This window comes from Ottowia sp. SB7-C50 (assembly GCF_033110285.1).
Taxonomy (GTDB): Bacteria; Pseudomonadota; Gammaproteobacteria; order Burkholderiales; family Burkholderiaceae_C; genus Ottowia.
In genome coordinates, this window is sequence record NZ_CP136995.1 from 507,399 (window position 1) to 563,845 (window position 56,447).

52 protein-coding genes and 3 pseudogenes (2 of these 55 cut by a window edge) are annotated in these 56,447 nt (G+C 68.7%); 40 read left to right on the top strand and 15 right to left on the bottom strand.

The features are described 5' to 3' along the window. The 5 genes from R0D99_RS02470 to R0D99_RS02490 all read left to right on the top strand — a co-directional run. Positions 1–311 carry the 3' portion of an ABC transporter ATP-binding protein gene (locus tag R0D99_RS02470; RefSeq protein ID WP_317749797.1) on the top strand. Its footprint begins 544 nt before the window's first position, so 311 of the gene's 855 nt are visible here — the last part of the coding sequence; its start codon lies beyond the left edge, outside the window; its stop codon occupies positions 309–311. Between the two features lie 232 nt (positions 312–543). Further along, positions 544–1,794, top strand: a complete 1,251-nt coding sequence (locus R0D99_RS02475) for a phenylacetate--CoA ligase family protein (protein WP_317749798.1) — start codon at positions 544–546, stop codon at positions 1,792–1,794. Positions 1,795–1,940: 146 nt separating this feature from the next. Further along, positions 1,941–2,930 (top strand): tripartite tricarboxylate transporter substrate-binding protein, encoded by a 990-nt coding sequence (locus tag R0D99_RS02480; RefSeq protein ID WP_317749799.1) that lies wholly within the window; start codon positions 1,941–1,943, stop codon positions 2,928–2,930. A gap of 64 nt (positions 2,931–2,994) precedes the next feature. After that, complete coding sequence (locus R0D99_RS02485; RefSeq protein WP_317749800.1) at positions 2,995–3,381, top strand: hypothetical protein; 387 nt, start codon at positions 2,995–2,997, stop codon at positions 3,379–3,381. 46 nt (positions 3,382–3,427) lie between these two features. Beyond that, positions 3,428–4,384, top strand: coding sequence for a tripartite tricarboxylate transporter substrate binding protein (locus tag R0D99_RS02490; RefSeq protein WP_317751184.1), 957 nt, complete (start codon positions 3,428–3,430; stop codon positions 4,382–4,384). 79 nt (positions 4,385–4,463) lie between these two features. On the opposite strand, the gene R0D99_RS02495 is transcribed toward R0D99_RS02490, so the two are convergent. Beyond that, entirely contained in the window at positions 4,464–4,793 is a 330-nt protein-coding gene (locus R0D99_RS02495; protein ID WP_317749801.1) for a DUF1840 domain-containing protein, read from the bottom strand. A 135-nt stretch (positions 4,794–4,928) separates the two neighbouring features. Continuing rightward, positions 4,929–5,369, bottom strand: a complete 441-nt coding sequence (locus tag R0D99_RS02500; RefSeq protein WP_317749802.1) for a MarR family transcriptional regulator — start codon at positions 5,367–5,369, stop codon at positions 4,929–4,931. Positions 5,370–5,551: 182 nt separating this feature from the next. Between R0D99_RS02500 and R0D99_RS02505 the strand changes: the two genes are divergently transcribed. From R0D99_RS02505 to R0D99_RS02600, 20 genes and pseudogenes are all read left to right on the top strand, one after another. After that, positions 5,552–7,714, top strand: a complete 2,163-nt coding sequence (locus R0D99_RS02505) for an indolepyruvate ferredoxin oxidoreductase subunit alpha (RefSeq protein ID WP_317749803.1) — start codon at positions 5,552–5,554, stop codon at positions 7,712–7,714. Continuing rightward, positions 7,711–9,204, top strand: coding sequence for an indolepyruvate oxidoreductase subunit beta family protein (locus tag R0D99_RS02510; RefSeq protein ID WP_317749804.1), 1,494 nt, complete (start codon positions 7,711–7,713; stop codon positions 9,202–9,204). The genes R0D99_RS02505 and R0D99_RS02510 overlap by 4 nt, the downstream gene beginning before the upstream one ends. 8 nt (positions 9,205–9,212) lie before the next feature. After that, entirely contained in the window at positions 9,213–10,184 is a 972-nt protein-coding gene (locus R0D99_RS02515) for a PDR/VanB family oxidoreductase (RefSeq protein ID WP_317749805.1), read from the top strand. 11 nt (positions 10,185–10,195) lie between these two features. After that, entirely contained in the window at positions 10,196–11,515 is a 1,320-nt protein-coding gene (locus tag R0D99_RS02520; protein ID WP_317749806.1) for an aromatic ring-hydroxylating dioxygenase subunit alpha, read from the top strand. A gap of 8 nt (positions 11,516–11,523) precedes the next feature. Then, positions 11,524–12,015: an aromatic-ring-hydroxylating dioxygenase subunit beta gene (locus tag R0D99_RS02525; protein ID WP_317749807.1), complete on the top strand. Its 492-nt coding sequence runs from the start codon at positions 11,524–11,526 to the stop codon at positions 12,013–12,015. A gap of 10 nt (positions 12,016–12,025) precedes the next feature. Beyond that, positions 12,026–13,636, top strand: coding sequence for an ATP-dependent acyl-CoA ligase (locus R0D99_RS02530; protein WP_317749808.1), 1,611 nt, complete (start codon positions 12,026–12,028; stop codon positions 13,634–13,636). Positions 13,637–13,642: 6 nt separating this feature from the next. After that, entirely contained in the window at positions 13,643–14,821 is a 1,179-nt protein-coding gene (locus tag R0D99_RS02535) for a thiolase family protein (RefSeq protein ID WP_317749809.1), read from the top strand. Further along, positions 14,818–16,071 (top strand): SDR family NAD(P)-dependent oxidoreductase, encoded by a 1,254-nt coding sequence (locus R0D99_RS02540; protein ID WP_317749810.1) that lies wholly within the window; start codon positions 14,818–14,820, stop codon positions 16,069–16,071. The genes R0D99_RS02535 and R0D99_RS02540 overlap by 4 nt, the downstream gene beginning before the upstream one ends. Before the next feature lie 3 nt (positions 16,072–16,074). Next, positions 16,075–16,878: a cyclase family protein gene (locus tag R0D99_RS02545; protein WP_317749811.1), complete on the top strand. Its 804-nt coding sequence runs from the start codon at positions 16,075–16,077 to the stop codon at positions 16,876–16,878. Between the two features lie 11 nt (positions 16,879–16,889). Next, on the top strand, positions 16,890–17,867 hold the full coding sequence (locus tag R0D99_RS02550) for a tripartite tricarboxylate transporter substrate binding protein (protein ID WP_317749812.1): 978 nt from the start codon (positions 16,890–16,892) through the stop codon (positions 17,865–17,867). Positions 17,868–17,880: 13 nt separating this feature from the next. Continuing rightward, positions 17,881–18,615 (top strand): SDR family NAD(P)-dependent oxidoreductase, encoded by a 735-nt coding sequence (locus R0D99_RS02555; protein WP_317749813.1) that lies wholly within the window; start codon positions 17,881–17,883, stop codon positions 18,613–18,615. 38 nt (positions 18,616–18,653) lie between these two features. Then, positions 18,654–19,808: an ABC transporter substrate-binding protein gene (locus R0D99_RS02560; RefSeq protein WP_317749814.1), complete on the top strand. Its 1,155-nt coding sequence runs from the start codon at positions 18,654–18,656 to the stop codon at positions 19,806–19,808. 141 nt (positions 19,809–19,949) lie between these two features. Continuing rightward, the gene (locus tag R0D99_RS02565) at positions 19,950–22,391 is read left to right on the top strand and encodes a bifunctional salicylyl-CoA 5-hydroxylase/oxidoreductase (protein WP_317749815.1); all 2,442 of its coding nucleotides are present in this window, start codon (positions 19,950–19,952) and stop codon (positions 22,389–22,391) included. A gap of 4 nt (positions 22,392–22,395) precedes the next feature. After that, the gene (locus tag R0D99_RS02570; RefSeq protein WP_317749816.1) at positions 22,396–22,860 is read left to right on the top strand and encodes a MarR family winged helix-turn-helix transcriptional regulator; all 465 of its coding nucleotides are present in this window, start codon (positions 22,396–22,398) and stop codon (positions 22,858–22,860) included. Further along, positions 22,857–23,708, top strand: a pseudogene (locus tag R0D99_RS02575) (enoyl-CoA hydratase family protein); the annotation flags it as partial. The gene R0D99_RS02570 and the pseudogene R0D99_RS02575, both read left to right, overlap by 4 nt. A gap of 145 nt (positions 23,709–23,853) precedes the next feature. Then, positions 23,854–25,050 (top strand): acyl-CoA dehydrogenase family protein, encoded by a 1,197-nt coding sequence (locus R0D99_RS02580; protein WP_317749817.1) that lies wholly within the window; start codon positions 23,854–23,856, stop codon positions 25,048–25,050. A gap of 226 nt (positions 25,051–25,276) precedes the next feature. Next, positions 25,277–26,896 (top strand): annotated as a pseudogene (locus R0D99_RS02585) (AMP-binding protein); the annotation flags it as partial. Next, positions 26,888–27,478 (top strand): RidA family protein, encoded by a 591-nt coding sequence (locus R0D99_RS02590; RefSeq protein ID WP_416366015.1) that lies wholly within the window; start codon positions 26,888–26,890, stop codon positions 27,476–27,478. The pseudogene R0D99_RS02585 and the gene R0D99_RS02590, both read left to right, overlap by 9 nt. Positions 27,479–27,564: 86 nt before the next feature. Then, the gene (locus R0D99_RS02595) at positions 27,565–28,290 is read left to right on the top strand and encodes a class II aldolase/adducin family protein (RefSeq protein ID WP_317749818.1); all 726 of its coding nucleotides are present in this window, start codon (positions 27,565–27,567) and stop codon (positions 28,288–28,290) included. Between the two features lie 11 nt (positions 28,291–28,301). Beyond that, positions 28,302–29,270 (top strand): Bug family tripartite tricarboxylate transporter substrate binding protein, encoded by a 969-nt coding sequence (locus R0D99_RS02600; RefSeq protein ID WP_317749819.1) that lies wholly within the window; start codon positions 28,302–28,304, stop codon positions 29,268–29,270. Here the strand turns inward: R0D99_RS02600 and R0D99_RS02605 are convergent. Further along, a complete protein-coding gene (locus R0D99_RS02605) occupies positions 29,257–30,735 on the bottom strand; it encodes a PLP-dependent aminotransferase family protein (RefSeq protein ID WP_317749820.1) in 1,479 nt (492 codons plus the stop codon). The genes R0D99_RS02600 and R0D99_RS02605 overlap by 14 nt on opposite strands. A 112-nt stretch (positions 30,736–30,847) precedes the next feature. Here R0D99_RS02605 and R0D99_RS02610 point away from each other — a divergent pair, with 112 nt between their 5' ends. The 10 genes from R0D99_RS02610 (at position 30,848) to R0D99_RS02655 (ending at position 39,259) form a co-directional block, all read left to right on the top strand. Continuing rightward, positions 30,848–31,519 (top strand): LysE family translocator, encoded by a 672-nt coding sequence (locus tag R0D99_RS02610; RefSeq protein WP_317749821.1) that lies wholly within the window; start codon positions 30,848–30,850, stop codon positions 31,517–31,519. Further along, entirely contained in the window at positions 31,516–32,448 is a 933-nt protein-coding gene (locus R0D99_RS02615; RefSeq protein WP_317749822.1) for a DMT family transporter, read from the top strand. Before R0D99_RS02610 ends, R0D99_RS02615 begins: the two co-directional genes overlap by 4 nt. After that, positions 32,445–32,798: a cupin domain-containing protein gene (locus tag R0D99_RS02620; protein ID WP_317749823.1), complete on the top strand. Its 354-nt coding sequence runs from the start codon at positions 32,445–32,447 to the stop codon at positions 32,796–32,798. Before R0D99_RS02615 ends, R0D99_RS02620 begins: the two co-directional genes overlap by 4 nt. Then, entirely contained in the window at positions 32,795–34,018 is a 1,224-nt protein-coding gene (locus R0D99_RS02625; protein WP_317749824.1) for a PLP-dependent aminotransferase family protein, read from the top strand. The genes R0D99_RS02620 and R0D99_RS02625 overlap by 4 nt, the downstream gene beginning before the upstream one ends. Positions 34,019–34,020: 2 nt before the next feature. Next, entirely contained in the window at positions 34,021–34,638 is a 618-nt protein-coding gene (locus tag R0D99_RS02630; RefSeq protein ID WP_317749825.1) for a glutathione S-transferase family protein, read from the top strand. Positions 34,639–34,649: 11 nt separating this feature from the next. Continuing rightward, positions 34,650–35,576, top strand: coding sequence for a PhzF family phenazine biosynthesis protein (locus tag R0D99_RS02635; protein WP_317749826.1), 927 nt, complete (start codon positions 34,650–34,652; stop codon positions 35,574–35,576). Further along, the gene (locus R0D99_RS02640) at positions 35,573–36,307 is read left to right on the top strand and encodes a VOC family protein (protein WP_317749827.1); all 735 of its coding nucleotides are present in this window, start codon (positions 35,573–35,575) and stop codon (positions 36,305–36,307) included. Before R0D99_RS02635 ends, R0D99_RS02640 begins: the two co-directional genes overlap by 4 nt. Then, positions 36,308–37,273 carry a threonine dehydratase gene (locus tag R0D99_RS02645; RefSeq protein WP_317749828.1) on the top strand — a complete coding sequence of 322 codons (966 nt, stop codon included), beginning with the start codon at positions 36,308–36,310 and terminating at the stop codon, positions 37,271–37,273. 108 nt (positions 37,274–37,381) lie between these two features. Further along, positions 37,382–38,056: a histidine phosphatase family protein gene (locus R0D99_RS02650; protein WP_317749829.1), complete on the top strand. Its 675-nt coding sequence runs from the start codon at positions 37,382–37,384 to the stop codon at positions 38,054–38,056. A 60-nt stretch (positions 38,057–38,116) separates the two neighbouring features. Continuing rightward, a complete protein-coding gene (locus R0D99_RS02655; RefSeq protein WP_317749830.1) occupies positions 38,117–39,259 on the top strand; it encodes a hypothetical protein in 1,143 nt (380 codons plus the stop codon). A gap of 10 nt (positions 39,260–39,269) precedes the next feature. Here R0D99_RS02655 and R0D99_RS02660 read toward each other — a convergent pair whose 3' ends face one another. Both R0D99_RS02660 and R0D99_RS02665 read right to left on the bottom strand, forming a co-directional pair. Then, positions 39,270–40,286 (bottom strand): Bug family tripartite tricarboxylate transporter substrate binding protein, encoded by a 1,017-nt coding sequence (locus R0D99_RS02660; protein ID WP_317749831.1) that lies wholly within the window; start codon positions 40,284–40,286, stop codon positions 39,270–39,272. A 23-nt stretch (positions 40,287–40,309) separates the two neighbouring features. After that, entirely contained in the window at positions 40,310–41,149 is an 840-nt protein-coding gene (locus tag R0D99_RS02665) for a creatininase family protein (protein WP_317749832.1), read from the bottom strand. A 104-nt stretch (positions 41,150–41,253) separates the two neighbouring features. Here R0D99_RS02665 and R0D99_RS02670 point away from each other — a divergent pair, with 104 nt between their 5' ends. Beyond that, positions 41,254–42,012, top strand: coding sequence for an alanyl-tRNA editing protein (locus tag R0D99_RS02670; protein ID WP_317749833.1), 759 nt, complete (start codon positions 41,254–41,256; stop codon positions 42,010–42,012). 48 nt (positions 42,013–42,060) lie between these two features. Here R0D99_RS02670 and R0D99_RS02675 read toward each other — a convergent pair whose 3' ends face one another. Continuing rightward, a complete protein-coding gene (locus R0D99_RS02675; protein WP_317749834.1) occupies positions 42,061–42,696 on the bottom strand; it encodes a hypothetical protein in 636 nt (211 codons plus the stop codon). Positions 42,697–42,817: 121 nt separating this feature from the next. Between R0D99_RS02675 and R0D99_RS02680 the strand changes: the two genes are divergently transcribed. Further along, complete coding sequence (locus R0D99_RS02680; RefSeq protein WP_317751186.1) at positions 42,818–43,291, top strand: DUF411 domain-containing protein; 474 nt, start codon at positions 42,818–42,820, stop codon at positions 43,289–43,291. Between the two features lie 187 nt (positions 43,292–43,478). On the opposite strand, the gene R0D99_RS02685 is transcribed toward R0D99_RS02680, so the two are convergent. After that, positions 43,479–44,723 carry a cyclopropane-fatty-acyl-phospholipid synthase family protein gene (locus tag R0D99_RS02685; RefSeq protein WP_317749835.1) on the bottom strand — a complete coding sequence of 415 codons (1,245 nt, stop codon included), beginning with the start codon at positions 44,721–44,723 and terminating at the stop codon, positions 43,479–43,481. 203 nt (positions 44,724–44,926) lie between these two features. Here R0D99_RS02685 and R0D99_RS02690 point away from each other — a divergent pair, with 203 nt between their 5' ends. Then, positions 44,927–47,185 carry a protein-disulfide reductase DsbD family protein gene (locus tag R0D99_RS02690; protein WP_317749836.1) on the top strand — a complete coding sequence of 753 codons (2,259 nt, stop codon included), beginning with the start codon at positions 44,927–44,929 and terminating at the stop codon, positions 47,183–47,185. Between the two features lie 73 nt (positions 47,186–47,258). Continuing rightward, the gene (locus R0D99_RS02695; protein WP_317749837.1) at positions 47,259–47,768 is read left to right on the top strand and encodes a potassium channel family protein; all 510 of its coding nucleotides are present in this window, start codon (positions 47,259–47,261) and stop codon (positions 47,766–47,768) included. Between the two features lie 19 nt (positions 47,769–47,787). Here R0D99_RS02695 and R0D99_RS02700 read toward each other — a convergent pair whose 3' ends face one another. Both R0D99_RS02700 and R0D99_RS02705 read right to left on the bottom strand, forming a co-directional pair. Next, the gene (locus R0D99_RS02700; protein ID WP_317749838.1) at positions 47,788–48,216 is read right to left on the bottom strand and encodes an organic hydroperoxide resistance protein; all 429 of its coding nucleotides are present in this window, start codon (positions 48,214–48,216) and stop codon (positions 47,788–47,790) included. Positions 48,217–48,267: 51 nt separating this feature from the next. Continuing rightward, entirely contained in the window at positions 48,268–49,122 is an 855-nt protein-coding gene (locus R0D99_RS02705) for a 3-hydroxybutyryl-CoA dehydrogenase (RefSeq protein ID WP_317749839.1), read from the bottom strand. A gap of 162 nt (positions 49,123–49,284) precedes the next feature. Here R0D99_RS02705 and R0D99_RS02710 point away from each other — a divergent pair, with 162 nt between their 5' ends. Then, positions 49,285–50,877, top strand: a complete 1,593-nt coding sequence (locus R0D99_RS02710) for a choline dehydrogenase (protein WP_317749840.1) — start codon at positions 49,285–49,287, stop codon at positions 50,875–50,877. Positions 50,878–50,916: 39 nt separating this feature from the next. Here R0D99_RS02710 and R0D99_RS02715 read toward each other — a convergent pair whose 3' ends face one another. The 6 genes and pseudogenes from R0D99_RS02715 to R0D99_RS02735 form a co-directional block, all read right to left on the bottom strand. Continuing rightward, positions 50,917–51,444, bottom strand: a complete 528-nt coding sequence (locus R0D99_RS02715) for a hemerythrin domain-containing protein (protein ID WP_317749841.1) — start codon at positions 51,442–51,444, stop codon at positions 50,917–50,919. Between the two features lie 89 nt (positions 51,445–51,533). Next, positions 51,534–51,689: a helix-turn-helix domain-containing protein gene (locus R0D99_RS17255; RefSeq protein WP_416366016.1), complete on the bottom strand. Its 156-nt coding sequence runs from the start codon at positions 51,687–51,689 to the stop codon at positions 51,534–51,536. 337 nt (positions 51,690–52,026) lie between these two features. Further along, a pseudogene (locus R0D99_RS17260) lies at positions 52,027–52,896 on the bottom strand (sigma-54-dependent transcriptional regulator); the annotation flags it as partial. Next, positions 52,893–54,848, bottom strand: a complete 1,956-nt coding sequence (locus tag R0D99_RS02725; protein ID WP_317749843.1) for a sensor histidine kinase — start codon at positions 54,846–54,848, stop codon at positions 52,893–52,895. The gene R0D99_RS02725 and the pseudogene R0D99_RS17260, both read right to left, overlap by 4 nt. Positions 54,849–54,856: 8 nt before the next feature. Next, positions 54,857–55,894: an ATP-binding protein gene (locus R0D99_RS02730; RefSeq protein ID WP_317749844.1), complete on the bottom strand. Its 1,038-nt coding sequence runs from the start codon at positions 55,892–55,894 to the stop codon at positions 54,857–54,859. A gap of 17 nt (positions 55,895–55,911) precedes the next feature. Then, positions 55,912–56,447, bottom strand: partial view of a TorD/DmsD family molecular chaperone gene (locus tag R0D99_RS02735; protein ID WP_317749845.1) — the 3' portion only. Its footprint extends 190 nt past the window's final position; 536 of the gene's 726 nt are visible here — the last part of the coding sequence; its start codon lies off the right edge, out of view — the gene reads right to left on this strand; it ends in the stop codon at positions 55,912–55,914.

Sequence of the window (56,447 nt, forward strand, 5' to 3'; positions counted from 1 at the left end):
TGGTGCTGCTCGACGAGCCTTCGATGGGGCTGGCGCCGCAGATCGTGGAAGAGGTGTTCAACATCGTCAAGGACCTGAACAGCAAGGAAAAGGTGACGTTCCTGCTGGCCGAGCAGAACACCAACATGGCACTGAAGTACGCCGACTACGGCTACATCATGGAAAGCGGCCGCGTGGTGATGGACGGCAAGGCGAGCGACCTGGCCAGCAACGAGGACGTGAAGGAGTTCTACCTGGGCGTGGGCGGCGGCGAGCGCAAGAGCTTCAAGGACGTCAAGAGCTACAAGCGGCGCAAGCGCTGGCTGGCTTGACGCCCACCCCCGAGGCGCTTCCGCGCCTCCCCCTCAAGGGGACGCATCCAGCGGGCGGGCCAAGCCCTTCCGCGGGTGCGCTCGAAAAGGGCGGTAGCTGCAACGGTGGTTTGAGTGGGTGGTCAGTGGCCAATGAGCCGGCAAGGCGGCCCGCGTTTTGATTTTCTTGAGTCTTTTGGCTCCTGGCGCTGATGGATAAAGCGCAGTTAGCTACGTAATCAATAGCATCATCATGACCGAATTCTTCGACGCCCTCGAATCCCGCGACCCTGCCGTGCGCGAAGCCGCGCTGATGGCGGCGCTGCCGGCGCACATTGCCCATGCGCAGGCGCACAGCGCGGCGATGCGCGAAATCCTGGCGGGCGTCGATGCCGCCAGCGTCACCTCGCGCGCCGCGCTGGCGCGCTTGCCGGTCACGCGCAAGAGCGAGTTGCTGGCGCGCCAGCAGGCGTCGCGCGCAGCGGGGCGTGACGCTTTCGGCGGCTTCGCGGCCATCCGGTATGGCGCCGCCATGCCGCGCCTGTATGCCAGCCCCGGCCCCATCTACGAACCCGAAGGCACGGCGCGCGACTACTGGCGCGCCGCACGCGCCATGTTCGCGGCGGGCTTTCGCGCCGGCGAGCTGGCGCACAACGCCTTCAGCTACCACATGACGCCCGGTGCCTTCATCATGGAAAGCGGGGCGCACGCGGTGGGCTGCACCGTGTTCCCGGCCGGCACCGGCCAGACCGAGCAGCAGCTGCAAGCCATTGCCGAACTGAAGCCCCACGCCTACATCGGCACGCCCAGCTTCCTGCGCATCCTGGTGGAAAAGGCGGCCGAAACCGGTACCGACATGTCCAGCATTACCAAGGGGCTGGTGGGCGGCGAGGCTTTCCCGCCCAGCCTGCGCGACTGGTTTACCGAGCGTGGCATGGCGATCTACCAGAGCTACGCCACCGCCGACTGCGGCCTGATCGCCTACGAGACCGCCGCGCGCGAAGGCCTGCTGCTGGACGAAGGTGTCATCGTCGAGATCGTGCGCCCCGGCACCGGCGACCCCGTGGCCGAAGGCGAAGTGGGTGAAGTGGTGGTCACCGTGCTCAACCCCGACTACCCGTTGGTGCGCTTCGGCACGGGTGACCTGTCTGCCGTGCTGGCGGGGCCGTGTCCCACGGGGCGTACCGCCACGCGCATCAAGGGCTGGCTCGGCCGGGCCGACCAGACCACCAAGATCCGCGGCATGTTCGTGCACCCGGGCCAGGTGGCTGAGATCGTCAAGCGCTTCCCCGAAGTCGGGCGCGCCCGCCTGGTGGTGAGTGGCGAGATGGCCAACGACCGGATGAAGCTGCTGGTGGAATGCGCCAGCGCCGAAGGGCTGGGCGAGCGCGTGGCCGAGGCGGTGCGCGACGTCACCAAGCTGCGCGGCGAAGTGGAGGTGGTGGCGCCCGGCAGCCTGCCCAACGACGGCAAGGTCATCGAAGACGCGCGCAGCTACCAATGAAACCCGGCGCCCTTGGGTCTGAAAGGGCGCTTTGCAAGGGTGGGGCTATCCCTGATGGGCATCAGTACACCCCCCGGATATACCGGCGCGTTATCCGTGGGTACTATTCCTGTTTTTTCGCCATTGTTACAAGGAGCTTCCGCCAAATGACCAAGCTGTTCAAGTTGACCGTTGCCGCCGGTGCCGCACTGCTGGCCGTGGGCGTGCAGGCCCAGACTTTCCCCGCCGCCGGCAAGACGATCACGCTGATCGTGCCCTTCGCCGCTGGCGGCCCCACCGACAAGGTGGCGCGCGACCTGGCCGAAGCGCTGCGCAAGCCGCTGGGCGGCGCCACCATCGTGGTGGACAACGCGGCTGGCGCGGGCAGCACCATTGGCACCGCCAAGGCCGGCCGCGCAGCGCCAGACGGCTACACACTGCTGGTCACGCACGTGGGCATGGCCACCACGCCCACGCTGTACCGCAACCCGGGCTACAAGTACGACGAATTCGAATACCTCGGCCTGATCAATGAGGTGCCGATGGTGGTCGTGGCCAAGCCCGCCATGGCGGCCAACAACTGGAACGAGCTGAACACCTGGATCGGCCAGAACAAGGGCAAGCTGAACCTGGCCAACGCGGGCCTGGGCAGCGCATCCCACCTGTGCGGGCTGATGCTGCAGAACGCGCTCAAGACCGACATGACCACCGTTCCCTACAAGGGTACGGCACCCGCCATGACCGACCTGATCGGCGGCCAGGTCGACATCATGTGCGACCAGACCACCAACACCACCAGCCAGGTCGAAGGCAAGAAGATCAAGGCCTACGCCGTGACCACGGCCAAGCGCATCACCACCCCGGCGGTCTACAAGGACCTGCCGACGCTGGACGAGGCGGGCATGAAGGGCTTCAACGTGTCGATCTGGCACGGCCTGTACGCACCCAAGGGCACGCCGGCCGCCGTCGTCAAGACGCTGAACGACGCGCTGAAGGTGGCCTTGAAAGACCCCGACTTCATCAAGAAGGAAGAAGGCCTGGGCGCCGTGGTGGTGCACGACGCGCGCAACAACCCGGCCGAGCACAAGAAGTTCGTGGCGGCCGAAGTCGCCAAATGGGGCGCCGTTATCAAGGCCGCCGGCCAGTACGCCGACTGAGCCACGTTGCTGGCATGAACGCTGCGCCGGTGGGCGCGGTGGTCTGCGGCCGGATCGCTGACCGATGACCGCCGCACTGCGCGTGGTCGACTCGATCACCGAACTGCGGCCGCATGACGCTGGCTGCATCGCGGTCAGCGGATCGCACGGCGGCATCAGTTCGGCGCAGTACGCGCTGGCCGCGCGCCCGTTGCTGGCGGTGTTCAACGACGCCGGCGTGGGCAAGGACGAAGCGGGCCTGGCCGCGCTGTCGTTTCTGCAGGGCCATGGCATCGCGGCCTGCACGGTGGCCCACAGCTCGGCCAGAATAGGTGAGGCGCGCAGCACGCTGCACGATGGCGTCGTCAGCCACTGCAACGCCTTGGCGCAGCAACTGGGCTGCGTGGCCGGACAGAGTTGCCGCGCGCTGATCGAATCCCTTCATTCGCTAGGAGACCGCCATGCGTCTTGAATCCCTTCTTTCCCGCCGCTCCATCCTCGCGGCCAGCGCGGTGGCCATGGCTTGCGTCAGCACGGGGGCCTGGGCCCAGTCGGGCTGGCCGAACAAGCCGGTGAAGATCGTTGTGCCCTTTGCCGCCGGCGGCACCACCGATATCCTGGCGCGCGCAATGGCGCCCGAGCTGAGCAAGGCGTTCGGGCAGCAGTTCATCGTCGACAACCGCGCCGGTGCGGGCGGCAACGTCGGTGCCGAGATCGTCGCGCGAGCGCCGGCCGACGGCTACACCCTGCTCATGGGCACCGTGGGCACGCATGGCATCAACCGCGCGCTCTACCCCAAGCTGCCGTACGACCCGATCAAGGACTTCGCGCCGGTGACGCTGGTGGCGGGCGTGCCCAACGTGATGGAGATGAACGCCGACAAGGCCAGGCAACTCGGCATCAACAACGTCCAGGACTTCATCAAGTACGCCAAGGCCAACCCTGGCAAGCTGAACATGGCGTCCAGCGGCAACGGCACCTCGATCCATCTGGCGGGCGAGATGTTCAAGCACATGACGGGCATCTTCATGACCCACGTGCCCTACCGCGGCTCCGGCCCGGCGCTGATGGACCTGGTGGGCGGCAACATGGACGTGATGTTCGACAACCTGCCGTCGTCCATGCAGCAGATCAAGGGCGGCAAACTCAAGCCGCTGGCGGTGACCAGCGCCAGGCGCTCCAGCGCACTGCCTGACGTGCCGACCGTGGAAGAAGCCGGCGGCCCTGCGCTGAAAGGCTTTGAGGCCAGCAGCTGGTTTGGCCTGCTGGCACCGGCTGGCACGCCGGCGGACGTCGTGTCGCGCATTCAGCAGGAAAGCGCCAAGGCGCTGGCGTCACCTGCCGTGCGCGAAAAACTCGAGGCCCAGGGAGCGATTCCCGGCGGCAACACACCGGCCGAGTTTGCCAAGATGATCGCCGACGAACACGCCAAGTGGGCCAAGGTCGTCAAGGCCTCGGGCGCCAAGGTCGACTGAGCCGGTCGGCTGCCGCGCCTGAGCGCGGCCTGGCGGGCAGCCTTGCCAGGCCGATGCGATTGTTCGATTCAGAGGGGCGTCACACGCCCCAGACGACGTCCTTGCCCGCGGCCACGGTTTGCTTCAGCAGGTCAAGAAACGGCCCGGCACGGCGGCGCAGCGACACGCCATCGCCCTTGGCCACGGCATCTTCGTCCAGCTTTTCGTCGTCGAACGCGCCTTGTCCTTGCGCCTGAGCCTCGCGGGCGGCGATTTCCTTGTTGATCGCCTCGATGGCGCCCGGAATCTGGTCCTTGGTGATGATGCCGGTGGCGCCCGGCGCCTTGCCGATGATCTTCAGCAACTCTTCCGCGTTGGGCTGCAACATGATGACTTCGGCACACACGGACGACTTGAACTTGTAGAGCATTGCTAAACCTCCAATAACGCTGGTTGAGAGCCGCAGCCTCCAGACGGCCGGCCACAGCCATGATTGTGCCTTTGGTTTGAAGCGGCGCTGAGCGCTGGGTGCGCCGAATCCGTGCGCGGATGGAGGCGCTGCTTGTCAGGAATCGGCTGCAGGCATGCCATCGGGCGGATGCAGCGCGATGATCCGTTGCAGGGCCAGTTTCAATGCGGCGGACTGCTCTGATCCGAATGGCTGTAGCACTTTGGCCTCGTGCTCTCGCGCCAGGGCGATCAACTGGGCGACCAGCCTCGAGCCTTGGTCGGTGATGCGTACCAGCGTGACGCGGCGGTCGTTCGCGTCGTCGATGCGCACGACTTCGCCGCGCTCCACCAGGCGATGAATGATGCGCGTGACAGTGGGCTGCTTGGTGACGGAGACGCGGGCCAGTTCGCCTGTCGACAGCGCGCGGCCGCCTGCCAGCGATGCCAGGACGCGCCACTCCGTGACGGTGAAGCCATGCGCCAGCACGATGCGATGGAATTCACCCGAAATCAGCTGGCTCGCCTGCGCCAGAAGGGCGGGAAGGTAATCGTCCACGAAGGCGGGAGTCCGTTCGCAGGGGGCTGGCGTGACAGGGGGCATCAACTGAAACGAGAGGGTCGCGTGCCTTCGGGAAAGTCCCTACCCGCCGCGTATATGCATTTAGATGCATCAAGAATACAGTGCGATTTATATTCATTTGGATGAATTAAGTCGATTGTCTACGCACTGCAACCACCATGGCTGAGCGGTCTTTCGTTGAAGAGGTCAAGAAGCTGCGCCTGGGCGAAGGCGAAGTCTTCCGGGGCGAAGGCATCCTGGCCGTGACCAAGGCCTTGCTGGAATCCGGCGTGGCCTACGTCTGCGGCTACCAGGGCGCGCCCATTTCGCACCTGATGGACGTGCTGGCCGACGCGCAGGACATCCTGACCGAACATGGCATCCGCTTCGAGAACAGCGCCAGCGAAGCCACCGCCGCCGCCACGCTGGCCGCCTCGGTCAACTACCCGCTGCGCGGCGCGGCCACCTTCAAGAGCACCGTGGGTACTAACGTGGCGTCCGACGCGCTGGCCAACCTGGCGTCGGGCGGGGTGACAGGCGGCGCGCTCATCATCGTGGGTGAGGACTATGGTGAAGGCTCGTCCATCATGCAGGAGCGCAGCCACGCCTTTGCCATGAAGTCGCAGATCTGGCTGCTCGACCCCCGGCCCAACCTGCCGTCGATCGTGAAGGCGGTGAAGGACGGCTTTGCCCTGTCGGAAGCCAGCCACACGCCGGTGATGCTGCAGTTACGCATCCGCGCCTGCCACGTGCACGGGCAGTTCGTGGCCAGCGACAACCAGCGCTCCCCGTTCACGCTGCAAGAAGCGCTGGACCAGCCGCGCCGCGACGTCAGCCGCATCGTGCTGCCGCCCGCCAGCTTTCAACACGAGCAGGAAAAGATCGCCGACCGTTGGCCCGCGGCGGTGCGCTTCATCGCCGAGCATCAGCTGAATGAATTTTTCTCTGAGCACGCCGACGACATCGGCATCATCGTGCAGGGCGGCAGCTACAACACGCTGCTGCGCGTGCTGGAGCGCCTGGGCCTGGCCGACATCTATGGCGAGAGCCAGGTACCGCTCTACGTCATGAACGTGGCCTATCCCGTGGTCGACGAGGAAGTGGTGCGCTTTTGTGAAGGCAAGCGCGCCGTGCTGATGGTCGAAGAAGGGCAGCCCAACTTCATCGAGCAGAACGTGGCCGCGATCCTGCGCCAGCAGGGTTCGACCACCGCGCTGCATGGCAAAGACGTATTGCCGAAGGCGGGCGAATACACGGCGGCGCAGGTCATGCGCGGCGTGCGGGCCTTTCTGGCACGCGTCGGCCGCAGCGCGCCTGTGGACTACCGGCTGCCCGAGCGGCAGATTCCGGTGCAGGCCGCATCCGCATTGCCCGCGGCCCCGGTGCATGCAAGGCCGCCTGGCTTTTGCACCGGCTGCCCCGAGCGCCCCATCTTCACCGCCATGAAGCTGGTCGAGCGCGAACTGGGTGAACATCACGTCAGTGCCGACATCGGCTGTCACCTGTTCTCCATCCTGCCGCCGTTCAACCTGGGCAACACCACCATGGGCTACGGCCTGGGCGCGGCCGGCGCGGCGGCACTCACCGTGCCGGCCGGCAAGCGCGCCATCAGCGTCATGGGCGACGGCGGCTTCTGGCACAACGGGCTGACCAGCGGCATTGCCAATGCGGTGTTCAACCGCAGCGACAACCTGACCATCGTGGTCGACAACAGCTACACCTCGGCCACAGGCGGGCAGGACATCCTGTCGTCCGCCGCCGCGAACCCCACGCGCAGCACGGGCCACGCCATTGAGGCGGCAGTGCGCGGTGTCGGCGTGACCTGGGTGCGCACACTGCGCCGCACCTACGATCTGGGCGGCATGGTCAAGGCGCTGCGCGAGGCGCTGACCACGCCGCAGACCGGCCCCAAGGTGCTGATCGCGCAGAGCGAGTGCATGCTCAACAAGCAGCGCCGCGAAAAGCCGTTGAAGGCCAAGGCCGCCGCCGCGGGCGAGCGCGTGGTGCGCGAGCGCTTCGGTGTCGACGCTGATGTGTGCACCGGCGATCATTCCTGCATCCGCCTGTCGGGTTGCCCCTCGCTGTCGATCAAGCCCAACCCCGATCCGCTGCGCACCGACCCGGTCGCCACCGTGCTCGATTCCTGCGTCGGCTGCGGCCTGTGCGGCGAGGTGGCGCACGCTGCGGTGCTGTGCCCGTCGTTCTACCAGACGCGCATCATCAGCAACCCCAGCCGCTGGGAGCGCTGGCGCGCCCGCCTCAGCGCGGCGGTGATTGCGCGCTTGCAGCGCCGCGCCGAACGACGGCGCGCGCGGCTGGCCTGGCCCGAGGTGGCGCCATGAGCGCGCAGCCGATCAAGATCGCCATCCTGGCCATGGGCGGCGAAGGTGGTGGCGTGCTGGCCGACTGGATTGTCGACCTGGCTGAGCAGAATGGCCATATTGCGCAGACGACCTCGGTGCCCGGCGTGGCGCAGCGCACGGGCGCGACCATCTACTACCTGGAGCTGTACCCGCGCGCCGCCGCCGACGCGGACGGGCGCGCGCCGGTGCTGGCCATGATGCCCTTGCCGGGCGACGTGGATGTGGTGCTGGCGTCCGAGGCCATGGAGGCTGCGCGCGCGGTCGAGCGCGGCCTGGTGACGCCCGAGCGCACCACACTGATTGCTTCCACCCACCGTGTCTACGCCATTGGCGAGAAGATGGCCATGGGAGACGCGCGCGTGGACAGCGCGGCGCTAATCGAGCAGAGCCGCCGCGCGGCCCGACGGCTGGTGGTGTTCGACATGGCGCGCACTGCAGAACAGGCGGGCAGCGTGATCAGCGCCGTGCTGTTCGGCGCGCTGGCCGGTGCGCAGGCGTTGCCGTTCGAGCCGCAGGCGTTCGAAGCGACTATCGAACGCGGCGATGTCGCGGTTGCTGCAAGTTTGAGAGCGTTCCGCGCAGGTCTGGCAAGCGCCAACGGCCAGAATGATTCGATAACAGAGCCTGCGCGCGCCAGCGGCCCGCGCACGGAGTCATCGCCCGGGCAAACCGATCCGGGCGTGGCGGCGCTGGTCGCACGCGTGCAGCAATTTCCCGCCGATGCCCGCTCACTCGTCACCGAGGGCGTGCGCAGGCTGGTCGATTACCAGGACGTGGCATATGCCGCGCTCTATCTGGATCGCCTGCAGTCACTGGCATTCGTCCCGTCGGTTCAGGTCGAGGCCGCGCGTCATCTGGCGTTGTGGATGTCCTACGAAGATACCATTCGCGTCGCCGATCTCAAGACCCGCTCCGCGCGGCTGGCGCGCGTGCATGATGAGTCGCGGCGCACGGCCGGGCAACTGGTGCAGGTGCAGGAATTCCTCAAGCCCGGCATGCAGGAAATCTGCGACACCTTGCCGCCGTCGCTGGCGCGCTGGGTCGAGGGGAGCGGGGCGCTGCGTCGCTTGATCGAGCGCGTCACCCAGGATGGCAGTGTCGTGCGGACCAGCTCGCTGACGGGTTTTCTGCTGCTCTACGGGCTGGCCGGCTTGAGGCGCTGGCGGCGCGGCACGCGTCGCTTTCAGCTGGAAAACCAGCGCATCGAGCAGTGGTTGGCACAGGCTGTGAACGCGGCGCGCATCGATGCGCCGCTGGCCATCGAAATCCTGCGCTGCCAGCGGCTGCTGAAAGGTTATGGCGGCACGCATGAACGCGGCTGGCACAATTTCAACGCCGTATTGAGCGCTGCGCTCGAACAGCCCACCGCGGCGGCGCACACGCTGCGAAACTTGCGCGACGCTGCCCTGGCCGACGAAGGGGGCGTAGCGCTTGGCGCGGCGCTTTCGGGCCTGAAACCCGCTTTATGAGAAATGCCATGGATCAGCTTGCCCTGGTGGTGACCCGCATTCGCAGCCTGAACCCCTGGGTGCGTGAACTGGTCTTGCGTGCCGCCGATGGCGCCACGCTGCCCGGCTTTACCGCCGGTGCGCACATTCGCGTGCAGGTCGAGGCTGCGGGTGCCTCCGACTGGCGCGACTATTCGCTCATCGACACCAAGGACGGGGAAGACGGCTCACCGAGCAGCTACCGCATCGCTGTGCGGCGAGACGACACCGGGCGCGGCGGCTCTCGCTACATGCACGAGCAGGTGCAAGAGGGTGATGTGGTTCAGGTGCAGACACCCAAGAACGACTTTCCCCTGCACGACCATGCGGGCGCTGCCGTCCTGCTGGCGGGCGGCATTGGCGTGACACCGCTGGTCAGCATGGCGGCGCGGCTGCGCGCCCAAGCGCGGCCGCTGCGCATGCATTACGCCGTGCGCGACACGGAGTCGCTGGCGTACCAGGACGAGTTGTCGGCGCTGCTGGGCGACGATCTGCAGATGCATGTCGATCAGCACGCGGGCGGGCCACTGGATGTGGCGGCGATCTTGTCGCGTTGCGCGGCGCACGAGCAGGTTTACGTGTGCGGTCCCAAGCCGATGCTCGACGCCGTATTGGCGCGCGCTGCACAACTCGGCTGGCCACCCGAGCGCGTGCATTTCGAGCTGTTCGCACCGCCCGTGGTCCAACAAGGCGACCAGGTGTTCGAGGTCGAGCTGGCGCAAAGCGGCCAGCGGTTCGAGGTGCCGACCGACCGGTCGATTCTGGACGTGTTGATCGATGCCGGGTGCGACCCGATGTTCGACTGCAAGCGCGGCGAGTGTGGCGTGTGCGCGTTGCCGGTGATCGAGGGCGAGGTCGATCATCGCGACTACGTGCTGACGGCCAGCGAGCGCGCCGCCGGCAACGTGATGCAGATCTGCGTATCGCGGGCCAAGGGCCGGCGACTGGTGCTCGACCTTTGAGGGAGCGACCCATGAACAAGTACCGAGACAACCCCGAAGCCATCCAGGCGCTGGTGCGCCCTGGCGAGGTGCACAAGGACCTGTACATCGACCCTGAGTTGTTCGATCTGGAGATGGAGCAGCTGTTCGCCAACACATGGGTCTATGTGGGCCACGCCAGCCAGGTGCCGCAGCCGGGCGACTATTTCACCACCACCGTGGGCACCGAGCCGGTGGTGATGGTGCGCCATACCGACCGCAGCGTGCGCGTGCTGGTCAACCGCTGTCCGCACAAGGGTGTGCAGGTGGCGGGCGGCACCTGCGGCAACACCGGCAAGTTCTTTCGTTGCCCGTATCACGCATGGACGTTCAAGACCGATGGGTCCTTGCTTTCACTGCCGCTGCGCAAGGGCTACGAGAACACGGGCTTCGAGGACTGTGAGGCCAGCAAAGGCATGGCAGCTGCAGGCGCTGTGCATGTATATCGCGACTTCGTGTTCTGCCGACTGGCCCCGCAGGGTATTTCGTTCGAGGACTTCTTTGGCGCGTCGCTGTCCACCATCGACAACATGGTCGACCGCTCACCCGAAGGCCGGCTGGAAGTGGCGGGCGGGGTGCTGCGCTACATGCACCCCTGCAACTGGAAGATGCTGGTCGACAACCAGACCGACACCTGCCATCCCATGGTGGCGCACGAGTCGTCGGCCGGCACGGCGGTAGCGGTATGGAGCCGCGCGCCCGAAGGCACGCCCAAGCCCATGGCGGTGGAGCAGTTCGCGCCGTTTATGAGCCCGTACGAATTCTTCGAGAAGATGGGCATCCGCGTGTGGGACAACGGGCACGGCCACACCGGCGTGGCCGACTCGATCCACGCCGCTTATTCGCCGGTGCCAGGCTATTGGGAGCAAATGGTGGCTGCCTATGGCGAAGAGCGCGCCCAGGCCATCCTGGGCGACGTGCGGCACAACACGGTGTACTTTCCCAACATCATGGTCAAGGGGCCGATCCAGACGCTGCGGGTGTTTAAGCCGGTCGCGGTGGACCGCACGCTGGTCGAATCGTGGACGTTCCGGCTGGTGGGCGCGCCCGACCTGCTGCTGGAGCGCACCTGCATGTACAACCGGCTCATCAACGCGCCCACGTCGGTGGTGGGCCACGACGACCTGGAGATGTACGAACGTGCCCAGCAGGCTCTCAAGGCCCGCGGACGAGATTGGATCAACGTGGCGCGGCTGCTGGAGCCGGGTGAGCCCGACACGCCCGAGGCGGTGGTCAACGGCACCAGCGAGCGCCAGATGCGCAATCAGTTTCAGGCCTGGGCGCGTTTCATGACGGCGGGGGTACACACATGAGCACGCTGATGTTGGATTCGACCCTGGTCATCGAGCGCGAACTGGTGCAGTTTGTTTACCGCGAAGCGAGCCTGCTCGATCAGGCGCGCTACACCGAATGGCTTGACCTGTTTGCCGACGACGGCAGGTACTGGATGCCACTGTCTCACGGCCAGACGGACGTCAAGCTGCACACCTCGCTCATGTTGGAAGACAAGCTGCTGCTGGGCATCCGCATTGAACGTCTGGCGGGCGCACGCACCTATTCGCAGCAGCCGCCCAGCCGCTGCCACCATTTGCTGCAGCAACCCGAAGTGTTGAGCCGCGACGATGCCGCGGGCCGCTACCAGTTGCGCACGTCGTTCCACTACGTCGAGACGCGCAAGGACGACCAGTTTCTGCTCGCCGGCTGGGCCACGCACGATCTGGTGCGCGTGGAAGGGGCTCTGCGCATCGCGCTCAAGCGCGTTGACCTGATCAACTGCGACGCGGCATTTGGCAACATCTGCCTGTTTCCATGAGGCGGTGCCGATGAGCCTGCTGCCACCGCTGTCGTCCCTGTTCGCGCCGCCCGATCGCAGCGTGCCGGTCATGCTTGCACGGCAGGCCGCGCAATACGGCGATCGGCCCTTGCTGGTGTTTGGCGATGTGCGCTGGAGCTATGCCGAGGTGCGGCAGATCGCTGCGGCCTACGGTGGTGCACTGCGCCGCGCCGGCATTTTGGCGGGCGACCGGGTGGCGCTGCTGTGCTCCAACCGGCCCGAGTTCATGCAGGCCCTGCTGGGCTGTGCCTGGGTGGGCGCGGTGGCGGTGCCCATCAACGTCGCGGCGCGCGGCGCCCAGTTGCGCCACATTCTGGGCAACTCGGGCGCACGCTTGCTGGTGACCGAAGTTGAAGGGCTGGCCGCTGTGCGGCAGCTGGAGGGCGATGCCCTTGCGCTGGAGCGCGTCTGGCTGGTGGATGCCAACACGGCCGAGCCCAGTGTCGGCGCGGGCCTGGTGGTCGACCCGTTTCCCGAGCAGCCCGGTGCGGCGGTCGATCCTGCGACCGTGCAGCCGGGTGACACGCTGGCGATTCTCTATACCTCCGGCACCACCGGCCTGTCCAAAGGCGTGTGCTGCCCGCACGCGCAGTATTTCTGGTGGGGCGTGCACAGCGCGCACTTGCTGGGTATTGGTGAGGGCCAGATCCTGCACACCACGCTGCCGCTGTTTCACACCAACGCGCTTAACGCGTTCTTCCAGGCGCTGCTGACCGGCTCGACCCTGGTGGTGGAAAAGCGCTTTTCCGCGTCGGCGTTCTGGGATGCGCTGGCGCGCCACCAGGCCACCGTCACCTATGTGCTGGGCGCGATGGTGCCGATTCTGCTGGCGCGCGATCCGGGACCGAGCGACAACGCCCATCGCGTGCGTGTGGCCCTGGCACCGGGTGTGCCGCCGCAGTTCCTGGGCGAGTTCACGCAGCGCTTCGGCATGCAACTGCTGGAAGGCTACGGCTCGACCGAGACCAACTTCGTCATCGGCGCCACGCTGGGCGAACAACGCGCGGGCACCATGGGCCGCGTGCGCGCCGGCTTCGAAGCCCGTGTGGTGGACGAGCAGGACAACGAACTGCCGCACGGCGAGGCGGGTGAATTGGTGCTGCGCGCCGACGAGCCCTTTTCGTTTGCCACCGGCTACTTCGGCATGGCCGACAAGACCGTCGAGGCCTGGCGCAACCTGTGGTTTCACACGGGCGACCGCGTGATACGCGACGAAGCGGGTTATTTCCGCTTCGTTGATCGCCTGAAGGACGCCATCCGGCGCCGCGGCGAGAACATCTCGTCCTACGAGGTCGAACAGGTGCTGATGAGCCACCCGTGCATCGAAGTGGCTGCGGTGTATCCGGTGCGCAGCGAACTGGCCGAAGACGAGGTCATGGCGGCCATCGTGGTGCGCGAGGGCGACCGGCTGGACGAAATCGAGCTGATGAAGTTCTGCGAGCCGCGCATGGCCTATTTCGCCGTGCCGCGCTATGTTGAATTTGTGCGCCAGTTGCCAGCCACCGAGAACGGCAAGGTGCAGAAATTCAAGCTGCGTGAGCGCGGCGTCACCGCCGCTACCTGGGACCGCGAAGCGGCAGGCTACAAGCTGGTGCGCTGAGGAATCATGGCCCATCCCATCCTGCGTCGCGGCTATGAAGGCGTGGCCGTGGCCGTGCCGATCACGGTGCCGTACCGGCGCTACGCGACCGAGGGTGCACACTGGTTTCTGGGCCAGGCGGTGAAGGCCTTGGTGTCGACCAGCGGCATCGACAAGGCGGACATCGATGGCCTGGCGGTCAGCAGCTTTTCGCTGGCGCCCGACACCGCGGTTGGCGTCACGCAGCACTTGGGCATGAGCCCGCGCTGGCTGGACCACCTGCCGACTGGCGGCGCGTCGGGCGTGATGGCGTTGCGCCGTGCGGCGCGTGCCGTGCAGGCGGGCGATGCCAACGTGGTGGCTTGCGTCGCTGCGGACACTAACCACGTGGATTCGTTCAGACAGACGCTGGGGGGCTTCAGCCAGTTCGCGCGCGACGCCACGTACCCGTACGGATCGGGCGGCCCCAACTCGGTGTTCGCCATGATCACCGCACATTACATGCGCACCTTTGGCGCTACGCGCGAGGACTTCGGCCGCATCGCGGTCAGCCAGCGCGCCAACGCATTGCGCAACCCCAACGCGCTGTTCAAGAAGCCGCTGACGCTGGACGAATACATGGCGGCCAAGGCCATCTCGGAGCCCCTGCACCTGTTCGACTGCGTGATGCCATGTGCCGGGGCAGATGCCTTCCTGGTGATGAGCGAAGCGCGCGCGCGTGACCTCGGCCTGCCTTACGCGCAGGTGCGCGGCGCCATCGAGCGGCACAACGCCTATGCCGACGATCCCATCATGCTGCGCGGTGGCTGGCGCGTGGATCGGGACGAGCTTTACGCCATGGCCGGGATTGGGCCGGACGCCATCGACTTCATCCAGACCTATGACGACTATCCGGTGGTGGTCATGATGCACTTCGAGGATCTTGGCTTCTGCGAAAAGGGCGAGGGGCCAGCCTTCGTGCGGCAGAAGACGCTCACCTGGGACGGCGCCTTCCCCAACAACACCAGCGGCGGCCAGCTGTCGGTGGGGCAGGCGGGTGCCGCAGGGGGCTTTCTCGGCATGGTCGAGGCGCTGCGCCAACTGACGGGCACAGCCGGCGAGCGCAGCGTGCCGGATGCGATGACCGGATTGGTGTGCGGCTTCGGCATGGTGACCTATGACCGTTGCCTGTGCACCGGCGCCGTCATTCTGGGAGCCGCCGGATGACCATGCCGCTGATGCGCCCCCCGCGCAAGAACCCCGTTCTGCGCACGCCCCAGATCAACCTGCCGCCAGGCTCGCGTGGGCGCGTGGCACTGGGCCTCACCTCTGCGGCCGCATACGGACGCTTCGAGCTGCAAACCTGCGTCGACTGCGGCGCCGTGCAATACCCGCCGCGCGAAGCCTGCCATCGCTGCCTGTCGGTCCAACTGCGCTGGCGCGAACAAGGCGGCGCCGGCCGACTGCTGGCCACCACGACCTTGCACCACAGCAACGACCTGTATTTCCGGGAGCGGCTGCCGTGGCGGCTGGGCATGGTGCAGCTGGATGCCGGCCCCAGCATCATGGCGCATCTGCATGGTGCCGTGAAGCCAGACGCTGAACGCGTTCGCCTGGGGGCGCGGCTGGACCGCGCCGGCCAGGCCGTGCTGATCGCTTTCCCTTTTGAAGACGAGGCTCACATGGCCGACGACCCGATGCTGCGCGAGATGACTTCTGACCCGAAATTCCGCAAGGTGCTGGTGACCGATGGCAAGACCGCGGTGGGCCAGGCGCTGGTCAAGTCACTGGTCAAGGCCGGTGCCGACATCGTCTGGACCGGCCACGCAGAGCCATGGAAAAAGCTGCCAGGCATGGACGATCTCGCGCGCCTGCCGCAGGTAAGCATGGTGCCGCTGGACGTGACCAACGGCCGCTCGGTAACCGAGCTGGCGGGCGAGATTGGCGGCAAGGTGGACATCGTGATCAACAACGCCGAAGTGCACCGAGGCTTTGGCATTGCCGCACGGCGCGGCACCGATGTCGCGCGCGCCGAAATGGACACCAATTACCTGGGCCTGCTGCGCCTGGCGCAGGAGTTTGGTCCGGCACTCAAGGGCCGCGCGGCGGATGGCGTCACCCATGCCAGCGCCTGGGTCAACCTGCTGTCGGTATACGCGCTGTCCAACTTTCCGCCGCACGGCACTTTCTCGGCGTCGAAGGCCGCTGCGTATTCGCTGGCGCAGTGCCTGCGTGCCGAGATGCGGCCGGCGGGCATTCGCGTCATCAACGTCTTTCCCGGCCCCATCGACGAAGAGTGGAACCAGCAGTTGCCGCCCCCCAAGCTGGCGCCAGAGACCCTGGCCAATGCCGTCGTGAAGGCGCTGCGCGATGGCGTGGAGGACGTTTACCCCGGCGATGTGGCGCAGGAATGGCTGGCGCGCTGGCGCGACGACCCGAAGGTGCTGGAGCGCGAACTGGCCATGAACGGAGGCTGACCCATGTCCCACCAGTCACCCCCACTGCTGGCGCAGCTGGCCGCTGCGCTGGCCACGGGCGACATTCGCGTCATCGACCTGACCCAGACGCTGACGCCCGAATTTCCCCAGATCGCCTTGCCACCGGAGATGGGCCAGTGCTGGCCGTTCCGCATCGAAGAGGTGTCGCGCTACGACGAGCGTGGCCCTGGCTGGTACTGGAACAACTTCTCGTGCGGCGAACATACCGGAACCCATTTCGACGCACCCATCCACTGGATATCGGGTCGGCACCTGCCCCACAACGCCGTGGACACCATCGCGCCACAGCACTTCGTGGCACCGGCCTGCGTGATCGACTGCAGCCAGAAGGTGCAGGACGATCCGGATTACCTGCTGACAGTGCAGGATATCCAGGAGTTCGAGGCCGCGCATGGCCGCATCCCGGCGGGCGCCTGGCTACTGATGCGCACCGACTGGTCGCAGCGCCGCGATCCCGAGGCGTATCAGAATTTCGACGAGACTGGCCAGCACACGCCCGGCCCCAGCAGCGAGGCTGTGCAGTTCCTGGTGAACGAGCGTGACGTGCTGGGGTTCGGCTCCGAGGCCATCGGCACCGACGCGGGACAGGGCTATCACCTGCGCCCGCCGTATCCGTGCCACTATTTCATGCACGGTGCCGGCAAGTACGGGCTGCAATGCCTGACCAACCTGCACCTGCTCCCGCCGACGGGCGCCATGCTGATTTGCCCGCCGCTGAAAATCCAGAACGGCAGCGGCAGCCCGCTTCGGGTGCTGGCGTTGGTGCAGGGTGGAGGTTTGTCTTGAGAACACGTCCCATGTTGCGATTGATCGGCCGATGGACACTGATGGCCGCCGCGCTGGCGCTGGCAGCCGGCGGCGCGATGGCACAACCGGCGTCCTGGCCCAACAAGCCGGTGCGCTTCATCGTCGCTTTTCCGCCAGGCGGGCTGGCCGACGTGCTGGCGCGCATGCTGCAGGTGCCGCTGGGCGAGGCACTGGGGCAACCTGTCATCATCGAAAACAAGGGCGGGGCTGGCGGCAATGTGGCCGCCGTCGAACTGGCGCGCACCGGCGGCGACGGCCACAGTTTCATGGTGAACGTGAGCACGCTCGAATCGGTCAACCCCGTCATGTTCGAGCGCATGCCGGTCAACCCGGCCAAGGACTTTCAGCACGTGGCCTTGCTGGCCAACACCCAGCTGTTCCTGGTGACGCGGCCGACGCTGCCGGTCACGGACGTGAAATCGCTGGTGGCTTATGCCAAGGCGCACCCCGGCAAGCTGAGCTACGCATCGGCCGGCGCGGGCACCACGCCGAACGTCGGTGGCGAACTGTTCAAGCAGGGTGCCGGCATCTTCGCCACGCACATTCCGTATCGCGGCGCGGCGCCCGCCATCCAGGACCTGATGGCGGGACAGGTCGACTTCGGCTTCATGCCGGGCACCATGTTCCAGCACGTGAAGGCGGGCAAGCTCAAGCTGCTGGGCGTGGCGAGTCGGCAGCGCACGCCCAACTATCCCAGTGCGCCGACCATCACCGAAGAAGGCATTCCCAATGTGCTGGTCGACACGCCCTTCGTCATCTACGCGCCCGCCGCGATGCCGGCAGCGCACGTGGAGCGGATGAACCGCGAAATCAATCGCCTGCTGGCGCAGCCCGCCATCAAGACGAAATTTGCCGAGTTCGCCGCCGATGCCATGCCGCTGGGTCCGGCGGAAGTCAAGGCGATGGTGCAGTCCGAGATCGCGTTGTTCGGACCGATCGTCAAGTCGCGCGGCATCAAGAGCGATTGAACAGGAGTCGTTGATGACGCAACATCCTCCTCGTGTGGCAGTGGTGACCGGCGGAAGCGCCGGCATCGGCCGCGCCATCTGCGAGCAATTGTTGAACGAGGGGTGTCGCGTGATCTCCCTGTCGCGGCGGCCATGCGATATTGCCCATCCGCAGCTAGGCAACGTGCTGGTCGACCTGATGGATCGCGAAGCCACCACCCAGGCCGTGCGCGAACTGGCGGCGCGCGAAGCTGTCAACACCGTCGTCCACAACGCCGGCGTGATTCGCGCCGCGCTGCTGCCGGATGTCCAGCTGGCCGACGTCGATGCCCTGCTCAATCTGCACCTGGCTTCGGCCATCCAGCTGGTACAGGCGTCGCTGCCGACCATGCGGGCACAACGCTACGGTCGGGTGGTGCTGCTGTCATCGCGTGCCGCGTTGGGACTGGCGACGCGCACGGCCTATTCGGCCACCAAGGCGGGCATGCTGGGCATGGCGCGGACCTGGGCGCTCGAGCTGGCCGCCGAAGGCATCACCGTCAACGTGGTGGCACCGGGGCCGATCCGCACCGACATGTTCTACGACGTGGTCGAAAAAGACAGTGACCGCGAGCGCGCGCTGGCGGCTTCGGTGCCTGTACGGCGCCTGGGCGAATCGGCCGATGTCGCACGCGCAGTGTCGTTCTTTGCAGACCCGGCCGCCGGCTTCGTGACGGGCCAGGTGCTTTATGTATGCGGCGGCACGAGTGTGGGCTCGCTGGCCCTCTGAATCGACGTTTTTCCAACCCCTGCATCAGGAGACACATCATGAAACTCACGCATGTCGTTCGCTCGGTCGCCTGCCTCGCGCTGGCGCTCGGCGCCGGATCGGCGGCGCTGGCCCAGGTCAAGGTGGGGGTGATCACCTCCGCCACGGGGCCGACAGCGCTGGTCGGTATTCCGCAGAAGAACACCGTGCCGCTGCTGCCCAAGCAAATCGGTAATCTGAGCGTTGAGTACATCGCGCTCGACGACGCCAGCGATCCGACGAACTCAGTGACCGCCGTGCGCAAGCTGATCGCGGAAAACAACGTCGACGCCATCATCGGCCCGTCGGGTTCGCCCAACGCCATGGGTGTCATCCAGTTCGTGGCCGACGCGGGCGTGCCGCTGCTGGCGCCTGTGGGCACGGCAGCCGTTGTGGTGCCGATGGACGAGAAGAAGAAGTGGGTGTTCAAGACCACGCAGAACGACGACATCATTGCCGATGCCTTGCTGGAGCACATGGCCAGGACGGGCATCAAGACGTTGGGCTTCATCGGCACGTCAGACCCCTACGGCGAGAACTGGTTCAAGGTCGTGAGCGGCATGGCCGACAAGCTGGGAATCAAGGTCGTCGCCAACGAGCGCTTCCAGCGGTCGGACACGTCCGTGGTCGGGCAGGGTCTGAAGATCGTCGGCGCACGTCCTGACGCCGTGCTGGTGGCCGTGCCTGGCGGCCCGTCGGTGCTGCCGCAGGTCACGCTGTTCGACCAGGGCTACAAGGGCAAGATCTACCAGACACACGGCGCCGCGCTGCCTGAGTTCCTCAAGCTGGGGGGCAAGAAGGTGGACGGAACGATCCTTGCCGCCAGCCTGATGCTGGTGCTGCCCGAAATCGCCGACAGCAATCCCTCCAAGAAGGTCGCCGCCGACTACATCGCCGCGTATGAGAAGCTGAATGGATCCAAGCCCGCGACCTTCGGTGCCAACGTGTTCGACGCCGGGTTGTTGCTGCAGCAGGCCATCCCGCTGGCCGAGAAGCGCGGCAAGCCGGGCACCAAGGAGTTTCGCGCCGCGCTGCGCGACGCACTGGAGCAGACCCGTGAAATGGTGGGCACGCAGGGCGTCTACAACATGACGCCGCAGGACCACAGCGGCTTTGACAAGCGCGGCCGCGAGCTCATCACGGTGCGCGGCGGCAACTTTGTCTTGCTGAAGTAAGGGCTACGCCCCGCGCGCCGTGCGCACCCCCGCACGGCGCGCGGGGTGCCGGCGCTGCGACAGCCCCCGGCGTAAAGCCGACGTCCGAGCAGCACAAAGAAGCAGTTGACGGCTAATAATTCATATATAAACTGTTGAACCATGAACATCGTCTGCATCGGCGGCGGCCCCGCTGGCCTGTACTTCGCACTCCTGATGAAGCAGCACAACCCGGCCCACGACATCACCGTGGTCGAGCGCAACAAGCCCTACGACACCTTCGGCTGGGGCGTGGTGTTTTCCGACGCCACCATGGACAACATGCGCCAGTGGGACAAGGCCACGGCCGATGAGATCGAGCAGGCTTTAAACCACTGGGACGACATCGAGCTCGATTTCAAGGGCGAGGTGATCCGCTCCGGCGGCCACGGCTTTGTCGGCATCGGGCGCAAGAAGCTGCTCAACATCCTGCAGGCGCGCTGCGAGCAACTGGGCGTCAAGCTGGTGTTCGAGGCCGACGTCAACTCCGACGCCGAATTCCCCGACGCTGACCTGATAATCGCCAGCGACGGCATCAACTCGAAAGTTCGCACGCTGCACCAGGACGTGTTCCAGCCCGAGTTGGTGGTGCGCCCCAACCGCTACATCTGGCTGGGCACGAACCGCCTGTACGACGCCTTCACCTTCGTGTTTGAAAAGACCGAGCACGGCTGGTTTCAGGCCCACATCTACAAGTTTGACGAGCACACCACCACCTTCATCGTTGAATGCCCTGAGCACGTGTGGCTGGCGCATGGGCTCGACAAGGCGACGCAGGACGAATCGATTGCCTTCTGCGAAAAGCTGTTCGCCGGCACGCTGCAAGGCCACAAGCTGATGACCAACGCGCGCCACCTGCGCGGCTCGGCCTGGCTCAATTTCCAGCGCGTGAAGTGCGAACAATGGTGGCTGAAGAACGCGCACGGCGCCCACGTGGTGCTGATGGGCGACGCGGTGCACACGGCGCACTTTGCCATCGGATCGGGCACCAAGCTGGCGATCGAGGATGCGATTGAGCTCACGCGGCTGTTCATCGAGATGGGCGACGCGCCCGAGCGCATCGGCGAGGTGCTCACGCGCTATCAAGCCACGCGCAGCGTCGAGGCGCTGAAGTTGCAAAACGCCGCCTGGAACGCCATGGAATGGTTCGAGGTCTGCGGCGACCGCTACTGCGACACGCTGGAGCCGCCGCAGTTCATGTACAGCATGCTCACGCGCAGCCAGCGCATCAGTCACGAGAACCTGCGCCTGCGCGACGCGGCCTGGCTCGAAGGCTACGAGGCGTGGTTCGCGCGCACACGCACGGCACCGCCTGGTTTTGAGTCAAATCAGGCTCCGGTGCTTGCCAGTCAAGCGCAAATAGCTCCTGTTTCAGGATCAACCGTCCCGCCCATGCTGACGCCTTTCACGGTGCGCGGCCTGACGCTGAAGAACCGCATCGTCGTCTCGCCCATGGCGCAATACAGCGCGCAAGACGGTGTGGTCGGCGACTGGCACCTGATGCACCTGGGCGCGCGCGCTGTCGGCGGCGCGGCGCTGGTGATGGTCGAGATGACCTCGCCCACGCACCGCCACGGCTTTGATGGCCGCATCACCCCCGGCTGTCCGGCGCTGGAGAGCGACGCGCAGCAGGCCGCCTTCCAACGCATCGTCGACTTCGTGCATGCGAACAGCGACGCCGCCATCGGCCTCCAGCTGGGCCACAGCGGGCCGAAGGGTTCGACGCAACTCGGCTGGGAGGCGATGGACGAGCCGCTGCCGCAAGGCAACTGGCCGCTGGTGGCCGCCAGCGACGTGCGCTATGGCGAGCAGAACCAGACGCCCCGATCGCTGACCCGCGCCGACATGGATGCGCTGCGCGATGCCTTCGTCGCCGCCACGCGCCGCGCCCACGCAGCGGGCTTCGACTGGCTGGAGCTGCACTGCGCCCACGGCTACCTGCTGTCGTCCTTCATCAGCCCGTTGACCAACCTGCGCACGGACGAGTACGGCGGTTCTTTGGAAAACCGCTGCCGCTACCCGCTGGAAGTGTTCGCCGCCATGCGCGCCGCCTGGCCGCAAGACAAGCCGATGAGCGTGCGCATCTCGGCACACGACTGGGCGCCCGGCGGCACCACGCCCGCCGACGCGCTGGAAGTCGCCAAGCTGTTCAAGGCCGCGGGCTGCGACGTGATCGACGTGTCGTCCGGCCAGACCACACGCGCCGCCAAGCCGACCTACGGCCGCATGTACCAGACGCCGTTTGCCGACCGCATCCGCAACGAGGCAGGCATTGCCACCATGGCCGTGGGTGCGATCTCGGAGGCCGACCACGCCAACAGCATCATCGCCGCCGGCCGCGCCGACCTGTGCGCCGTGGGCCGCCCGCACCTGGCCGACCCGGCCTGGACGCTGCACGAAGCCGCCAAGCTGCAAAACCACGCCATCGGCTGGCCGCGCCAATACCTGAGCGGACGCGACCAGCTGTACCGCGAGCTGGCAAGGCAAAAAGCGGCGCTGGCGCCCGCCAGTACAGCGCAAACAGCTCCTCAATCCATAGCAAACGTGGCCGCGACGACGGTGTGAGGCCATGGACCTGGAAGCCCGCGCCCACGCCGAACATCCTGACGAACTGCGCCTGTGGCTGCGTCTGCTGACCTGCACGCAGCTGATTGAAAAGCAGGTACGCACCGACTTGCGCGAGCAGTTCGACACCACCTTGCCGCGCTTTGATTTGATGGCGCAGCTGGAGCGCGTGCCCGAGGGCATGCGCATGAACGAGCTGTCGCGCCGCATGATGGTGACCGGCGGCAACATCACCGGCATCACCGACCAGCTGGAGGCCGAAGGCCTGGTCGAGCGTGCCGAAGTGGCAGGCGACCGACGCGCCTACCGCGTGCGGCTGACGTCCAAGGGCCGCCAGCAATTCAACGCCATGGCCCACGCGCACGATGCGTGGATCATGGGCGCCTTTGCGGCCTTGAACCCGCGCGACATTCAAACCCTGCACACCTTGCTGGGCAAGGTGAAAGCCCATTTTCTGGAGACAGCATGAAGCATTACATCGGCGCGGGCAACCCCATGCGCCCACAATTCGACGCCCGCTCGCCTTACCAGGCCAAACACTTCGCCTGGAGTTGCGACGCCAATGGCGTCGGCACGGTGAGCCTGAACCGCCCCGAGCGCAAGAACCCGCTGACCTTCGACAGCTATGGCGAGCTGCGCGATCTGTTCAACGGCCTGCGCTACGCCACCGACGTGAAGGTGGTGGTGGTGACCGGCGAGGGCGGCAACTTCTGCTCCGGCGGCGATGTGCACGACATCATCGGCCCGCTGACCCGGATGACGATGCCCGAGCTGCTGGAGTTCACCCGCATGACGGGCGATCTGGTGAAGGCCATGCGCGGCTGCCCGCAGCCCGTCATCGGCGCCATCGACGGCGTGTGCGCCGGCGCGGGCGCGATGATGGCGCTGGCCTGTGATTTGCGCTATGGCTCGCCCGCGACCAAGACGGCGTTCTTGTTCACCCGCGTCGGCCTGGCCGGCGCCGATATGGGCGCCTGCGCGCTGCTGCCGCGCGTGATCGGGCAGGGCCGCGCGAGCGAGCTGCTGTTCACCGGCCGCGCGATGACCGCGCAAGAAGGCCTGGCCTGGGGCTTTTTCAACGCGCTGCACGACAGCGGCGATCTGTTGGCCAAAGCGCAGGCCATGGCCGCAGACCTGGCGGCGGGCCCCACGTTTGCGCACGGCATGACCAAGACCATGCTGTCGCAAGAGTGGGCCATGACGATTGAGCAAGCCATCGAGGCCGAGGCACAGGCACAGGCCATCTGCATGCAGACGCAGGACTTCCGGCGTGCGTATGAGGCTTTCGCGGCGAAGCAGAAGCCGGTGTTTGGGGGGGGATTGAAACCCAAATGCAAGTACGCGAAGGACGCAAAGATCACGCGAAGGACGCGAAGAGAAAACCTGAATTGAATTTTTTTCGCGTCCTTCGCGTGATCTTTGCGTCCTTCGCGTCCGGTATTTCTGTCAATAACGCACACCTATGACGCCTTCCATCGCCCACCTCTCGCTGCCCTTCTTCGACGCCGCGCACCGCGACATTGGCCAGCGCCTGCCCGCGTGGGCCGCCGCGCAAGACGTGGACGAGCGCGATGACCGCGCCGCCTGCCGCGACTGGGTGCGGCGACTGGGTAGCGACGGCTGGCTGAAATACTGCGTCGCGGCCGAACACGGCGGCGCATTGCCGCAGCTCGATTCGCGCGCGCTGGTGGTGCTGCGCGAGACGCTGGCCTTTTATTCGCCGTTGGCCGACTTTGCCTTTGCCATGCAGGGCCTGGGCAGCGGCGCGATTTCGCTCGGCGGCACGCCGGCGCAGCAGGCGGCGTATCTGCCGGCGGTGGCGCGCGGCGACAAGATCGCGGCGTTTGCGCTCAGTGAGCCGCAGGCCGGGTCGGACGTAGCAGCTATGCAAACCATAGCTGCTTGCGCAGAGGGGGCGGGCGCTGGAGGCCAACGCGACTCTAAAGCTGCGCATTGGCGCCTGAACGGCACCAAGACCTGGATCAGCAACGGCGGCCTGGCCGACTTCTACTGCGTGTTCGCCAAGACCGAGCCGCAAGCCGGCAGCCGCGGCGTCACCGCCTTCATCGTCGACAAAGGCGCGCCTGGGCTGGACGACAGCGCCCACATCCACGTGATGGCGCCGCACCCGCTGGCGACGTTGAAGCTGACCGACTGCGCGGTCGCGGGCGACGCGCCGCTGGGTGACGTCAACGGTGGCTTCAAGCTGGCGATGCAGACGCTCGACATCTTCCGCGCAAGCGTGGCCGGCGCCGCGCTGGGCATGGCGCGCCGCGCGCTGGCTGAAGCGATCGATTACGCGCGCCAGCGCCAGATGTTCGGCCAGACGCTCGCCGACTTTCAGCTGACGCAGGCCAAGTTGGGCGAGATGGCCGCGCTGATCGACGCCGGCGCGCTGCTGACCTACCGCGCGGCGTGGATGCGCGACACACAGCACGGCTCGATGAAAGAGCGCAGCGTGGCCGCGGCGATGGCCAAGATGACCGCCACCGAAAACGCCCAGCGCGTGATCGACATGGCGCTGCAAATGCACGGCGGGCGCGGCGTCGAAGTGGGCGCCAAGGTCGAATCGCTGTACCGCGACATCCGCAGCCTGCGCATCTACGAAGGCGCGACCGAGGTGCAGCAGTTGATCATCGGCAAGGCGGTGTTGCAGTGACTTCAGTAGGGCGTGCTGACTTTCTCTCTCTCCCGCGTGCGGGAGCGGGTTGGGGTGAGGGTGCCTTTCTCCTTTCCCTCCTGGGGGACGGCAGGGTTGGGGGCCAACCGCGCCCGCTGATGACGCTACGTCCCCTTACCCTCGCCCCCGGATCGAGTCCGGGGCAGGCTCTCTCCCCAGCGGGGCGAGAGCGCAAATCCCCGGTCACGTTCGCATGGAGCTGCCCATGACCACACCCAGCGCCCAGACCGACCGCTTTGTGCACGACCGCCTGCCGCCGCGCGACCAGTGGCCGGCGTTTCGCTACGACCTGCCCGAGCTGCAGTTCCCCGATCAGGTCAATCTGGTGCAGCGCCTGCTGGACGACGCAGTGGACCTGAAGGGCTGGGGCGAGCGGCCGCTGCTGCGCTCACCGCAAGTGACGTTCACGTACGCCGAAACGCGCGAGCGCGTGAATCGCATCGCCAACTATCTTGTCCACGATCTGAAGCTGCAGCCCGGCAACCGCGTGCTGCTGCGCGGCGGCAACTCCATCGGCATGGCGCTGTCGTGGCTGGCGGTGGTCAAGGCCGGGTTGGTGGCGGTGGCCACGATGCCGTTGCTGCGCGCGCTGGAACTGGGCAAGGTGATCGGCAAGGCACAACCTGTGGCTGCCATCTGCGACGCGCGCTTGCTGCCCGAGCTGGAGCAGGCGCAGGCCGCGCAGCCGGGCGTGCTGCGCCACATCGTGCGCTTTGGCGCCGCGGATGACCCGCAGGATCTGGGCGCGCTTGCGGCGCGCCAGCCGGCCAGCTTCACCGCCTGCGCCACCGCGGCCGACGACATCGCGCTGCTTGCCTTTACCAGCGGCACCACCGGCGCGCCCAAGGCCGTGGTGCACACGCATCGCGACGTGCTGGCCGCGTGCGAATGCTGGCCGCGTCACGTGCTGCGCGCCACACCGGATGACGTGGTCACCGGATCGCCGCCGCTGGCCTTCACCTTCGGGCTGGGCGGGTTGCTGCTGTTTCCGATGTGGGCGGGCGCCAGCATCTATTACCCCGACGTGCCCTACAACCCCGAAACCATGGTGCGCCAGATGCGCGAGCACGGCGTCACCACCTGCTACACCGCGCCCACGTTCTATCGCCAGATGGCGCCACACGCCCGGGCCATCGGCATCCCCACATTGCGCACCTGCGTCAGCGCGGGCGAGGCCTTGCCGGACGCCACGCGCCAGCTGTGGAAAGACGCCACCGGCATAGAGATGCTGGACGGCATCGGCGCCACCGAGATGTTCCACATCTTCATCTCGTCGGACGGCGCCGATGTGCGGCGGGGCGCTATCGGAAAAGTCGTGCCCGGCTACCAGGCCAAGGTGGTGGACGACGAGGGCCGCGAAGTGCCGCGCGGCACGGTCGGCAAGCTGGCGGTGATCGGCCCCACGGGTTGCCGCTACATGGACGACGCGCGCCAGACGCGCTATGTGCCGGATGGTTGGAACCGCCCCGGCGACGCCTTTGTGCAGGACGCCGACGGCTACTTTCACTACCAGGCGCGCGACGACGACATGATCATCACCGCCGGCTACAACGTCGGCGGCCCCGAGGTCGAGGACTGCCTGCTGACGCACCCGGCCGTGGCCGAATGCGGCGTGATCGGCAAGCCCGACGACGAGCGCGGCATGGTGATCAAGGCCGTGGTCGTGCTGAAAGCCGGCCACGCGGGCGACGCCGCCATGGTCAAGGCGCTGCAGGACCACGTGAAGAGCAGCATCGCGCCCTACAAGTACCCGCGCGAGATTGAATTTGTCACCGCGCTGCCGCGCACCGAAACCGGCAAGCTGCAGCGCTTCAAGTTGAGGGAGAAGTCTCCCCCCCTGAGGCGCTTCGCGCCTTCCCCCCGGCAGGGGGGACAGCGCTGGTGGCCGGCACAGGTCCGGCCACGGCGTTCCGGCATGGCCTGCTCCGCGGCCCTTTGTGCAGTGGATGGGTACGGTGTTTGTTTCACGTGGTGCGTATGCGCGCAGAAATTCTGGAGTATGGATATGAGGAAGGTTCTTCACCCCGCCGACTGGGCGCCCGCCAAGGGCTACGCCAATGGCATCGCCGCGCGCGGCACCCAAATCTATGTGGGCGGCCAGATCGGCTGGAACGCGCAGCAGCAGTTTGAAAGCGACGACTTCATCGCGCAGACGCGGCAGGCGCTCATCAACATCGTCGACGTGCTGAAAGTGGCCGGGGCCGGCCCCGAGCACATGGTGCGCATGACCTGGTACGTGGTCAGCCGCGACGAATACAACAGCCGCCTGAAGGAACTGGGCGGCGTGTACCGCGAAGTGATCGGCAAGAACTTTCCCGCCATGAGCTGCGTGCAGGTCGCGGGGCTGATGGAGGCGCGCGCCAAGGTGGAGATCGAGGTGACGGCGGTGCTGCCCGATGCGCCTTGAGGAACGACGGCGAGGTCAGGCCCGTGGGTCCGACGCGACTGGCTGAAATGAGGTAAGTTGCGGGGTCCGCCAAGCCCCGAGCCGCCATGTCCCTGAAGCCTCCTGCGGCCGATCTCATCGATCGGCTGGTCCTTGCCAACCGCATCCTCTACGACCAGGGCATCGTCGATGGCCTTGGCCATGCCAGCGTGCGGCACGACAGCGAACCCGGCGTGTTTCTGCTGTCGTGCAACCGGGCGCCCGGACTGGTGCGGCGGCGTGACATCACTTGCTACGATTTTGATGGCAACGCCGTTTCGGCCGACTCCGAGCGGCCGTACCTGGAAAGATTCATCCACGCCGAGATCTACCGCGCGCGGCCCGACGTGATGGCCGTGGTGCACAGCCATTCGCCCAGCGTCATTCCATTCGCCATCACGCGCCACGCGCTGAAGCCGGTCTATCACATGGCGGGTTTTCTGGGCAGTGGGTCGGCGCACTTCGACATTCGTGACGCGGGCGGCGACACCGACATGCTGATCCGCAGCAGCTATCTGGGCCAGGCACTGGCGCGCTCGCTCGGCCAGCACAACTGCGTGTTGATGCGCGGCCATGGCTCGACGGTGGTCGGCACGTCGCTGGAGCAGGTGGTGTACCGCGCCATCTATACCGAAATGAACGCGCGCCTGCAGTTGGCTGCGCAGCCGCTGGGCGACATCACCTTCCTGAACGCGCAGGAAGCGCAGCTGTCGTCGGAGATGAACGACGGGCAGATTCCCCGCTCGTGGAACCTGTGGGTGCAGCGGCTGGGCGCGGTCGACCTGGATCAATGAAAGGACCCAACATGCGACGCAACTTCATCACCGCCGTGGTCGGCGCCCTGCTGGTCTGCGGCGCCGCGCAGGCGCAGACCGAAGCCTACCCGACGCGCGGCGTGCGCATCGTCGTGCCGTATGCCACGGGCGGCGGCTCCGACATCCTGGCGCGCCAGATCGGCGCTGGCCTGCAGCAGGCCTGGGGGCAGGGCGTGGCGGTGGACAACAAGGCCGGCGCCTCGGGCAACATCGGCTCGCAGGAAGTGGTGCGCGCCAAGCCGGACGGCTACACCCTGCTGCTGCAGAACTCGACCATGGTGACCAACCTGGGGCTCACGGGAAAGCTGCCGTACGACGCCGAAAAGGACCTCACACCCATCCTGCTGCTGGGCATCACCCCCATTGCGCTGGCCGCGCACCCCGGCGCGCAGATCGGCAGCGTGAACGATCTGGTCGCTGCCGCCAAGGCGCGGCCCAACACGCTCAGCTACGGCTCCTGCGGCATCGGCACGCCGCAGCACTTCGTGATGGAACTGCTCAAGCAGAAGACGGGCGTGCCGGCCGCGCACGCCGGCTACAAGGGGTGTTCGCCCGCGCTGACGGATGTGGTGGGCGGCCAGATTCCGCTGGCCATCGTCAGTGCCAACCTGGTGGCGCCCTATGCCAAGGACAACCGCCTGCGCGTGGTGGGGGTGTCGTCGGCCAGGCGGTATGCCTTGCTGCCGGATGCGGCCACCTTTGAGGAGCAGGGCTTCAAGCCGTTCGACTTCTCGATCTGGTACGCGCTGATGGGGCCGGCCCACATGCCGCCCGCGGTGGTCGCCAAGGTGGCCGCCGACGTCAGCAAGATCATGGCCGACCCGGCCGTGCGGGCCACCTTGTCGAACGCGGGCGTGGAGCCGAGCGTGGGCAGCGCGCAGGAACTGGCGCGCGTCATCAAGGCCGACGCGCAGCGCTACACGCAGCTGGCCAAATCGGCCGGCATCAAGCCCGAATAGGCGCGGCCAGTTCGTCGCGCGAGCGTGCAAACGCGCGCCAGAACGCCACGTCCTGCGTGCAGGCAAAGTTGATGCGCATCAGCGTGCTGGGCTGGCGCGTGGCGTGGAAGAGCGCGCCGGGCGCCAGCAGGTAGCCGTCGTCCAGCAGGCGCAGCGCCAGCTGGTCGGTGTCGACGCCGGTGTCGACCCAGCCGAACAGCCCCGCCGGCTCGGCGGCAAAGGTGCAGCCATGTTGCAGCGCCAGCTTCACGCTGCGGCTGCGCGCGGTGTCCAGCCGGGTGCGCACGCGCTCGGCATGGCGGCGCAGCTGGCCCTGGTCGATGACCTGGGCGAGGGCGCGCTCCAGCAGCGTGGGCGTGGTCAGGGTGGCCAGCAGTTTGGTGTCCAGCAGCGGCTCGACCAGCGCGGGCGGCGCAGCCAGAAAGCCGACGCGCCAGGCCGGCGCCAGGATCTTGGCGAAGCCGCTGACGTAGACGGTGCGCGCCAGCCCGTCCAGCTGCGCCAGCCGCGTGGCGTGCTCGGCCGCCAGGTGGTGGTAGGTGTCGTCCTCGACGATGTGGAAGTCGTGCTGCTGCGCCAGTTGCAGCAGCCGGTGCGCGCTGGCCGGGCCCAGGCAGTAGCCGGTGGGGTTGTGCAGCACGCTGACGCTGACGAACAGGCGCGGTGCGTCGCGCGTGCCGGCGCGGGCTTCGCAGTGGCGCGCCATCACGTCCAGGTCGGGCCCCTGCGGGCCGCGCGGCACCGGCAGCATGCGCATGCCCAGCGCCGCCAGCCGCGCAAATTCGACCGACCAGCCGGGTTCTTCCACCATCACCGTGTCGCCCGGCTTGAGCAGCGTGCGGCTGACGATGTCGAGCGCCTGGGTGGCGCCCACGGTGGTGACGATCTGCGACGGCGCGGCCTCGATGCCCTGCCGCGCCAGGCGGGCCGACAGCACGCGGCGCAGTTCGGCGTCGCCCTGCGGGTCGCCGTAGCGCACGGTGGCGTCGCGCAGGCCGGCGCCGGCGCTGGCGCGGCGCAGCGCGCTGGCCATGAAGTCGTTGTCCAGCCAGTCGGGCGGCAGCACGCCCATGCCGGGCTGGGGCTTGCCGTCGCGGTCGCCGCTGAACATGCCGCGCATCAGCGTTGCCGCGCTGATGGGCGCGCTTTGGCGGCGGGCCTCGGCGATATCGCCGGTTGCTATTGAATCAGTAGCTGTTCGCGCTGATGCAGCAAGCGCTGGGGCGGCATTTTGGGCCAGATCGCGCACGAAGAAGCCGCGGTTGCGACGCGCTTCGACCAGCCCGTGCGCCAGCAGCTGGTCGTACGCGGCGACCACGGTGGACGGGCTTACGCCCTGCTGGGCCGCGCACTGGCGCACGCTGGGCAGGCGGGTCCCCGGTGCCAGCAGGCGGTCGCGGATGCGCTCGGCAAAGCGGTCGGCCAGCTGGTGGGTCAGGGTCTTGGCGGGGGCGGGATGCAGCATGTCAGGAAGCCGGCGTGGGCGCCGTGTGTCGTGACGCTGAACCATACAGTTCGTGATCTGCGCTTGTCAACTGTATTGACGGTGTGTGGGTGTGCGGCGTTACAGTGGCGCCATGTCCTGGTCCGAATTCACCGCGCTGCTGGCGCTGGCCACCGCGGTCAGCTTCACGCCCGGCCCCAACACCACGCTGTCCACCGCCATAGCAGCCAACCGCGGCCTGCGCAGCGCCATGCACTTTGTCTTGGCGGTGCCGGTGGGTTGGGCCGCGCTGCTGGTGCTGAGCGCGCTGGGCGTGGGCGCGCTGGTGCTGGCGGTGCCTGTGCTGCGCTGGGGCGTGCTGGGCCTGGGCGTGGCTTACATGCTGTGGCTGGCCGCGCGTCTGGCGCAAAGCGGCGCGCTGGCGCAGGCTGACCAGGGGCGGCTGGACGTCACCTTCTGGCAGGGCGTGCTGCTGCAGTTCGTCAACATCAAGGCCTGGATGCTGGCGCTGTCCATCGTGGCCGGCTGGATCGGCGGGCAGCCCGACTGGACGGGCCGCCTGCTGGTCGTGCTGCCGGTGATGCTGGGCTACGCCTTTGCCAGCAACTTCCTGTATGCGCTGGTGGGGTCGATGCTGCGGCAATGGCTGGCGCAGGGCCGGCGCCTGTTGTGGTTCAACCGCGCGATGGCGCTGGCGCTGGTGGTCACCGCGCTGTGGATGGCCTGGAACGCGCTGGGCAGCGCCGCCGGGGTGCGGCTGCCGTGGCATGTGGGACAGGCGGTTTTCGGGGTGGCCGGGGCATGAGCGCTGGCACATCGCGCTGGGCGCTGCGCGCGCCGCAAGGTGATGCGCGCCTGGTGGCGGGCTTCTGGCTGGGCGTGCTGGGCGTGGCGTGCTTTGCCATCACGCTGCCGGCGACCCGGCTGGCCACGGGCACTGCCGAACATCCGCAGCTGTCGCCCTGGTTCGTCACCTTTGGCCGCGCGGCGCTGGCGGGGCTGCTGTCGGCGGCGTTTCTGCTGGTGGCGCGCTCGCCCTGGCCCACGGCCGCGCAGTGGCGGGCGCTGTCGCTGTCGATGGCCGGCAACGCCATCGGGTTTCCGCTGCTGCTGGCGTGGGCGCTGCGCAGCGTGACGGCCACGCACGCGGCCGTCATCATTGCGCTGCTGCCGCTGGTGACGGCGGCGGTGGCCGCCTTTGCCCTGGGCCAGCGCGCGCGGCCGGCGTTCTGGGCCTGCGCCGTCGCGGGCAGCGCCCTGGTGGTGGTGTTTGCGTGGCTGCGCGCGGGCGAATCGGGCGGCTTCGGCTTCGCCGCGGCCGACGCCCTGCTGGCCGGTGCGGTGCTGGCGGCCGCGGTTGGCTACATCTATGGCGCCAAGGTCACGCCCGCGCTGGGCGCCGAGCGCGTGATCTGCTGGGTGTGCCTGGGCGCGCTGCCCCTCACGCTGCCGGTGGCGCTGTGGCTGTGGCCGGCCAACGCGGGCGACATCCGTGCCAGCAGCTGGGCGGGCTTTGTCTATGTGGGCACCGTGTCGATGTGGGCCGGCTTCTTCGCCTGGTACCGCGGGCTGGACTGGGGCGGCGCCCTGCGCGTGAGCCAGACGCAACTGCTGCAGCCGTTTCTGGCGATGCTGTTTGCGTGGCCGCTGCTGGGCGAGCGGCTGGACGCGGTGTCCGTCGGCTTTGCGCTGGCGGTGGTGGCCATCGTGTTTGCCAGCCGGAGGCTGAGATGAGAGCGTCGCTGCACGACCTGCTGGCGCAGCTGCCCGCGGCGCCGACCCGTGCGTACCCTGAGGGCTTGCCGTTTGCGATGGCATTCGCACATGGCAGCATGTCCGTCGAGCTGTACGCCCCCGGCAGCAACGCCGATGGGCGCGATCGCCAGCAGCCGCACGCGCAGGACGAGCTGTACGTAGTGCAGCGCGGCCACGCCACACTGCGCATCGGCGCTCAGAATCTGCCCGCCGCGCCCGGCGACGTGCTGTTCGTGCCCGCCGATGCCGACCATCGCTTCGAAGCCTTCACCCCCGACTTTGCAACCTGGGTCATCTTCTACGGACCCGCTGGAGGAGAAAAACCATGAACCCCACCGACCTCAAGCAAGCCAGCCCCTGGCAACTGGCCGAGCGCGCCCACGCCATGAACCCCTCGGCGATCCGCGAAATCCTGAAGGTGACGGAGCGCCCCGGCATCCTCAACTTTGCCGGTGGCCTGCCCGCGCCCGAGACTTTTCCGGTCGACGCCATGCGTGCAGCCTGCGCCACGGTGCTGGCCGAAGGCAGCGCCATCGCGCGCCCGTCGCTGCAATACGCGTCGAGCGAAGGGCTGCCCGAATTGCGCCAGTGGGTCGCCACCGAGCTGGGCAAGCAGGGCGCGCAGGTGTCGCCCGACCAGGTGCTCATCACCACCGGCAGCCAGCAGGGGCTGGACCTGATCGCCAAGGTGCTGCTCGACAAGGGCAGCCGCATGCTGGTCGAGTCGCCCACCTACCTGGGCGCGCTGCAGGCCTTCACGCCCATGCAGCCGGCGGTGGAGAGCGTTGAAAGCGACATGGGCGGCGTGTCGGCGTCCGCGCTGCGCAGCGCGCTTCAAAAAGGTGAGCGGCCGCGCTTCATGTACCTGCTGCCCAACTTCCAGAACCCCACCGGCCGCACCATGGACGAAGCGCGCCGCCAGGCCGTGATCGACGTCTGCCGCGAGCACGGCCTGCCGATTGTCGAAGACAACCCGTATGGCGAATTGTGGTTCGACGCACCGCCGCCCGCGCCCCTGCTGGCGCGCTGGCCCGAGGGCGTGGTGTACCTGGGCTCGTTCAGCAAAATCCTGGCGCCCGGCCTGCGCCTAGGCTACATCGTCGCGCCGCCCGCGCTGTACCCCAAGCTGCTGCAGGCCAAGCAGGCGGCCGATTTGCACACGCCCGGCTTCAACCAGCGCGTGGTGGCCGAGGTCATCAAGGACGGCTTCCTCGACCGCCACGTGCCCACCATCCGCGCGCGCTACCACGCGCAGCGCGACGCCATCCTGGCCGCGCTGGCGCGCGAGCTGGGCCCGACCGGTGCCGAGTGGACACAGCCCGTCGGCGGCATGTTCGTGTGGGTGCGCCTGCCCGAAGGCCTGAACGCCCAGGCCTTGTTGCCCAAGGCCGTCGATGCCGGCATGGCCTTCGTGCCCGGCGCGCCCTTCTTCGCCGATGAACCCGATGCGCGCGCGCTGCGGCTGTCCTTCGTCACTTCCACGCCCGAGCAGATCGACCAGGGCATGGCCGCGCTGGGGAAGGTGGTGCGCGCGGCGATGCAAGGCTGACCATGATCCAACTGTGGGGCCGCACCACGTCCATCAACGTACGCAAGGTGTTGTGGACCTTGCAGGAGGCGGGCGCGCCCTTTGAGCGCATCGACGCGGGCCTCGCCTTCGGTGTCGTCAACGACGCCGACTATGTGGCGAAGAACCCCAACCGCCTGGTGCCGCTGCTGGAAGACGGCGACTTCGTGCTGTGGGAATCCAACGCCATCGTGCGCTACCTGTGCGCGCGCTACGCGCCGGCGCTGTACCCGCAGGATTTGCGCGCCCGCTTTGACGCCGAGCGCTGGATGGACTGGCAGCAGACCACGCTGAACCGCGCCGGCAGCCCGGCGTTTCTGCAACTGGTGCGCACGCCGCCCGAGCAGCGCAAGCCCGAGGTGATCGACGCCTCGCGCGCCGCCATGGCACCGTGCATCGCCATGCTCAACGCGCACCTGTCCCACCGCGCGTGGATGGGCGGCGATGCCTTCAGCATGGCCGACATTCCCGTCGCCTGCGACATCCACCGCTGGTGGAACCTGCCGCAGCCCACGCCCCAAGCGCCGCACGTGCAACGCTGGTTCAACGCCGTGCTGGCGCGCCCGGCCACGCGCGGCGTGCTCGATCTTCCTCTGGCCTGACTGGCTCCCCCATGAAAAACCGCCCCTTCGCCCAGATCGACGTCTTCACCGCCACCGCAGGCTTCGGCAACCCGGTGGCCGTGGTGCTGGACGGCACCGACCTGGATGACGCCGCCCTGCAGCGCTTCGCGCGCTGGACCAATCTGTCGGAAACCACCTTCGTGCTGCCGCCCACCGACCCGAAGGCCGACTATCGCCTGCGCATCTTCACGCCCGGGGGCGAGCTGCCGTTTGCGGGCCACCCCACGCTGGGTTCGTGCTTCGCGTGGCTGGCGGCGGGCGGCGTCCCCAGGCGCGGCGACATGATCGTGCAGGAGTGTGCCAAGGGCCTGGTGCCGATCCGGCGCGACGGCGCGCGCCTGGCCTTTGCCGCGCCGCCCGCCCACCTGAGCGGCCCCAGTCCCACGCACCTGGCCAAGGTGGCCGCCGCGCTGGGGCTGAAACCCGCGCAGATACTGAAAGCGCAATCGCTCGACAACGGCCCGCAGTGGCTGGCCCTGCTGGTGGACAGCGTCGACACCTTGCTGGCGCTGGAGCCGAACCACGGCCAGCTTGAAAGCTTGAAGCAGAAAGTGGGCGTGGCGGCCAAGGTGTCGGCGTCGACAGCTTCTGATTTGATAGCGCGGTCGAGCCGCGAAGCGCGCGCGTTCGACACCCGCGCCGACGCCCCAGCGATCGAGGTGCGCGCCTTTGCGGCTGCCGTCGGCGTCAACGAAGACCCGGTCACCGGCAGCCTCAACGCCAGCCTGGCGCAGTGGCTGATCGAGACCGGTGACCTGCCCGCGCGCTACGTGGCCGCCCAAGGCACGGTGCTCGGCCGCGCCGGGCGCGTGCATGTGGAGCGCGACGGAGAAGGCCAGACCGCTTCGACAGGCTCAGGACAGATCTGGGTGGGCGGCGACTGCGTGGGCGTGATTCGCGGCGAGGTGACGTTGTGACGGCCGCAGCCGGCTGGAGCGCACCGGCGCTTGACCACCTGGTGGTGCTGGCCGACACGCTGGAGCAAGGCGCCGCGTGGTGCGAGCAGATGCTGGGCGTAACCCCGGGGCCGGGCGGCCAGCACCCGCTGTTCGGCACGCACAACCGGCTGCTTGCTAGCGCGTCGGATGAATTCCCGCTCAGCTACCTGGAGATCATTGCTATCGATCCAGGAGCTGTTCGCGCCCATCCAGACAGCGGTGGGGGCCAAAATGCCGTGCAAAAGCGCTGGTTCGACATGGACGACCCCGCGCTGCGCGAGCGCGTGCGCGCGCAAGGCCCGCAGCTCATCCACTGGGTGGCGCGCGTGCCCGACATCGACAGCGCCGTGGGTCGCCTGGCCACGCTGGACATCGACCGCGGCGACGTGCGCGCCGCCAGCCGCATGACGCCGCGCGGGCTGCTCGAATGGAAGATCGCCGTGCGGCCGGACGGCCAGCGGCTGTTCGACGGCGCGCTGCCCACGCTGATCGAATGGGGCGCGGTGCATCCGGCCGCGTCGATGCCCCAGGTTGGCGTGTCGCTGCAGGGGCTGCGGCTTTCGCACCCGCGCGCGGCCACGCTGCGGCAGGCCTGCGCAGCCGTCGGGTTCGGTGCGGTGCCGGTCGACGAAGGCCCCGCCGCGCTGCACGCCACGCTGCGCACGCCGCGTGGCGTGGTCAGCTTGTCGTCTGACGAAGGAGTGCGCTGAATGAACCTGCTGCCGACGCTGGCCGATATCGAAGCCGCCGCCCAAGTTGTCTACCGCGAATTTCCGCCCACGCCGCAGTACCGCTGGGCGATGCTGTCGCAGCGGCTGGGCGCCGACTGCTGGGTCAAGCATGAGAACCACACGCCGGTCGGCGCGTTCAAGATTCGCGGCGGACTCACCTTCTTCGACGCATTGGCGCGACGTGGCGAACTGCCGCGCGCCGTCGTCAGCGCCACGCGCGGCAACCACGGCCAGAGCATCGGCTGGGCGGCGCGCACCCATGGCGTGGCCTGCACCATCGTCGTGCCGCGCGGCAATTCGGTCGAAAAGAACGCCGCCATGCGCGCGCTGGGCGTTGAACTGATCGAGCATGGCGACGACTTCACCGAAAGCAGCGACCATGCCGCGCGCCTGGCCCCCGAACGCGGTGCGTTGCGCGTGCCCAGCTTTCACCCCGACCTGGTCAGCGGCGTGGCGACTTACTGGTGGGAGCTGCTGCGTGCGGTGCCGCAGCTTCAGGTCGCCTACGTGCCCATCGGCCTGGGCTCCAGCGCATGCGCCGCCATCGCCGCCAAGCGCGCGCTGAACCACCCCGCGCGCATCGTCGGCGTTGTCAGCGCGCACGCCACCACTTACGCCGATTCCATCGCCGCCGGCCGCGTGGTCGAAGCGCCCGCCAACACCCGCATCGCCGACGGCATGGCGGTGCGCCGTGCCGACCCGGCCGCCCTGTCGGTGCTGATGCACGGCCTTGACCACGTGGTGCACGTCAGCGACGACGAAGTGGAAGCCGCCATGCGCGCGCTGTACGTCGACACGCACAACGTCGCCGAGGGCGCCGGCGCAGCCGCGCTGGCCGCGGCCCTGCAGGAGCGGGCGCAACTGCGCGGCCAGGCGGTCGGCATCGCACTGACCGGCGCCAATGTGGATGCGGCGGCGTTTGCCCGCGTGCTACAAAACAAGTAGCTTCAGACGGTTTGTGTGCAGCGGCGGAGTGGCGAAAGGGCGCTGAATTCGTCACGCAGGTGACGGCTGTCGCGCCGCCCGCGGCGCAATGCCCACACAATGCGCCGCATGGGAACCCTCTACCTCGTGCGCCACGGCCAGGCCAGTTTTGGCGCCGACGACTATGACCGCCTCAGCGACCTGGGCTGGCGCCAGAGCCGGCGTCTGGGCGAATGGATGGCGACCAGCGGGCTGACGCAGTTCGACGCCGTGTTGACCGGCACGCTGCGCCGCCATGCCGAAACCTGGCAGGGCGTGGCCGAAGGGGCGGGCCTGACGGGGCTGACGCCGCAGGCGCTGCCGGGGCTGAACGAATACGACAGCGAAGCGGTCGTGCGCGCCATCCACCCCGAACCTTTGCCCAAGCCCGACACGCCCGAGAAGTACCGCCACCATTTCCGGCTGCTGCGCGAAGGGCTGGCGGCCTGGATGGCGGGCCGCACGCAGCCCGTGGGCATGCCGACTTACCCCGACTTCGTGGCCGGTGTGGTCGGCGCGCTCGACCAGGTGCGCCGCCAGCACCAGGGGCAGGTGCTGCTGGTGTCCAGCGGCGGCCCGATCTCGACCGCCGTGGGGCACATCCTCGGCACATCGCCCGAGACCACGATCGAGCTGAACCTGCGCATCCGCAACTGCTCGGTGACCGAGTTCGCCTTCACGCCCAAGCGCCACATGCTGGTCACCTACAACACGCTGCCGCACCTGGAAGGCGCGCGCTGGCACGACTGGGTGACCTACGCCTGAGCTGATCGAACCACGTTTTCCCCGATGCGGCGGGCGAGCACTCGCGGCGACACTCGGCGCATGACGAGCGCCGAGTCCGCCGCCGTCGCGACGGCCGCCGGAGTTCGCGTGTCGGCCGCGCCGCACCAGACCCTCCAAGACCTGCAGCACGCGCTGCGGGACTGGCTGGACGCCCACGGCTTGAAAGACCGCGTCGCCCTGTGCACCGCGCAGCCGCGCAGCGTTGCGGTGGGGCTGAACGCGGACGCGCTTGCGCAATGGGCGCCGGGTTTCGACACGCTGCAGCTGGCGCAGCGGCTGGGCTTGGAATCAGCGGACGACGACCGCGCGCTGCAGCGCGAGACCGTGGTGGCCATGCTGGCGGCGCCGATTCAGATGGCGTTCAGCAGCCTGGATGAGCTGCAGTCCGCCGTCAATGTGCGCGTGCACATCGCGCAGGCGGCGCGCCGCACGGCGCTGGCGTTCTGCACCGAAGCCGCCGAGCGGCCGCCCGACTACTGGCATTACGACGACGAGCACGGCTTTCTGCTCAAGCCGTCGCAGTGCCTCATCGCGGCGCTGCAGGCCGCCACGCAGCCCGACGTGACCGGGCGGCGCTACGACTTTTCGTGCTACCGCGCGACCGAATACGTCATCCTGCTGGGCCTGGCGCGCGAGCTGGCCGAGCGCAACCCGCCGCTGCTGACCGCGTTGGCCGAGGTCAGCCGGCGCCGCGCCATCCGGTCGGCGCTGTTTCACGACGTGTTCCTGATCGAGTACGGCAGCATGGAGCAGCCCCTGCCGCCGCGCTATTACGTGCCGGGTGACCGGGTGTGGTTCCGCAACCCGGACGAGCGCTCGGCCGACATTCCGGGCTATGAGGGCTCGTGGGTGATCTACCTGGGCGGCGGCCTGTTTTCGAACTTCTGGAAGCGCGACCAGCCTTACAGCTTCGACGCCAAGTGCGTCGAAATCCACCATTGGCGCGATGGCGCGCAGCTCAACGAGCAGGGCGAACTGGTGATGGACGAGTCGGTGGTCGACCGGCTGACTGCCGCCACGCTGCAGGACGCCGCGCGCACCGCCGAGGTGCTGGCGCGCATGCAGCGCCTGCGCGATCCGAAGGGCGTCTACGCCGACGGCGGATGCATCGACCGCACGCGCGAATACCCGCGGCAGCTGCACGCCGGCACGTCGGATATCCGGCTGCCGGCGCCGGACTGATCGGCGTGTCTTATTGCGGCTGAAAACCGCTGTCGCGGATGATGCGCGACCACACCCTGGTGTAGGCCTGCTCGCGCTTGGCCAACTGCGCGGGGCTCATGGAGTCCACCGTCAGGCCCAGGTCGGTGAGCTGCTTGCGCACGTCGGGCAGGGCCACCACGCTGTCCAGCGCGCGGCTGAAGCGCGTGACAAGGGCCGCCGGCGTGCCCTTGGGCGCCCAGATGCCGTAGAAGGGCGTTTCTTCCAGGCCCTTGAATCCCAGTTCGCTGAACGTGGGTACGTCGGGCACGGCGGCCTGGCGCGCGCCGCCCAGCACGCCGATCATGCGCAGCTTGCCGGCGCGCTGGTACTCGATGAAGTCCTGCACCGAGCCGACGCCGGCCGCAATCTGGTTGCCCAGCATGTCGGCCATCATCGGTGCGCTGCCCTTGTAGGGCACGGCCACCAGGTCCAGCCCGTAGCGCTTGGCGATCAGCTGCACCAGAAACTCGGGTGTCGAGGCCGGCGCGGGGATGCCGACCGCGCTCTTGCCGCCCTGTGACTTCACCCATTCGACGTATTCGGGCACCGTCCTGGCCGGCGTGCCGGGCGATACGGCCAGGCCGTTGACGAAGGTGGCAAAGCCGCCCAGCGGCACAAAGTCTTCCTGCGGTGCGTAGCCAGGCTTTTTGACCACCTGCGGCAGGATCGAGATGGTGTGGTCGTGGGACAGGAACACCGTGGTGCCGTCGGGTCGCGCGGCCTTCAGCTGCTGCGCGGCGATCTGGCCGCCGGCGCCGGGGCGGTTTTCAACCACCACGCTGCGGTCCAGCGCCTTTTCCAGCTTTTCGGCCAGCAGCCGCGCGATCACGTCCGAGCCGCCTCCGGCCGGAAAGCCCACCAGCACGTGGATCGGTGGCTCGTTCGCCGCCCAGGCGGGCGGGACGGCGGCCAAGGTGGCGGCGCCCAGCAGGGCGGTGGTGAAGCGGCGGCGGGTGGTGGCGGGGTCGCCCGCAGCCAGGGGGCCAGCGGCGGTGATGCGATTCATCTTTACGTTCATGGGCAATGGGGTCAGCGCCAGCGCAGCGTGTCCTGCGGCAGGCGGTCGATTTCCTTCAGCAATTCGGCCAGCGCTCGGCCGGTGGCGTCGATCAGCGTAAAGCCGTCTTCCACCCGGGCGGCTGCGGCGTCGCCGGCCGCGCCGTCGGGGTTCAGGTCTTGCGCCGCCCAGGCCAGCTTGGCGCTGCGGCCGTTGCCCAGCACGCGGTGCGCGGCGGCGCGCTGCTGCGAGGTGGAGGCGAACGCGCGCGCCTTCGACTTGCGCACCAGCCCAGGCTTGAGCGCCATCATCATCGACGTTTCCGCCTGCCCACCGTGCACGCCAAAGCGCTGCTCCTCGGGCGAGAAGCGCGCCATCACGTCCTTGCCGTCGGCGTCGGTGAGCGGCAGGGTGAACCAGCTGACGCTGTACACCAGCATGCCCAGGCGCGCGCGCAGGTCGCGCGCCACCACGTCCATCAGGCCCACGTTGCCACCGTGCGTGTTGAACAGCACCAGCTTGGTCACGCCGCTGGCCGCCACGCTCTCGGCGATGTCGGTCCACAGGCGGATCACGGTCTCGGACTTCAGCGTCAGCGTGCCGGGAAAGGCCGCGTGCTCGGGGCTGTAGCCGATGCGCTGCACCGGTAAAAACAGCACAGGCAGGTCGGCCGGCAGGTGATCGGTGGTGGCGTCCGCCATGCTGTGCGCCAGATTGGCGTCGACCGACAGCGGCAGGTGCGGGCCGTGCTGCTCGGTGGCACCCAGCGGCAGCACGGCGATGGTGCGCGCCAGATCCATGACGGCGAAGTCGGTGGTGACAAGGTCCGACCACTGGCGCGTGCGCGGTGGTGAGGAAATTCGGGCGGTCATGGTTCGCATCTTAGAACTTGTGCCCACCGCTGGCCTGGGGGCGCGGACAAACGGTCAATTACCGTGCACCGCCGGCCGCCGGCCGCCGGTGGCATCATGAACGCATGGCCGAGGAGCTGTTCCGCCACGACGCGACGCTGACCGATTGCACGGCCACGGTGGTCGCCGTGGGCCCGCAGGGCATCGTGCTTGACCGCACCGTGTTCTATCCGCTGGGCGGCGGCCAGGCCGGCGACACGGGCTGGCTGACGCTGGCGGACGGCCGCGACATCGCCATCGCCGATACCCGCAAGGAAAAGGACGAGGTGGGCGTCGCGACGGGACGAATCTGCTACCTGCCCGCACCAGAACAGCCTGAGCAGCTATCGCTATTGAAGCAGGGCGACCCGCTCACCGCGCGCATCGACGCGCCGCGCCGCCAGCGGCTGATGCGCTTTCACACCGCGTCGCACCTGCTGTGCCATCTGGTGGGCAAGCCGGTCAACGGCTGCTCCATCACGCCCGAGCACGCGCGCATCGACTTCCACATGACCGAGCCGCTGGACAAGGACGAGCTGACCGCTGCGCTGGCGCACCTGGTGCGGGCGGCCCTGCCGGTTGTCGTGGGCAGCGTGACCGACGCCGAGCTGGACGCCAACCCGCAGCTGGTGAAAAGCATGAGCGTGCAGCCCCCGCGCGGCAGCGGCACGGTGCGCACCATCCGCATCGACGGCCCGGACGGCGCGGTCATCGACCTGCAGCCCTGCGGCGGCACGCACGTGGCCAACACCGCCGACATCGGCCGCGCCGTCGTCACCCGCATCGAAAAGAAAAGCGCCAGCAGCCGGCGCGTGGTGCTGGGCTGGGCGGCCGGCGAATCCTGATCAAATCGGCCGCTGGCGCTTTATGGGCCAGCGCGATCAGCTATCAAATCAATAGTGTTCGGCGCGCATCAGGGCGCGCCGGGTCGCCCAGCGCGCCAGCAGGGCAAACGCCAGCGTGGTCAGCAGCACATAGCCCATCAGCGCCCAGCGAAAGCTGCGCATGAAGCCTTCGTGCGGCTGGATGTCGAGCGACATGGCCACCGTGAGCGGCGCTGCGCCGGGCATGGGCATGCGCATCACCACGGCGCTGCCGCGCCAGGCGCGGCCGTCCTGCCGCCAGGTCATCAGCGGGGCCGGCTGCGCGGCGCTGGGGTGCGCCAGCAGCCGCGCGGGCAGGGCGGCGGGCTCGCCCTGTTCGTACAGCGTCTGGTCCAGCGCGCCCTGCACGCGCACAGCCAGTTCGGGCTCGTCGCCAAAGCTGGCCTGCAGGCGGGCCGGCAGTGCGGCCAGTTCGCCAGCGTTGTCCACGCTGGCCAGCAGGGCGCGGGCGGCGCGCAGGTGGTCGTGCAGCTGCTCGCGGTCGCGCGACTCGAAATGCAGCTGCAGCGCCAGCACGCCCACGGCGGCCAGCAGCGACAGCAGCAGGGCGCACGCCACCGTCAGCAGCGCCGCCAGCCGGTCGGCGGCAGCGGACAGGGCGGCGGCGGGTGGCACAGCGGCGGGTGCGGGATTGTCTTGGCTCAAGGCAGGATAAAGGGGCAGGGCGGACAATCCGACCTTCTGGGCCGCCAGTGTGCCCCGTGCGGCGCGCCGTGTGTGTGCTGGCGCGCGCGCCGCCCCAACGATCAGGAGTTTCACCATGCAAATGTCACACCCGCGTCGCCGCCACGCACTGCGACTGCTGGCACTGGCCGCCGCCGGCGCCACGGTGCCGGCCTGGGCGCAGCGGCGGCCCGAGCCGGTGGCGGTCGAGGTCTGGAAGGACGTCAGCTGCGGCTGCTGCCAGGACTGGATCGCGCACATGGAACAGAACGGCTTCAAGGTGACGGCGCACGACACCGGCAACAACGTGGTGCGCGCGCGCCTGGGGCTGGCGACGAAGTACGGGTCGTGCCACACCGCGCTGGTGGGCGGCTACGTGGTCGAAGGCCATGTGCATGCCGACGATGTGCGCCGCCTGCTGCGCGAAAAGCCGGTGGCGCTGGGCCTGGCCGTGCCGGGCATGCCGGTCGGCTCGCCCGGCATGGACGGCCCCGAATACCGTGGCCGGCGCGACCGCTACGACACGCTGATGGTGCTGCGCCACGGCAGCAGCCGGGTGTTCCGCAGCCACGCTTGAGTCGCTGAAAACCCAATACCGGACGCGAAGGACGCGAAAGAAGCAGCCAAAATCTTTTTGATTTTTTTGCGTCCTTCGCGGAATTTTTGCGTCCTTCGCGTCCGGCTGTTTTTTGGGCGCTCAAATGGCTGCAGCGCTTGCTGAATCAGCACAGACAGCTATCAAATCAGGTGCAAGGCGCAGCGCATCACGCCGCCGCGTACATCCAGCGGCGCGACCACGGCAGGCTGTCGGCGGGTTGCGCGGCGCGGCGGCACAGGATCTGGAACAGCGAGATGTCGTCGTGCTGGAAGGCCCACTGGCAGCCCACCAGGTACACGCGCCAGATGCGCCAGGTCTTTTCGTCCACCAGCTGCTTCAGGCGCTCGGTCTTCGCCTCGAAGGCGTCGCTCCAGCACTGCAGCGTGCGGGCGTAGTGGCGGCGCAGGCTTTCGATGTCGACCGCTTCCAGCCCGCCTTCCTGCAGCGCGGTCAGCACGGTGCCGATGTGGGCCAGCTCGCCGTGCGGGAACACGTAGCGGTCGATGAAGTCGCCGCCGCCCCAGCGTGTGGCGCCGTTCTGCGGGTCGGTCGAGGTGATGCCGTGGTTCAGCGCCCAGCCGTCCGGCGCCAGCAGGTCGTGCACGATGCGGAAGTAGCCGGCCAGGTTCTTCAGCCCCACATGCTCGAACATGCCCACGCTGCTGATGCGGTCGAACGGGCCTTGCACGTCGCGGTAGTCCTGCAGGCGGATCTCGATGCGGTCCTGCAGCCCGGCGGCGCGCACGCGCTCGGTGGCCAGGTCAAACTGCCTTTGCGACAGCGTGATGCCCACGCAGCGCGCGCCAAACCGCTGCGCCGCGCGCAGCACCAGCGCGCCCCAGCCGCAGCCGATGTCCAGCAGCGTCTGCCCCGGCCGCAGGCGCAGCTTGGTCAGGATGTGGTCGATCTTTTTTTGCTGCGCCTCGGCCAGCGTCTCGTCGCCGCGCTCGAAGTAGGCGCACGAATAGACCATCGCCGGGTCCAGCCATTCGGCATAGAAATCGTTCGACACGTCGTAGTGGTGCTGGATCGCCGCGCGGTCCTGTGCGCGGGTGTGGCTCACGGCGTCGGCCACGCGGTGCGCGATGCGGCCCAGCCAGCCGCTGCCGTGCCGCGACTCGGCGTCGGCCTGCGCCAGCCGGTAGGCGACGTCGATGATGTCCTGCGCGCGGCCGGTCAGGTCGATGTGGCCTTCGACATACGCGCGCCCCAGGTGGTCGAGCGAGGGCGACAGCAGCGCGGCGATGCCCGCGGCGTCGCACACGTCCAGCGTCACGCGCGGGGTGTCGAACCGGCCCAGCCGGAATGAGCGGCCGCCGTGCCAGCGCACCAGCAGCGGCAGGTCGATGCGCTGGCGCAGCCGCTCGGCCCAGGAATGCAGGCCCGCATCGGGGGTGGTAGACAATCGCATCGCTGGCAACTCCTGGCGCTGTGAATGGACACCGTGTCAGCGCGTCCGTGCGGCGGGCTGACCCTCTCCACTGCATTTACCATGTTTCCGTGAAAAATGGCAGAGGGCCCCTGTAGGCGCGCGGCGCGTTTTGCCGTGCGATGCGCGGAACCCCGCGCGCGGCCGGGGCTCTCACCTTGCTGGCCAGTGCCTGAAGAATTCGAATGCGTACGTTGTCCACCCGCCTTGTTGCTTTTATTTTCATAGCTATCAGCGCTTGGTGGACGGGCGCTGGCGCGCAAATTCTTCCTCAACCCACGGTGCGCACCGAGCAGGTGCAGGCCACGCTGCTGGCCCACGCGCCGCAAGGCGTGCCGGTGGGTCTGGCCGCCGACGCCGCGGCCGCGCAGCCGGTGTGGGTCGGCCTGCAGATCACGCACGCGCCGGACTGGCACACCTACTGGAAGAACGCCGGCGATTCCGGCATGCCCACCGAGCTGCAGTGGACGCTGCCGCCGGGCGTGACGGCGGGCGACATCGCCTGGCCGCTGCCGCGCAAGATCCCCATCGGCCACCTGGCCAACTACGGCTACGAAGGCACGGTGCTGCTGCCCGTGCCGCTGACGATCACGCCCGACTACCAGCCCGGCCCGCTGGCCAAGTCGCTCGACGTGCGGCTGAAGGCCACATGGCTGGTGTGCCGCAAGGAATGCATCCCGCAAGAGGGCGACTTCGCCATCCAGCTGCCGCTGCACAGCTCCACGGCGCTCAACGGCGCCGCATTTGACGCCGCGCTGAAGGCGCAGCCGGCCGAGGTGCGGGGCGATCACCGCATCGAGCTGACCGAGGGCGGCAAGCGGCTGGCCGTGCGCGTCGCCGGGCTGCCCGACAGCGTCCGCGGCCAGGCGCTGGAACTGTTTCCCGAAACGCCCAACGTCGTCGTCACCGCCGCCACGTCGGCCGCGCCCGGCCAGCCGCTGGACGACCGCACCTGGCGCCAGCGCTGGGACGGCGCGGTGTGGACGGCCGATGTGCCGGTGGCGGCCGACCGCGCCGATTCGCCGGCGCGCATGCCGCTGGTGCTGGTCACCGCCGATGGCCAACAGGGCTGGCGCGCCGATGCGCCGGTCGCGGGCACCTGGCCGGCGCTGGCGCAGGCGGCGGTGGTGTCACCCGCGCTGGAGGCGGCGCTGAAAGCCAACGCCGCGCAGGCCGGCGCCTCGGCCGCGCCGTCGTCGGCAGCCAGCATGGTCAATGCGGTGCCGCTGCCGACTTTCCTGCTGGCGCTGCTGGGGGCGCTGCTGGGTGGCGTGGTGCTCAATCTGATGCCCTGCGTGTTTCCGGTGCTGGCGATCAAGGTGCTGGGCTTCACGCAGCACGCCGACGACCGGCGCGCGCACCGCACCAGCGGGCTGGCCTACACCGCCGGCGTGGTGCTGTCGTTTCTGGCACTGGGCGCGCTGATGCTGGCGCTGCGCGCGGCGGGGCAGCAACTGGGCTGGGGCTTCCAGCTGCAGTCGCCCGCCGTGGTGGCGGCGCTGACGGTGCTGTTCACGGTGATTGGGCTGAATCTGGCGGGCGTGTTCGAGTTCGGCAGCTTTCTGCCCAGCCGCGTGGCGACGCTGGAGGCGCGCAACCCGGTCGCCAATTCGTTCTTGACCGGCATGCTGGCCGTGGCCGTGGCCTCACCCTGCACGGCGCCGTTCATGGGCGCGTCGCTGGGGCTGGCGGTGGGGCTGCCGGCGGTGCAGGCGCTGCTGATCTTTGCCGCCATCGGCCTGGGCATGGCGCTGCCTTATCTGGCGGCGAGCTGGTGGCCGGCGGTGGCGCGCCTGCTGCCCCGCCCGGGCGCGTGGATGGACACGTTCAAGAAGTTCATGGCCTTCCCCATGTTCGGCACCGCCGTCTGGCTGCTGTGGGTGTTGGGCCAGCAGACGGGCATCGACGGCGCCGGCGCGCTGCTGGCGCTTCTGGTGGCGCTGGCGCTGGTGCTGTGGGCGCTGGGCCTGCGTGGGCGCACACGGCTCGTGATTGCTTCACTTTCGATAGCTGTCGGCGCTTTGTTGGCCAGCGCCATCGGCCCAAACATCGTCAAGACGGCCGAATCCGCGCCGCTGGCCGACGCCGCTGGCACGCGCTGGCAGCCCTGGTCGGCCGAGCGCGTGCAGACCGCGCTGGGCGCGGGCCAGCCGGTGTTCGTCGACTTCACCGCCGCCTGGTGCGTGACGTGCCAGTACAACAAGAAGACCACGCTGGCCGATGCCGACGTGCTGGCCGCCCTGGACGCGGCCAAGGTGCAGACTTTCCGCGCCGACTGGACGCGGCGCGACGCCGCCATCACCGCCGAGCTGACCCGCCTGGGCCGCAGCGGCGTGCCGGTGTACCTGCTGCAGTCGCCCGGCCAGCCGCCCCGCGTGCTGAGCGAAATCCTCAGCGTGGCCGACGTGCTGGGCGCGCTGAAAACGATGACGCCCGCGCGCTGATGCAGCGCCGCGGCGCGTCAAAGTTTGATGTGACGCGGTGCGGTGGCGTGGCGCGCCGTAGCAAAATCGTCACATGAGCTCCCGACGCCAGCGCCTGCGCGACCGGCAACGCCACATCGTGCGGCGTGGCCTGGTGTATTCGCTGGTGCTGGCCTGCGTGATCCTGGGCTTTGGCGGCGTCGGCTTCTGGATGCTGGACCCGCGCATCGAAACATTGAGCGACGGCCTGTGGCTGTCGTTCACCACCGCCGCCACCGTGGGCTACGGCGACGTGGTGCCGTCGACGCACGGCTCGCGCATCTTCGCCTTCATCGTGGTGTTGCTGGGGCTGGCGGTGCTGTCGCTGGTGACGGCGTCGCTGGCGGCGATCTTCGTCGAGCGCGAGGTGGACGAGGAAGAGCGCCAGATCGAGCGCGACTTGCTGCGTGAGATGGCCGCCGTGAAGCGCGACATTGCCAGCCTGCGCGCCGAAGTGCTGGCCATGCAGACGCACACCAGCACCGAAGAACTGTTGCGCGCCGACGCCGGCGCAGCCGCCATCCGCGCTCGCGGCGCCACCGCGCCGGTACCGCGGGCCGACTGAGGCCGCGCGGGGCGGGCGTTCAGCCCAGCTTCAGGTCCACCGGAATGTTGCCGCGCGTGGCGTTGGAGTAGGGGCACACCTGGTGCGCCGCGTCGACCAGCGCCTGCGCCTGATCCCGCGGCATGCCGGGCAGGTGCACCGTCATGCGCACGGCGATGCCATAGCCGTGCGAGGTCGGGCCGATGTCCACCTCGGCGTCGATGCTGCGGTCGTCGGGCAGCTTGACCTTCTGCTTGTCGGCCACCGCCTTCAGCGCGCCCAGAAAGCAGGCCGAATAGCCGGCGGCGAACAGCTGCTCGGGGTTGGTGCCCTGGCCCTTGCCGCCCATCGAGGGCGGTGGGTCCAGCTTGACGTCGAGCAGGCCGTCGTCGGTGCGCGCGCTGCCGTCGCGCCCGCCCTTGCTGTGGGCCTTGGCGGTGTAGAGGACTTTGTCGAGGGGCGTGACCATGGGACTTTCCTGAGAAGTTGAAAAACCCAGTATGCCCCGCCCGCGACAGCCTTACTTGGCGTAGCTGTACACGCCCATGCCGGTCTTGCGGCCCAGGCGGCCGGCGGCCACGTATTCGCGCAGCAGCGGGCAGGGCCGGTACTTGCTGTCGTTGAATTGATCGACGTACACCTCCATCACCGCCAGGCACACGTCCAAACCGATCATGTCGGCCAGCGCCAGCGGGCCGATGGGGTGGTTGCAGCCGAGGCGCATGCCGGTGTCGATGTCTTCGGGCGTGGCCAGTCCTTCAGCCAGCACGAAGAAGGCCTCGTTGATCATCGGCACCAGGATGCGGTTGACGACAAAGCCGGGCGCGTTCTTGACGGTGATGGGCGACTTGCCCAGGCGCACCGCCAGGTCCTTCACGGCGTCGTGCGTGGCGTCCGACGTCTGCAGGCCGCGGATGATCTCCACCAGCGCCATCATCGGCACCGGGTTGAAGAAGTGCATGCCGACGAAGCGGTCGGGGCGGCTGGTGACGGCGGCCAGTTGCGTGATCGAGATCGACGAGGTGTTGGTGGCAATGATCACTTCGGGCGCCAGCAGGCCGTCCAGCTGCTTGAGGATCTTGTTCTTCAGCTCGTGGTTCTCGGTGGCGGCCTCGATGACCAGTTGCGCGCCCTTCAGGTCGTCGTAATTGGTGCTGCCCTTGATGCGGCCCAGCGCGGCGGCCTTGTCGGCTTCGGTGATCTTCTCTTTCTGCAGCAGGCGGTCCAGGCTCTTGCCGACGGTGGCGACGCCCTTGTCGACCGCCGCCTGGGCGATGTCGACCATGACGACGTTAATGCCCGACACGGCGCAAGCCTGTGCAATGCCATTGCCCATGGTGCCGGCGCCGACGATGCCGACGGTGCTGATGTTCATTTTCTGTGCTCCGAAGATGTGAGGATGAGGGGTGGCGAACCGCCGTGGGGCGTCGACCGGCCGATGGTAACGGGCGCCGCGCACCCACCCGCCATTTTGGAATGAATTGCCTAACTTGCTGGCCGGCGCGCGCCCACAATGGCGGTAAAGGAGACCCCGGACATGGACTATGTGATCGTGGGCGGCGGCTCGGCCGGCTGCGTGCTGGCCGCGCGGCTGAGCGAAGACCCCGCCGTGCAGGTGACGCTGCTCGAAGCCGGGCCGCCCGACCGCAGCGTGCTGATCCATTGCCCGGCCGGGCTGGGCGTGATGGCGAGTGCGCCCTCGTCGCGCCTGGCCCACAACTGGGCGCTGGCCACGGTGCCGCAGCCGGGGCTGAACGGCCGCCGTGGCTACCAGCCGCGCGGCAAGGTGCTGGGCGGCTCCAGTTCGATCAACGCCATGATCTACACGCGCGGCGTGCCGCAGGACTACGACGCCTGGGCCGCCGAAGGCAACGCCGGCTGGGGCTGGCACGACGTGCTGCCGTTCTTCAAGCGCGCCGAGCACAACGAGCGCGGGGCCGACGCCTTCCACGGCGCCGACGGCCCGCTGAACGTGATGGACTTGTGCGACCCCAATCCGTTCTCGCGCGCCTTTGTCGAGGCCGGCATGCAGGCCGGCTACCGCCACAACACCGACTTCAACGGCGCCAGCCAGGAAGGCGTGGGCCTGTACCAGGTCACGCACCGGCGTGGCGAGCGCTTTTCGGCCGCCAAGGCCTACCTGACGCCGAACCTGGGCCGGCCCAACCTGCGCGTGGTCACCGGCGCGCACGCCACGCGCGTGCTGCTGGAGCGCGGCCGCGCCGTGGGCGTGGCCTACGTGCAGCACGGCCGCGAACACACGGTGCGCGCCGGGCGCGAGGTGATCCTGAGCGCCGGCGCGCTGCTGTCGCCGCAGTTGCTGATGTTGTCGGGCATCGGCCCGGCCAGCCACCTGCGCCAGCACGGCATCGCCGTGGCGCACGACCTGCCCGGCGTGGGCGCGCACCTGCACGACCACCCGGACGTGGTGCAGGTCTGGGACGCCAACCACGCGTACGACCTGTTCGGCCTGTCGCTGCGCGGCGGCTGGCGCGTGGCCGGGGCGATCCGCCAGTGGCGGCGCGAGCGGCGCGGCCTGCTGACCACCAATTTCGCCGAAGCGGGCGGCTTCATCAAGAGCGACGCGGCCGAGCCGGTGCCCGACCTGCAGCTGCACTTCGTGGTCGGCAAGCTGGTCAACCATGGGCGCGACACCGTGTTCGGCCACGGCTTTTCGTGCCACGTGTGCGTGCTGCGGCCACGCAGCCGCGGCAGCCTGCGCCTGGCGAGCAGCGATCCGCTGGCGCCGCCGCTGATCGACCCGGCCTTTCTTCAGGACGACGACGACACGCGGCGCCTGGTGGCCGGCTTCAGGCTGATGCGCGAACTGCTCAACCGGCCTGCGCTGGCGCGGCGCGGGGGCGTCGAACGTTCGGCCGCGCTGCGCAGCGATACCGAGATTGAAGGCTTCGTGCGCCAGCATGCCGACACCATCTACCACCCGGTGGGCACCTGCCGCATGGGCCATGGCGTGCTGGACGTGGTGGACGACCACCTGCGCGTGCACGGCCTCGAAGGGCTGCGCGTGGTCGACGCGTCGGCCATGCCCGCCATCGTCGGCGGCAACACCAACGCGCCGGTCATCATGATGGCCGAGAAGGCGGCGGCGCTGATGCGCGCGGGCGGCTGAGGTGCAGTCTCCGCGCAGGCCGCCGTGCCTGCTGCGCCGTCAGCGCTTTGCCGGCCGCGCCTCGCGGTGGGCGCGGCGCTGCGCCATTTCGGCGCTGGCGCGGGCCAGCGTGGTCGGGTCGATGCGGGCGCGCGCCTCGGGGTAGGCCAGCGATTCTTCCAGCGTCAGGTGGTCGATGTACAGCTGCTCGAACACTTCCACGCCCTGCGCCAGCGTGTCGCGGTCGAACCACGAATAGCCGCCTGCGGCGGCTTCGAGCGAAGGCTCCAGCTCCAGCCAGTTTTCCTCGATCCAGCCGTGGTCCTGGCGCAGCCGCAGCGTGGTCTGCACCACGTTCGCGTCGGTGCTTTGCAGCAGCGGGGGAAAGACGTGGTGTTCCTCGTCCAGGTGGTGCTGGCGTGCCTCGCGGTTGAACCAGGCGATGGTGCGCTTCAATTCGTCGCGCCCCGCCGCGTCCAGCGAGTCGTCGGCCACCGCGCCGACCAGGCGGCGCAGCGCCACCAGCTGGCGCTGCAGCTCCTGGTGGCTGCGGTCCAGAAAGTCGAACAGGGCGGGGGTGGATGTCATGGGGTTCTCCAGTCAGGGATCAAATCGGGCTTGCGCGCTTGTTGATATTGCGCATGAAGCTATCAATAACGTAGCAATGGGGCCGGCGCCTACTTGTAGCCATGCCGGTCCATCATTCGGTAGGCGGTGCGTTCTGACACGCCCATCACCTCGGCCACCTTGCGGCGATTGCCGCCGTATTTCTTCAACAGGGTGGCCAGGTATTCGCGCTCGATGCTTTCCAGCGTGGGCTCGCCGGTCGGCATCCACGCGGTGGGGGGTGGCCGGCGGTGCGGCGGCCGGCGCGGCGCCGCCCGGTGCCAGCGCGCCCAGGTGGCGCACCTCGATCTGCTCGGCCTGGCTGGCGGTGATCAGCGCGCGCTCGATCACATTGCGCAGCTCGCGCACGTTGCCGGGCCAGGCGTAGGCCTGCAGCACTTCGCGCGCCTGTGCCGACAGCGTCAGCGGCGGCAGGCCCTGCTGCTGGCGCCGACGGCGGATGAAGTGCGCGGCCAGCAGCGGGATGTCCTCGCTGCGTTCGCGCAGCGGCGGCACGCGCAGCACGAAGGTGGACAGCCGGTAGTACAGGTCTTCGCGGAACTGGCCGGCGCGCGCGCGCGCCAGCAGGTCGCGGTTGGTGGCGGCGACGATGCGCGCGTCGCTGCGCAGGTCGGCCGTGGCGCCGACGTGGCGGAAGCGCCCGGTTTCCAGCACGCGCAGCAGCTTGGCCTGGATGGCGGGGCCGGCTTCGCCGATCTCGTCCAGAAACAGCGTGCCGTGCGTGGCGGCTTCGATCAGCCCCGCCTTGCGGCGGTCGGCGCCGGTGAAGGCGCCGCGCTCGTGGCCGAACAGCTCGGATTCGAACAGCGACTCCTGCAGCGTGCAGCAGTCCACCGCGACGAAGCCTTCGCCGCGGCGCGGGCTGGCGGCGTGCAGGGCCTGGGCCACCAGCTCCTTGCCGCTGCCGCTTTCGCCTTCGATCAGCACGGTGACGTCGCTGGCCGCGACTTCGCGGATGGTCTGGCGGAGCTGCTCCATGGCGGCGCTCTGGCCGACCATGGCCAGCGTGGCGTCGTCGCCGCCGCCGCTGGCCGACAGCGCGCGCTGCGCCCGCAGCCGGCTGGCTTCGAGCGAGCGGCGGATCACCAATTCCAGCTCGTCCAGGTTGACCGGCTTGGTCAGGTAGTCGGCCGCGCCCAGGCGCATGGCCTCGACCGCCTGGTTGACGCTGCCGTACGCGGTCAGCATGACCACCGGACGGGTGCCGGCCAGCTGGCTGAGCGGGCCGAAGCCGCTGGCGTCGGGCAGGTTCACGTCCAGCAGCACCAGGTCGGGCGCAAAGGCCACCACGCGTTCGCGCGCTTGCTGCCAAGATGTGGCGCTATCCAATTCGTAGCCTGCCTTGCGCAGCTCCTTGACCAGCAGCTGGTTCAGGACCGGGTCGTCCTCGACCACCAGGATGGAGGATTTCATGCGTGCTCCCTGAACGGCGCGGGGCGCAGGTGCAGCGTGAAGCGCGCGCCCTCACCCGGCGCGCTGCGCACCGCAATGCGGCCCCCAAAGCGCTCCAGCGCCGCCTTGCAGATGGCCAAGCCCAGCCCGGTGCCGCGTCCGCCGTCGGCGCGGCGGCTGAAGAAGGGCATGAAGATCAGCGCCTGCTCGTCGGCGGCGATGCCGCAGCCGGTGTCGGTGATCGACAGTTCATAGCCCGCTGCGTCGGCATCGGCATCGGCCTCGCCGCTGTGGCGGCCTTCGATGTCGATGCGGCCGCCCTGCGGCATGGCGTGCAGCGCGTTGTGGATCAGGTTGACCAGCACCTGGCGCAGCTCGGCCTCGTCGGCCAGCACGCGCATGTCGGCCGGCTCGATGCGCACCGCCACCTGCACGCCGCGCGCGCGGCATTCTTCGCCCAGCAGCGCCAGCACGTCGTCCAGCGCCGGCATCACGGCCACGGGCTGCAGCGTGGGCGCGGGCGCCTGGCTCATCTGCAGCAGGCGCTGGGTGGTGGCCACGCAGCGGTCGATTTCGCGGTCGACCAGCTGCAGGTAGTCGATCAGCTCTTCGCGCGGCATCTGGTCGGCGCGCAGGCCGCGCAGGCTGGCCTGAAGCGCCAGGCGGATTGAGGCGAGCGGGTTGTGGATTTCGTGCGCCACGCCGTTGGCCAGCAGGCCGATGGTGGACAGGCGCTGCTCTTGCGAAAAGCGCACCGAGCGGTCCAGCGGCCGCAGCACCTCGACGGTGAGCGTCTCGCCGCTGGCGGTGACCATGGGGGCGGCCTCGATGTCGACCTCGACCGCGCTGCCGTCGGCGCGCCGCAGCGCCATCATGCTGCGCACGGGCTGCGGCTGGGCCCGCATCTCGGCCACCGGGCAGTTCACCAGCGTGCTGGGACAGGGCTCGTCCAGGCCGCGGCCGACGCGGTAGCAGCATTGGCCGGTGACGCTGGCCGGCTCGCGCCCCAGCAGCGTGGCATAGGCCTGGTTGGCCAGCCGCACGCGGTAGTCGGGGCCGATCACCAGCACCGGGTCGGGCACGGCGTCGATCAGCGTCTGCAGGAAGTGGCGCTGCCCGGCCAGTTCGGCCACCGTGGCCTGCATGCGCCCGGCCATGTGGTCGAAGCCGCGCGCCACGCGGCCCAGTTCGTCCGGGCCGTGCGCGGCGCTGCCCACGCGCGTGGCCAGGTCGCCGGCGGCCAGCCGGTCGGTGGCGCCGGCCAGCGCGGCCAGCGGCTCGGTCACCTGGCGGCGCAGCGTCAGCCCCATGATGGTGGCAAACAGCGCCAGCGTGCCCAGGCCCGCGGCGGTCAGCAGCAGGGCCGGGCGGCTGGTGGGGCCGGCCTGGGCCAGCGGCTCGAAGTCGACCAGCAACACGCCGTTGACGGGCTTGGCATCGGCCGGGCCGTGGCACTGCGCGCAGCGCGGCTGGTTGAGGATGGGGTAGGCGATCTGCAAGCGCTCGCCCTGCGGCGTGGCCTGCCAGCCCAGGCGCGGGGCCGGTGGCAGGCAGCCCGCCTGCAGGCACAGGCCCTGCAGGGCTTCGGGCGCCGCGCTGCCCACGGCCCGCGGCTGCGACGCAAAGCGCACCGCGCCGCCCGGCGCCAGCAGCCGCGCCTGCGCCACGCCGGGCGACTGGCCCAGGCTGGTCAGGATGTCGGCCATGCCCACCAGGTCGCGCTTGAGCATGGCGTTCTGCAGGCTGGCTTCAAACAGCCGCGCCTCGCGCGTGGCGGCGGCTTCGTGCTGGCGGCGCAGGCTGTCGCGACCGATGGCCAGCGCCAGCGTGATGAGCAGCAGCGCCGACACCATCAGCGCCACCGCCAGCCCCAGCATCAGGCGCCGCGCCAGCGACGCGTCGAGCCAGCGCGGAACGACGCCCGGCCGGGGCGCGGCGGGCGCGGGCAGCGGTGAAGTGGCCAGGCCAGTCATGGAATGGGTCAGGTCTGCACGACCCGGTTGGGCCGCTGTCGCGAACCCGGGGCGCAAGTGGGGCAGACCGGTAACGAGTGTGGATCGCTGCCAGGCCCCGAGAATTGATGAAAGTCAATGTTGCAGCGCGCGCAGCGCAGGCGCCGCGCGGCCCAGCGCAGCGGCTCGGCGGCGGCGTCGGCCGGGCTGGGCACGCGCGGCGCCGACACCGCTTGTGTGTCGCAGGCGGCGGTGCACAGGCCGCAGCCGGTGCATTTTGAGGCATTGAATCCGAACGTTGCGCTGGCGCAGTCAGCGTCTGCAGCTACAAAAATAAGAGCATTCGTCGGGCACAGGCGCACGCAGGCCAGGCACAGGGTGCAGCGCTCGCGGGCGATGTCCACGGTCCACACCGGCTGGGGCGCTGCGCCCGATGAACCGGCGCGGCGCGGCGCAGGTGCGCGGGCCAGCTCGTCTTCGCGGGCGCTGGTCAGCGTGCCGGCTGCCGGACGGGGCGGGGCGCTGGGGCGCGCCAGAAAGCGGCGTCGGCCGGCGTCGACGGGCGCCTCGGGGCGCGGGCAGTCGGTAGCTGGCGCGATGCGCAGCGCCACCGGCTGCCGCGTGGCCAAGCCGCGCCACTGGCGTTGCCATTCGGCCAGGCCGGCGCCGCGGTCGCAGGTGCTGCAGGCGCCGGGCACGAAGACGTGTTCGTCCACCCCATGCTGCCGGCTGAAGGCCTGCAGCCACGCGGGCGACAGCGCCAGCAGGCAGCGCGCGCTGGGCAATCCGGACACGCCGGCGCGCTCGCAGCTCCACCACGCCGCGCGCCGGCCGTCGGCGGTGGTGCGCCAGTGCGGCGCCGGGGCGGGCAGGGAAAGGGCTTGCGTGGGGCACGCGGCGGTGCACAGCCCGCAGGCGTCACAGCGGTCGGGATCGAAGCCCAGCCCGTCTTCGCCCATGCGCCAGGCCTGGGGCGGACAGGCGTCCACGCAGGCCTGGCACGCCGCGCCGCGCACGCGCTGGTGCACGCAGCGGTCGGCGTCAATGGACAGCGTGGGCATCGGCATGGCTGCCGATGATGGCCCTAGCCGCTGCAACCACCCGGCCGGGGCGGCTCGGCGGCCACCGCGGGCGGAATGACCGCGACGGCGGGCAGGCGGCGCTGGCATTCCTCGCAGGCGGCGAGGGTGAGCGCGCCGAGCGCGGCGTAGAACGGGGTGGCGGCACGCTGGCCGACGCGGCGCGCGAAGTCGGGCAGCCAGGCCAGCAGGTGCGTCTTGAGAAAACGCGCGGCTTCGCGCTGCTCGCCGCGCTCCAGCAGCAGGGCGGTAAATTCGAGCTCGTGCGTGATGTGGTCGTCGGCGCGGGCGCGCCAGTCGGGCACCTGCATGCCATGGCGACGGTAGAAGTCGCGCACGGCGAAAGTGGGGCCTTGCAGCATCAGGTGGTCGTCGTCGCGCCACACCGATTCGTGCGGCGACGCGCGCAGCGCATGCGTGAGGTAGATGGCCGCATAGTCGGCCGCCAGGTCGTCGGCGCTGGACGCGGGCAGCGCGCCCTCGGCCGGCGTGCCGTCGCAGTCGTCGCCGGCCAGTGCGCGCAGTGCGGCGTACATGGCCT

Bases quoted from the DNA above. Each gene is read 5' to 3' on its own strand.
- R0D99_RS02685 (WP_317749835.1), bottom strand. From the start codon at position 44,723: ATGCGATTGTCTACCACCCCCGATGCGGGCCTGCATTCCTGGGCCGAG.
- R0D99_RS02485 (WP_317749800.1), top strand. From the start codon at position 2,995: ATGACCGCCGCACTGCGCGTGGTCGACTCGATCACCGAACTGCGGCCG.
- R0D99_RS02635 (WP_317749826.1), top strand. From the start codon at position 34,650: ATGAAAAACCGCCCCTTCGCCCAGATCGACGTCTTCACCGCCACCGCA.
- R0D99_RS02530 (WP_317749808.1), top strand. From the start codon at position 12,026: ATGAGCCTGCTGCCACCGCTGTCGTCCCTGTTCGCGCCGCCCGATCGC.
- R0D99_RS02580 (WP_317749817.1), top strand. From the start codon at position 23,854: ATGACGCCTTCCATCGCCCACCTCTCGCTGCCCTTCTTCGACGCCGCG.
- R0D99_RS02650 (WP_317749829.1), top strand. From the start codon at position 37,382: ATGGGAACCCTCTACCTCGTGCGCCACGGCCAGGCCAGTTTTGGCGCC.
- R0D99_RS02555 (WP_317749813.1), top strand. From the start codon at position 17,881: ATGACGCAACATCCTCCTCGTGTGGCAGTGGTGACCGGCGGAAGCGCC.
- R0D99_RS02490 (WP_317751184.1), top strand. From the start codon at position 3,428: ATGGCTTGCGTCAGCACGGGGGCCTGGGCCCAGTCGGGCTGGCCGAAC.
- R0D99_RS02730 (WP_317749844.1), bottom strand. From the start codon at position 55,894: ATGCCGATGCCCACGCTGTCCATTGACGCCGACCGCTGCGTGCACCAG.
- R0D99_RS02680 (WP_317751186.1), top strand. From the start codon at position 42,818: ATGTCACACCCGCGTCGCCGCCACGCACTGCGACTGCTGGCACTGGCC.
- R0D99_RS02670 (WP_317749833.1), top strand. From the start codon at position 41,254: ATGGCCGAGGAGCTGTTCCGCCACGACGCGACGCTGACCGATTGCACG.
- R0D99_RS02615 (WP_317749822.1), top strand. From the start codon at position 31,516: ATGAGCGCTGGCACATCGCGCTGGGCGCTGCGCGCGCCGCAAGGTGAT.
- R0D99_RS02715 (WP_317749841.1), bottom strand. From the start codon at position 51,444: ATGACATCCACCCCCGCCCTGTTCGACTTTCTGGACCGCAGCCACCAG.
- R0D99_RS02625 (WP_317749824.1), top strand. From the start codon at position 32,795: ATGAACCCCACCGACCTCAAGCAAGCCAGCCCCTGGCAACTGGCCGAG.
- R0D99_RS02690 (WP_317749836.1), top strand. From the start codon at position 44,927: ATGCGTACGTTGTCCACCCGCCTTGTTGCTTTTATTTTCATAGCTATC.
- R0D99_RS17255 (WP_416366016.1), bottom strand. From the start codon at position 51,689: ATGCCGACCGGCGAGCCCACGCTGGAAAGCATCGAGCGCGAATACCTG.
- R0D99_RS02695 (WP_317749837.1), top strand. From the start codon at position 47,259: ATGAGCTCCCGACGCCAGCGCCTGCGCGACCGGCAACGCCACATCGTG.
- R0D99_RS02665 (WP_317749832.1), bottom strand. From the start codon at position 41,149: ATGACCGCCCGAATTTCCTCACCACCGCGCACGCGCCAGTGGTCGGAC.
- R0D99_RS02645 (WP_317749828.1), top strand. From the start codon at position 36,308: ATGAACCTGCTGCCGACGCTGGCCGATATCGAAGCCGCCGCCCAAGTT.
- R0D99_RS02620 (WP_317749823.1), top strand. From the start codon at position 32,445: ATGAGAGCGTCGCTGCACGACCTGCTGGCGCAGCTGCCCGCGGCGCCG.
- R0D99_RS02700 (WP_317749838.1), bottom strand. From the start codon at position 48,216: ATGGTCACGCCCCTCGACAAAGTCCTCTACACCGCCAAGGCCCACAGC.
- R0D99_RS02610 (WP_317749821.1), top strand. From the start codon at position 30,848: ATGTCCTGGTCCGAATTCACCGCGCTGCTGGCGCTGGCCACCGCGGTC.
- R0D99_RS02510 (WP_317749804.1), top strand. From the start codon at position 7,711: ATGAGCGCGCAGCCGATCAAGATCGCCATCCTGGCCATGGGCGGCGAA.
- R0D99_RS02660 (WP_317749831.1), bottom strand. From the start codon at position 40,286: ATGAATCGCATCACCGCCGCTGGCCCCCTGGCTGCGGGCGACCCCGCC.
- R0D99_RS02520 (WP_317749806.1), top strand. From the start codon at position 10,196: ATGAACAAGTACCGAGACAACCCCGAAGCCATCCAGGCGCTGGTGCGC.
- R0D99_RS02605 (WP_317749820.1), bottom strand. From the start codon at position 30,735: ATGCTGCATCCCGCCCCCGCCAAGACCCTGACCCACCAGCTGGCCGAC.
- R0D99_RS02515 (WP_317749805.1), top strand. From the start codon at position 9,213: ATGGATCAGCTTGCCCTGGTGGTGACCCGCATTCGCAGCCTGAACCCC.
- R0D99_RS02545 (WP_317749811.1), top strand. From the start codon at position 16,075: ATGTCCCACCAGTCACCCCCACTGCTGGCGCAGCTGGCCGCTGCGCTG.
- R0D99_RS02565 (WP_317749815.1), top strand. From the start codon at position 19,950: ATGAACATCGTCTGCATCGGCGGCGGCCCCGCTGGCCTGTACTTCGCA.
- R0D99_RS02495 (WP_317749801.1), bottom strand. From the start codon at position 4,793: ATGCTCTACAAGTTCAAGTCGTCCGTGTGTGCCGAAGTCATCATGTTG.
- R0D99_RS02570 (WP_317749816.1), top strand. From the start codon at position 22,396: ATGGACCTGGAAGCCCGCGCCCACGCCGAACATCCTGACGAACTGCGC.
- R0D99_RS02655 (WP_317749830.1), top strand. From the start codon at position 38,117: ATGACGAGCGCCGAGTCCGCCGCCGTCGCGACGGCCGCCGGAGTTCGC.
- R0D99_RS02725 (WP_317749843.1), bottom strand. From the start codon at position 54,848: ATGACTGGCCTGGCCACTTCACCGCTGCCCGCGCCCGCCGCGCCCCGG.
- R0D99_RS02505 (WP_317749803.1), top strand. From the start codon at position 5,552: ATGGCTGAGCGGTCTTTCGTTGAAGAGGTCAAGAAGCTGCGCCTGGGC.
- R0D99_RS02705 (WP_317749839.1), bottom strand. From the start codon at position 49,122: ATGAACATCAGCACCGTCGGCATCGTCGGCGCCGGCACCATGGGCAAT.
- R0D99_RS02480 (WP_317749799.1), top strand. From the start codon at position 1,941: ATGACCAAGCTGTTCAAGTTGACCGTTGCCGCCGGTGCCGCACTGCTG.
- R0D99_RS02630 (WP_317749825.1), top strand. From the start codon at position 34,021: ATGATCCAACTGTGGGGCCGCACCACGTCCATCAACGTACGCAAGGTG.
- R0D99_RS02475 (WP_317749798.1), top strand. From the start codon at position 544: ATGACCGAATTCTTCGACGCCCTCGAATCCCGCGACCCTGCCGTGCGC.
- R0D99_RS02550 (WP_317749812.1), top strand. From the start codon at position 16,890: ATGTTGCGATTGATCGGCCGATGGACACTGATGGCCGCCGCGCTGGCG.
- R0D99_RS02600 (WP_317749819.1), top strand. From the start codon at position 28,302: ATGCGACGCAACTTCATCACCGCCGTGGTCGGCGCCCTGCTGGTCTGC.
- R0D99_RS02540 (WP_317749810.1), top strand. From the start codon at position 14,818: ATGACCATGCCGCTGATGCGCCCCCCGCGCAAGAACCCCGTTCTGCGC.
- R0D99_RS02560 (WP_317749814.1), top strand. From the start codon at position 18,654: ATGAAACTCACGCATGTCGTTCGCTCGGTCGCCTGCCTCGCGCTGGCG.
- R0D99_RS02525 (WP_317749807.1), top strand. From the start codon at position 11,524: ATGTTGGATTCGACCCTGGTCATCGAGCGCGAACTGGTGCAGTTTGTT.
- R0D99_RS02710 (WP_317749840.1), top strand. From the start codon at position 49,285: ATGGACTATGTGATCGTGGGCGGCGGCTCGGCCGGCTGCGTGCTGGCC.
- R0D99_RS02535 (WP_317749809.1), top strand. From the start codon at position 13,643: ATGGCCCATCCCATCCTGCGTCGCGGCTATGAAGGCGTGGCCGTGGCC.
- R0D99_RS02595 (WP_317749818.1), top strand. From the start codon at position 27,565: ATGTCCCTGAAGCCTCCTGCGGCCGATCTCATCGATCGGCTGGTCCTT.